This window comes from Leucobacter sp. CX87 (assembly GCF_018682295.1).
GTDB lineage: Bacteria > Actinomycetota > Actinomycetes > Actinomycetales > Microbacteriaceae > Cx-87.
Map to the genome: position 1 here is coordinate 1 of NZ_JAFIRI010000001.1, position 57,671 is coordinate 57,671.

The window sequence follows — 57,671 nt, forward strand, 5'->3', positions numbered from 1 at the left end:
CCTCTGATGTGTGTTTTGATGTTTCGCGTCCACTTTGTGGTTCTTGACGTACGGTCAAGCCACAACCACCCACCCTGACCGGTGTGGTCCATGCTCTTCGGAGTGTGCACTCGTCCTGGTTGGTGTGTCTGTGTGGTTGGGTTTGACAGGTCAATAGTGTTACGGCGGTTATAGCGTCAGGGAAACGCCCGGAAACATTCCGAACCCGGAAGCTAAGGCTGACTGCGCCGATGGTACTGCAGGGGGGACCCTGTGGGAGAGTAGGACACCGCCGGACTTCTTTTTGTAAAAGGGGCCTCATCGAAAGATGAGGCCCCTTTTTTTATGCCCGAAAAGCGCTCATAGGAAAGCCTGCGGGAGGCACTCCGGTAAGCTGGTTGAGAGCCCATTCGCCGGAAGGCGTGGGTGCAACGAAAGGGCAGCGGATGGGTTTGATGACGAGCATTTTGGTCCTGCTCGTCTTCGCGGCGCTCGTCTGCCCGCCGGTGTTTCGGCGGTTTGGTCCTGCGGCGTTCCCCGCCGCGGCCGGCGTGCTTGCCGCCGCCTGCATTGCGCTGGCGACCCAGGCGCCCAGCGTGCTGGCCGGGGGAGTGCAGACGGAACGCCTTCCGTGGGTTCCCGAACTCGACCTCACCCTGACCTTCCGGCTCGATCCCGTATCGCTGCTCTTCGCGCTGCTCGTCACGGGCGCTGGAGCCCTCGTCTTGCTGTACTGCTGGCGATACTTCGAGACCGGCGAAGAAGGCCTCGCACGGTTTGCCGGGGTGTTTGTAGGCTTCGCGGCCTCAATGCTGGGCCTCGTGCTCGCGGACGACGTCTACCTGCTCTTCCTGTTCTGGGAAGGCACGACGATTTTCTCCTTCCTCTTGATCGGCCACGCGTCGTTCCGCCGGACGAGCCGCGCGGCGGCGCTGCAGGCGCTCATGGTGACGACGCTGGGCGGGCTCGTTATGCTCGTCGGGTTCGTGATCCTGGCGAACTCCGCCGGGACGTCGCAGCTCTCCGTGATCCTCGCAGACCCCCCGACGGGTACCGCAGCAACGGTGGCCGTCTTCCTCATGCTGGTCGGCGCGCTCTCGAAGTCGGCGATTTTTCCCTTCCACTTCTGGCTGCCCGGCGCCATGGCCGCGCCGACGCCGGTGAGTGCGTACCTGCACGCCGCCGCGATGGTCAAGGCCGGTATCTATCTGATTGCCCGGCTCGGACCGGCGTTCGGCGACGTCGCCGGGTTCCGCGAGACGCTCGTGATCCTCGGCGGCATCACGATGCTCAACGGCGGGATCCGCGCGCTGCGCCAGTTCGATATCAAACTGATCGTCGCGCACGGCACCGTGAGCCAGCTCGGGTTCCTCGTCATGATGTTTGGTATTACCGACCCGCGCACCGATCTCGCAGCCTTCGCGCTGCTCTTCGCGCACGCTGTGGCGAAGGCGCCGCTCTTCCTCGCCGTCGGCATCATTGACCATCGGACGGGCACGCGAGACCTCCGAAAGCTCAGCGGACTCTGGCGGCAGGCCCCCGTGCTCGCCGTGGTCACGACGCTCGCGGCAGCCTCAATGGCCGGTTTCCCGCCGCTCGCCGGTTTCGTTGCAAAGGAGTCCGCGTTTACTGAGCTGCTGGCAGTCGGGCAGACGGAGCCGCTCGCGGTGCTCGCCTTTGCGGTTGCCGCCCTGGGCAGCGTGCTGACGGTCGCGTACATGGGGCGCTTCCTCTGGGGCGCGTTTGCCACCAAGCGTGGCGTCCTCGACTGCGCTACGACGCACCGCCAGTACCCGAGCATCCTGATCGCGCCGGCGGCATTCGCCCTGCTCGCGCTGGGAGGCGGCCTCTTCGCCTCGCTCTTGGACCCCTGGTTCCAGGAGCTCGTGCAGACGGTCGACCCCGCTGGCGGGGCAGCCCCCGAGCACCTCGCGCTTTGGCACGGCTTCACGCCGGCGCTCGGCGCGTCCGTCCTGGTGCTGCTCATCGGGGTGCTCCTCGCGGTGTGGCTCTGTCGCCCGAAGCACCGGGTCCCGCAGGGATCCGACCGTTTCTCGGGCGCGCACGCCTACTGGGTCGTCACACACTGGCTGGACATCCTCGCGGTGCGGCTGACCTCGCTCACCCAGCGCGGTTCGCTGCCGTTCTACCTGGCGGTCATCCTGATCGTGACGACCGTGACCATCGGCGGCACCCTCCTCGTTTCGGGGGACTGGCCCGCGACCATCGTCTGGGCGACTTCGCCCGTGCAGATTCCGATCGCGATCGTCATGATCATCGCGGCGGTCGCGGCGCTGCGCGCGCCGACCCGCTTCCAAGCCGTCGTGCTTGTCGGCGTGACGGGCTACGGCATGGCGGCGCTCTTCGCACTGCATGGCGCACCGGATCTCGCCCTGACCCAGGCGCTCGTCGAGACGATCACCCTGATCGCGTTCGTGCTCGTGATCCGCCGGCTGCCGCAGCGCATTTCGGCGCGCTCGAGCCGGAGGGTGCGCATCGTACGTGCGCTGATCGGCGCCGGCGTCGGGCTGTCGCTGGGGGGCGCCGCGGTGATCGCGCTCGGCGCCCGCGTGGCCGAGCCGATTTCGCTCAAGTTGCCCGAGCTCGCGGTGAACGGCGGACACGGCTACAACGTCGTCAACGTCATGCTCGTCGATATTCGCGGTTGGGACACGCTGGGGGAGCTCTCCGTGATCCTGGCGGCGGCCACCGGCGTCGCCTCGCTCGTCTTCCGGAGCACCCGCGGGGACAACCTGCCCAAACTCAGCCGCCAGGCCGCACGGAGCCGGGTGCGGGAGCACCTGTTGCGGGTCGCCGACCCGAACGACTCCACTGCACGAGGCACTTGGCTGCTCGCCGGCCGTCACCTGGCCCCGGAGCGGCGCTCGATCATCCTCGAGGTCGTCGTGCGCCTGATCTTCCATGCGCTGATTCTGCTCTCCATCTACTTGTTGCTGACCGGGCACAATACGCCGGGCGGCGGCTTCGCGGGCGGGCTCGTCGCCGGTCTCGCGCTCGTGGCGCGCTACCTCGCGGGCGGTCGATATGAGCTGGGGGCGACGGTCTCGCTCGACGCCGGGCGGATCCTGGGCGTCGGATTCGGCATCGCGGCGACCGTCGCGATCATCCCGCTCTTCTTCGGTCAGTCGGCGCTCGCGTCGTCCTGGTTCGACCTTGATCTCGGGCCGCTGGGTGAGATTTCCATCGTGACTTCGACGTTCTTCGACGTCGGCGTATACCTCGTGGTGTTTGGCCTGATACTCGACGTGCTGCGCAGCCTCGGCGCGGAGATCGACGAGCACGAGGAAGAAGACGCCGACACCGCGCTTGAGGAGGCGACCCAGCGATGATTTCCACCATGCCCCTCGTGCTCGTCGCCGTCATGGTCGTGCTGTACGCCGGCGGCGTCTATCTGCTGCTCGACCGCAGCCTGACCCGAGTGCTGCTCGGATTCCTGCTCGTCGGCAACGCGACCAACCTCATGCTCTTCCTTATGTCCGGAAACTTCGGAGCCGCCCCGATTGCGGGCACCGTCGACCCCGAGGACATGAGTGACCCACTGCCGCAGGCGTTCATCCTGACAGCCATCGTCATCACCTTCTGCGTCAGCGCGTTCCTCCTCGCCCTCATCTACCGCTCCTGGCGGCTCGCTCGCGAGGACGAAGACACCGTGCGCGACGACGAAGAGGACATCGAGCTCGCAAGCACCCAGGCGCTGGCCTCCGTCGAACTCACCGATGAGGACATCGCCGATACACCCGAGTTCGACGAAGATCCGGCGGACGCCGCCGAAGAACAGGAGCGCCGCTCATGACGCTCACCCCGCTGATCCCGCTGGTGGTGCTCGTGCCGCTCGCCGCGGCCGCAATCACCCTGTCGTTCCCAGGCCGGCGCCGACTGCAGCAGGGCATCACCGTCGCGGCGCTCGCCACGATCGTGGTGCTGGGCGGCATCCTGATGTGGGCGAGCGATACCCAGGGCACCCTCGTGATGGAGGTCGGGGGCTGGGCGGCCCCGTACGGTATTGCCCTCGTCGTCGATCGGGTGTCGGCGCTGATGGTCACGGTCTCGGCCGTCGTCCTCCTGGGCGTGCTGCTCTTCTCGCTCGGCCAAGGTCTCGCCGACGGAGACGAAGAGACGCCGGTCTCGATCTACTACCCGACCTACCTCGTGCTCGGCGCGGGTGTCTGCAACGCGTTCATCGCGGGAGACCTGTTCAACCTCTACGTCGGCTTCGAGATCCTGTTGGTCGCAAGCTACGTGCTCATCACCTTGGGCGGGACGGTGCAGCGGATCCGGGCCGGGGTCACCTACGTCGTGGTCTCGCTCGTGTCCTCGATCCTGTTCCTCGGCGCCATCGCCCTGATCTACGGGGCCACGGGCACCGTGAACATGGCACAGCTGACCATCCGCATTGCCGAGCTGCCTGATTCGGTCCAGCTGCTGCTGAATCTCACGTTGCTCATCGCGTTCGGGATCAAGGCCGCCGTCTTCCCGCTGGCGTTCTGGCTGCCGGACTCGTACCCGACGGCCCCGGCTCCGGTGACCGCCGTCTTCGCGGGCCTGCTCACCAAGGTGGGCGTCTACGCAATCATTCGCACCCAGACGCTGCTCTTCCCGCTGTCGAGCGTCGACAACTTATTGCTGGTGATCGCGGGCTGCACCCTGCTTGTCGGGATCCTCGGCGCGGTCTCGCAGCTCGACATCAAGCGGATCCTGTCGTTCACGCTCATCAGCCACATCGGGTACATGATCTTCGGCATCGGGATGGCGAGCGTGCTCGGGTTCTCGGCCACGATCTTCTATATTGCGCACCACATTATTGTGCAGACGACGCTGTTCCTCGCGGTCGGTCTGATGGAGCGCCACGGAGGGACCACGTCTCTCACGGGGCTTGGCGGCATGCTGCGGAGCGCACCCGTGATCGCCGTCCTGTTTTTCATCCCGATGCTCAACCTCGGCGGGATCCCGCCATTCTCCGGATTCATCGGCAAGCTCGGACTCTTCACTGCGGGCGCTGAACTTGCGACCCCCGGCGCGTACTGGCTCATCGGCATCGGCGCGGCCGTCTCGCTGCTCACGCTCTACGCGCTCACTCGCGCCTGGAGCCTGGCCTTCTGGCGTCCGCGCGACCAAGCGGCCGCCTCGGGCCTCGAAGTCAACAGCTCGTCGGATACGACGGCGCCCGGCGTCAACGGGGGAACGGGCGCCGATCTGCGGACCGCTGGCGTGGACCTCACCGGCGCGGAGTTCCCGATGGTGAATATCGACGCGGCCGCGAGCCTGGGCGGCGCAGCATCGCCGGCCCGGTCTGAGGAGCAGTCGACGGCTGGGGTGACGGCCGGGGCTCGCACGGTCGAGGCCGCCGCTGCCGAAGCCGCGGCCACGCCTGCCGTGGAACCCGCTGCGGCACCGACAGTGGCCCCGTCCGCGGGTGCGGAGCTTCGGCGCCGTGAAGTGGACCAACTGGTGCGACTGCACGACGCCCCCGACGCACAGCCGCGGCGCGCAAAGCGCGACATTCCCAGGCTGATGACCGGGGCCACCGCCGGTATGGTCGGTGTCAGCATCGCCCTCACCATCTTCGCGGGGCCGCTCTACGCCTATGCCAGTCGGGCGGGCGAGGACCTCGCAAACCCGGCGCGGCTCGTCCAGCTCGTCCTCGGTGACACGCGGGACGGGCTCGGCGGGGGCAGCGGCACGACTGAGCTCGAGCCCCCCGAGTCGCGCCTGCACCCCGACTTCGGCAAGCGTCCGAATACAGACGACGCCGAAGAGAGCACAGAGGTGGCCCCGTGACCCGCGCCGACCGTCGCCTCGAGCGTCTCTTTCGCCTGCATGAGATTCCACTCCTCGTTGGCCTCGTCATATTGTGGATGGCGCTCTGGCGCGAGGTCTCCTGGATGTCGCTCATCAGCGGGATCCTGGTCTCGTATGTCGCGACGCGGCTGTTCTATCTGCCGCCGGTCGATCTCGCGGGGCGCTTCAACCTATGGTACGCGCTGCGCTTCCTGGAGTACTTCTTGCGCCACCTCATGATCGCTTCGTTCCAGGTCGCCTGGCTCGCACTTCGCCCGGGGCCGCCGCCGAAGACCGCGATCATCGCGGTGCGGCTGCGCACGAGATCCGATTTCATCCTGACCTTGACGGGCCTCACGATCTCGCTGATCCCGGGTTCACTGGTGGCCGAGGTCGATCGATTTGCGTCGACGCTGTACCTCCACGTCTTGAACACGCCCACGCAGAAAGAGCTGCGGAGGATGCGCGAGGAAGTCGCTCGCATCGAGTCCCTCTTGATTCGGTCGATCGGCTCGCGCGAGGAAATGGAGGCGCTGTCATGAGCACGTTTGAGCTCGCCTTGGCCGTCGCTGCGGGCGTCGGGTTCACCGTGACCGCGCTGTGCGCGCTCGTGAGGATCGTGCGCGGCCCCACGATCCTTGATCGCATGATCGCGTCTGACGTGCTGTTGACGACGCTCATGCTGGTCGTTGGGGTCGACATGGTCCTGCGCGGCCACACCGACTCGATCGCGTTCATGACGGCGCTGGGCGCCACCGCCGTGTTCGCGACGATCGTCGTCGCGCGCTACGTCAAGCGTCGCGCGGGCCAGCCGACACTGCCGACGGGGAAGGGGCCCACCGATGTTTGATCAGGTACTCGACCTTGTGGCGCTCGTGTGCGTGTTGGGCGCGGCCGGGTTCTCGGTCGCGGCGGGCATCGGCTTGTTGCGCTTCCCGGACGCGTTGAGCCGACTGCACGCCGCCACGAAGCCGCAGATCTTCGGGCTGTTGCTCGTGATCGCAGCGATCGCGATCGATCAGCGCTCGTTCTCGACGCTCATCGGCCTGCTGCCAGTGTTCATCTTTCAGTCGCTGACGGCCCCGGTCGCGGCGCACATGGTGGGCCGCGCGGCCTATCGCACGGGTCAGCTCGACACCGAGTCCCTCATGGTTGATGAGCTTGGTCCCGCGATCGAGCGGGCGCAGTAGTCGACTACGTGCACTGACGAAAGCGACCCGGCCTCCTGAGAGACCGGGTCGCTTTCGTCAGTGCGGCTGGGATTAGTCGAGTTCGACCAGGTAGCGGCTGTAGGCCGAAACCGTCAGGAACGTCGGGAACGTCTCGCCGAGCGCGACGTCCGCGAAGATCTCTGCCGCGTCATCGAAGCGGTCACCCTCGAAGCGATCAAATGAGCCGGTGACCTCGTGCACGAGGGATTCCACCCACTCGCGGGTGATGCGGGTGCCCTCGGCGGTCGACTGGTCCTGGTGGATCCACTGCCAGATCTGCGATCGGCTGATCTCGGCAGTTGCTGCGTCCTCCATCAGGTTGTCGATTGCCGCAGCGCCAACGCCTCGGAGCCATGATTCGATGTAGCGGATGCCGATCGAGACGTTCTCGCGCACGCCGGCGTTCGAGATTTCGCGGCCGATGTGCACGTCGAGCAGGTCTGCCGCCGTCACGTGCACGTCGTCGCGCTGGCGGTCGACCTGGTTCGGCTTGTCGCCGAGCACGGCATCGAACTCGGCCTGGGCTACGGGGATGAGATCGGGGTGGGCCACCCAGGTGCCGTCGAAGCCATCGTTCGCCTCGCGGTTCTTGTCGGCGCGCACCTTGCGCTCGGCGAGCGCGGTGACCTCGGGGTCACGACGATTCGGGATGAACGCGCTCATGCCGCCGATGGCGTGCGCGCCGCGCTTGTGGGCGGTCTGCACGAGCAGCTCGGTGTAGGCCCGCATAAAGGGCACCGTCATGGTGACCTCGCTGCGGTCGGGCAGTACGAATCGAGCGCCGCGGCCGCGGTAGTTCTTGATGATCGAGAAGATGTAGTCCCAGCGACCGGCGTTCAGGCCGGCGATGTGGTCGCGCATGACATACAGGATCTCATCCATCTCAAACGCGGCGGGGAGCGTCTCGATGAGGACCGTGGCGCGAATGGTGCCGTGTTCGAGGCCCAGCGTGCGCTCGGTGAAGCTGAACACGTCGTCCCAGAGCTGCGCTTCTTCGCTCGACTCGAGCTTGGCGATGTAGAAGTAGGGGCCGCGGCCGCGTGCCACGAGCTCCTGGGCGTTGTGGAACGCGTAGAGGCCGAAGTCAACGAGGCTGCCGGACGCCGCCATCGCCTGGCCGTGGCCGTCCGTGAAGCGCAGGTGCTTCTCGACCAGGTGCCAGCCGCGGGGCCGCATCACGATCGTCGGCGTCTCGGTCGCGGTGACGCGGTACTGCTTGCCCTCGGGGCTCGTGAACTCGAGCTGGTCGCGGATCGCGTCAAACAGGGACAGCTGGCCGCCGATGACGTTCTTCCAGGTGGGGCTCGTCGCGTCTTCCTGATCCGCGAGCCAGACCTTCGCGCCGGAATTCAGTGCGTTGATCGTCATCTTCGGGTCGGTCGGGCCGGTGATCTCCACGCGGCGATCCTCGAGGCCCGGGCCGGGGCCGGCGACGCGCCACGAGGCGTCCTCGCGGATGTGAGCGGTGTCATCGCGGAACTTCGGGTCGCGGCCGTTGCCGATCTCGAAGCGCTTGCGCATCCGCTCGGCCAGGCGATCGTGGCGTGCGCCGGCAAAAAGGCGGTGTAGCTCGGTCACGAACTCGAGCGCCTGCGGGGTCAGGATCTCGTCGAAGCGGGGGTGAAGCGCGCCGACAACATCGATGCGAGGACCCGGGGCGATCGGTGCGGTCCCGGCTGCGGGCCCGGCCGCGGTGAGGGTCGTCGTGGGTGCCTGCGTGGTGTTCATGGTGCGTCCTGTCGATCGCGGTGAAAGTGATGAGCGGTGTTCGGGTGGTGATGCTTGATGTCTTCAATCATGCGCGCCCCTAGGGCAGGCAATCTGTCGGATTCGGGGGTGAAGATTCGACAAATTTCTGCTTGGTGAAAGAATCGGACTGTGGGACGATGGAAAACATGACTCCTCTCGATTCCGGACGTCGCCCAGTGCCCGCCACCGCGACCCTCGTCCCCGCCGGCCAGTCGACCGACACGGCTGATGCGCTGACTCTCGGACGCCGCGTGCGCGAGCGACGCAACGAGCTCGGGATGACCCTCGAGCAGCTTGCGCAGGCGATCGACCGTGCGCCCTCGCAGGTGTCGGCCATCGAGAACGGAAAACGCGAGCCGCGGCTTCCACTCTTGCGGGCCCTCGCCGTCGCGCTCGGCTCGACTGTTGATGACCTGCTGACCGACGAAGCTCCGAACGAGCGGGCCGCGCTTGAGATTGCCGTGGAGCGAGCGCAGCGGGGCGCGGTGTTCGGTGCGCTCGGCATTCATCCGGTGCGTGTGTCGAAGGCGACGAGCGACGAGACGCTGCGGGCAATTCTCGGTCTACACCAAGAAGTCGAGCGCCTGCACAGGGAACGCGCCGCGACGCCCGAGGAGGCGCGCCGAGCGAACACCGACCTGCGCGCCGAGATGCGTGGCCGGGGCAACTACTTCGCCGAGCTCGAGGCGGAGGCGGCGAAGCTGCTCGCCTCCGTGGGGTACAGCGGGGGGCCGGTCTCGCACCAGGCCATCGCCGATGTCGCGGCGAAGCTCGGCTTCTCGCTCCACTACGTCCACGACATGCCCCACTCGACGCGCTCGGTGATCGACCGGCGCAACGGCCGGATCTACCTCGGGGCAAATGTGCCCTCCCGCGACGCCCGCGCCCCGATCCTGCGCGCCCTCGCCGGCGTCGTCTGCGCGCACGAGGAGCCCGAGAACTACGCGGACTTCCTGCGCCAGCGGGTCGAGGCGAACTACCTGGCGGGCGCGGTGCTGCTGCCCGAGGAGGCGACCGTCACGCTGTTGGCCGAGGCCAAGCAGCGCCGGCAGATCTCGATGGAGGACCTGCGGGATGCCTTCGCGGTCTCGTACGAGATGGCGGCGCACCGATTCACCAACATCGCGACCGAGCGGCTCGACCTCGAGGTGCACTTCATGAAGGTGCACGAGTCGGGGACCCTCATCAAGGCATACGAGAACGACGACGTAAAGTTCCCGTCCGACGCGCTGGGGGCGCTCGAGGGCGCGATGGTGTGCCGAAACTGGACGGCGCGAACGGTCTTTGCCTCTGCCGACCGGTTCAACCCGTGGTATCAGTACACCGACATGGCGGCTGGTGGCACCTACTGGTGCACGTCGCGGGTGGAAAAGGCGAAGGAGGGGGAGTACTCGGTCAGCGTCGGGGTGCCCTTCCACGCGGTGAAGTGGTTCCGCGGTCGCGAGACGTCGCATCGCACCGCATCGCACTGCCCGGACGAGACCTGCTGCCGCCGCGCGTCCACGGTGCTCACTCGGAAGTGGGAGGGTGCGGCATGGCCGGAGGCGGCGACGCCGACCAGCCTGCTCGCAGCCCTGCCGACCGGGACGTTTCCCGGAGTCGACGCCCATGAGGTCTATGAGTTCCTCGAAGGACATGAGAGCCGCCCGGGACGCTAGCGGATCAGGGATGCGGCCCCGCCGCCGCTGCGATAGCGTAGAAGTATTGGGCGGAAGCTCGAATTGATGGACAAGGAGCTGGGCGACGTGAGCGCTGACAAGCAGACCAAGCGAAGCGACGACACCGAGGTGCGTTCGACGCAGCAGTTCCGCGAGGATCTGAGCGCAATGATTCGCGCTTCGGCCACGAATCTCTCGGTGGACGAGCGCGAGGCCGTCGAAGCGCTGCCCTCTGGCGCTGCGCTGTTGGTGGTGCGACGCGGCCCCGACCTCGGCGCCCGATTCCTGCTTGACGCCACCTCGACTATCGCGGGACGGCACCCCGAGGTCGATATCTTCCTCGATGACGTGACGGTGTCTCGCAAGCACGCCGAATTCTCGCGCTCGGGCAGCACGTTCTCGGTGCGCGACCTGGGCTCGCTCAACGGCACCTACTGCGACGGCGAACGCTTCGACGGCGAAGTCGCCCTCGTCGACGGGGCTGAAGTGCAGGTGGGGAAGTTCAAGTTCACCTTCTTCGCGTCTCGGTTCGACCTGGCCGACGAGCAGTAGCGTGGGAGTAGCGGCCGCTTCCTCGCACTCGGGGGCAGCGCTTCTCAGCATCGGCCAGGTGCTGGAGATCCTGCAGGACGACTTCTCGGACCTCAGCCCCTCGAAGCTGCGCTTTTTAGAAGAGCAGGGACTCGTCACGCCAGAGCGCACCCAGGCGGGTTACCGCAAGTTTGATCAGTCCCACATCGAGCGCATCCGCATCATCCTCACCCTGCAGCGCAACTTCTACCTCCCGCTGCGGGTGATCTCCGGAGTGCTGGCCGAGCTCGACGCCGGGCGTGACCCGGTCATCCCTGGCGCGGTGCCGCGGAATGTGTCGAGCATCTTGCGCCCTCGCTCCGTGATGGGTCGCGACGAGCTGCTGCGTCAGAGTGGCGCGACGCCCCGCTTCCTGGGCGAGGCCATTAGCGCGGGGCTCTTGCCCCCAACCGAAGTCTTTTCTCAGGATGCCCTGGCGCAGCTCACCGCGCTCATGGAGCTCAGCGAGCGCGGGCTGACCCCGCCCCATCTTCGCCAGCTCAGGCTGGCTGCCGAACGCGACGTCGCCTTGATCGAACACGCCGTCGCGACGCGTGGCGTGGCGGCGGGTGGCGCGGCGAAAGCCGGCAATGATGCGCTCGAGCTCGCGGACCTGCTGGACGCCGTTCGTGCGGGTGTGGTCAGGCAACGACTCGCACAGTAGGAATCTCGGTGCGAGGTCCGGTCGGGCTCCAATGCGACACGCCAAACTTGTGATGCGGCGGTCGTTGCACCGGGGGTCGCGCATGGGTACCGTTGGATGAGTCGGACGCGAGAGTCGCCCCGGCGGGAAGGCACCTGATGGAGGACTCTGCGTCGACACCTGTCGACTCCATCCCGGTCGATTCCGCGGGCAATGAGCTCTTGTTCAGCGACGGGCTCCCGCAGCCCGACGTGGACGGCGGTTTCAAGGGTGCGGTTGCCGCACGCGCCGCCGGGATTAGCTATCGTCAGCTGGATTACTGGGCACGCACGGGGCTCGTCGAGCCGACCGTGCGCAGCGCTCAAGGATCCGGTACTCAGCGACTGTACGGCTTCCGCGACATCCTCGTGTTGAAGCTCGTGAAGCGGTTGCTTGACACGGGAATTTCACTGCAGCAGATCCGCACCGCGGTTGCGCAGCTGCACGAGGCGGGCGTCCACGACCTCGCTCAGACGACGCTCATGAGCGACGGGGCGAGCGTCTACCTGTGCACGTCGAACGACGAGGTCATTGACCTGGTCAGCCGCGGCCAGGGAGTATTCGGAATTGCGGTGGGCAAGGTCCTTCGCGAGGTCGAGGTGTCGCTCGTCGATATCGAGTCGCACCGCGATGTTTCGGGTGACGCCCTCGACGAGCTTGCGGTGCGCCGCACGCAGCGCAAGATCTCCTAGCGCTCGTACCCTCGCAGGTTCGCTGCGCGACGAGCAAGCTACGTCAGGCTGTGCCCGGTGATTTGGGCGTGATGACGCGTGCCCGCACGAGCAGCAGGTAGATTTCGCACCCGAGGCAGAAGCCCACGGTCGCGTTCAGTGCCGCCGCGACGAACGCCGCAGCGGCCGCGACCACGAGCGCCAGCGGCACCCCGGCCAGGTGCAGTACAAGCCCGATTCCGACGACGGCCAGGCCAACCCCTTGCGCGAATCGCGGGGGTCGCGCGTCCTCCCAGTCCGCAGGCGGAGCGAGCCTCGGCTGCACCGCCAAGCGGAAGATCGCTTGCAGCGGCTGCGAGCTGGGCGCCACGAGTGACCAGGTAAACAGGATCGCGACGACGCCGAGCATCAGGAAGCCGGGATCGAGTGCGCGCTCAGCGAGGGTGCTGCGCCCGGCGGTGAGGGTCGTGGCGGCTCCCGTGAGTGCGAGGAAGATGGCGACCAGCAGGAGCATCGAGGTGATCGCCGCGCCGAACACCGGTCCCCGGGGGTCGATCTGACCGGGACTCGGTGCGGGCAGGGACGTGTTATCGGGCGAGCGATGCGACATGGGGGCCTTCGGCGAGTGAGGTGAGCTCGGTGAGTTCGCGGGCGAGGGCCTCGCGGCTAATGGCACCACTCAGGCGAGTGCGTGCCCGCCCTGCAGGGTCGAGCAGGAGCACCGTCGGGGTCTGCAGCAGGTTGAATTGGCTCGCGATCTCGGGCCGATGCGTCACGTCAACGTGGACGAACTCGACGCCGGGAGTGATAAGACCGGAAATGACGCGGCGGACCCCGGGGCACCTCGCGCACATTTCGGTGCTGAACTGCACGATCGTGGCGCGCTCGCCAGGCCCCTCAATCCCGAGGGAGGACAGGTCGATCGGGCGCGCATCACGGACGCGACGGGCGCGCTCCGGGGTGCGCTTGAGTACGAGGGCCGCGACCGCGGTGAGCGCCGCGAGCGCGCCGAGCGCGAGCGCCGCCGTAGTGGGTTCCATGTCCTTGAGGGTAGGCGCTCCGGGCGGATCCGCATAGGGATTCGTCACATTTGGTAATGCCTCCCATAAAAAATAACGCAATATTCCGGGTGGTGAACGAGAAAACGGCCGGTCACCCGAGGGTGCCGACCGCTTTCTGTCTGACGGGCTAGCGCTTTTTCTTCTTCTTCGGCTGTTGGCGCTGCGTCGAGGCGTTCCCCGATGGCTGCGCCTCGGACGCGTCCGGCTCCACCACTGCGGGATCGACCGGCTCGGCCGCGCGGTCTGTGACGACATCGGCGGTGTCCGAGACCTCGGTGGGAAGCGGCTCGGTCGCGATCACGGTGGCGGAGTCGCTCGCGCCATCGCCCATGCGTGCAAGCAGGCGGGCAGTGGGCGCCTCGATTCCTGCCGAACGGAGGACGCGGTCGAGGATCTGGTCGAAGTAGCCGGCCATCTCCTGAGCGGTCTCGCCCGGCCAGATGTGCACGGGCTTCGCCGCGCCCTGCGCTTGCTGCAGCGAGGTGCGCTCTGGGAGCTGCGGGCTGAGCACGAGCGGCCCGAACATCTCGCGAAGTTCGCGGATGCGGAACTGGTGCTCCATGGACTGGGTGCGGGCGCGGTTGATGACAATGCCGAGCGGCTGCAGTCGCGGGCTAATGCCACGACGGATCTCCTCGATCGCGCGCAGTGCGCGGTCGGCGGCGGCCACGGCGAAGAGGCCCGGCTCGGTCACGACGAGCACGCGATCGCTCGCGGCCCACGCGGTGCGGGTGAGCGCGTTCAACGAGGGGGCGCAATCGATGAGGACGAGATCGTAGTCCTTCTCGACGCTCGCGAGCGCCTCCTCGAGCTTCCAGATCTCTCGGATCGAAGGGTGCGGGCCGTCAAAGTTGATGGCTGCTGGGCTTCCGATGAGGACGTCAATGTTGCCCTCGTGGTGCTTCGTCCAGCCGCTCGGGACGATCGCGTCCCTGACGGTCTTTTCCTTGGGGCTCTCGAGTACATCCGCGATGTTCGAGTGCCCTTCCGGGGACACATCCATCCCAGTCGAGACGTCCGACTGCGGATCGAGATCGACGACCAGGGTTCGCAGGCCACGGGAAAACGCGGCGGAGGCCAGGCCGAGGGTAACGGTGGTCTTGCCGACCCCGCCCTTAAGGGAACTCACGCTCAATACATGCACAAGGCGAAAGCTTACCGGCACTAGGCTGAAGAACGGTGTGCTTTCACCGGCCGCCATGGACTTTTTCCATCTGAACGGCCCGAAGGAGTGTCGCGTGTTTCGGAAGATTTTGGTTGCCAACAGAGGCGAGATCGCGATTCGCGCCTTCCGTGCGGCGTTTGAGCTCGGGGCGAAGACGGTCGCCGTGTTCCCCTACGAGGACCGCAATTCGTTGCACCGGCTGAAGGCCGACGAGGCCTATCAGATCGGCGAAGTCGGACACCCAGTACGGGCCTACCTCGACGTTGCGGAGATTATCCGAGTCGCGAAGGAGTCAGGCGCGGACGCGATCTACCCGGGCTACGGCTTCCTCTCGGAAAACCCTGAGCTTGCCGCCGCTGCCGAGGCCGCCGGCATTGTCTTCATCGGCCCGGGGCGCGTCGCGCTCGAGATGGCGGGGGACAAGGTCGCCGCGAAGACGCACGCGATCGCGGCGGGCGTTCCCGTGTTGCGCTCGACCCCGCCGTCGCAGGATCTCGATGTGTTGATCGCCGGCGCCGAGGAGATCGGGTTCCCCGTTTTCGCGAAGGCCGTCGCCGGCGGCGGCGGGCGCGGCATGCGTCGGGTCGAACGCCGTGAGGATCTGCGTGATGCCCTCGAAGCGGCGATGCGAGAGGCCGCGAGCGCGTTTGGCGATTCCACGATGTTTATCGAGCAGGCGGTGTTGCTGCCCCGCCACATCGAGGTGCAGGTGCTGGCGGACCACACGGGCGCCACGGTGCACCTCTACGAACGGGACTGCTCCGTGCAGCGCCGCCACCAGAAGGTCATCGAGATGGCCCCGGCGCCGAACCTCGACCCCGCCCTTCGCGACGAACTGACACGCGACGCGATCGCGTTCGCTCGCTCAATCAACTACGTGAACGCCGGCACGGTTGAGTTCCTCGTCGACACCGAGGGGGAGCGCGCCGGCCAGCACGTCTTCATCGAGATGAACCCGCGGATCCAGGTCGAGCACACCGTGACCGAGGAGGTGACGGACGTTGACCTCGTGCAGTCCCAGATGCGGATCGCCGCGGGCGAGACGCTCGAGGAGCTGGGCCTGACGCAAGACAAGATTCAGCTGCGTGGCTTCGCGCTGCAGTGCCGCATCACGACGGAGGACCCGGCGGACGGCTTCCGCCCCGACCTCGGCCGCATCACGACGTACCGGTCGCCGGGCGGCAGCGGGGTGCGTCTTGACGGCGGCACGATCAACCCGGGCGCACACATCAGCCCCCACTTTGATTCGATGCTCGCCAAGCTCACCTGCCGCGGTCGCGACTTCCCGAGCGCTGTCGTGCGGGCCCGCCGCGCCCTCGCCGAGTTCCGCATCCGCGGTGTCGCGACGAACATTCCCTTCCTGCAGGCTGTGCTCGACGACCCCTCGTTCCGCGCGGGGAACGTGAGCACCGCGTTCATTGAGGAACGTCCCGAGCTCCTCAGCCAGAACAAGCCGCAGGATCGCGCCACGAAGCTGCTGCAGCACCTCGCCGACGTCACCGTGAACCACCCGAACGGCGAGCGCCCAAGCGCGGTCTCGGCGGCGGCCAAGCTGCCGGCGCTTGATCTCGCGCAGCCCGCCCCTGCGGGGAGCCGCCAGCGCCTGCTCGAGCTGGGCCCCGAGGGCTTCGCTCGGGCGCTGCGCAACCAGACCGCGGTCGCGGTGACGGAGACGACGTTCCGCGACGCGCACCAGTCGCTGCTCGCCACGCGGGTGCGCACCCGAGACCTTGCGGCCGTCGCCCCTCATGTGGCCCGACTCACTCCGAAGCTCCTCTCGGTCGAGGCCTGGGGCGGTGCGACCTACGACGTCGCCCTCCGCTTCCTCGCGGAGGACCCCTGGGACCGCCTCGCAGCGATGCGCGAGCTCATGCCCAACATCGCGATTCAGATGCTGCTGCGCGGGCAGAACACGGTCGGGTACACCCCCTACCCCCGCCAGGTGGCCGAGGCGTTCGTGCGTGAGGCCGCGAGCACGGGCGTCGACATCTTCCGCATCTTTGACGCGCTGAACGACGTCGAACAGATGCGGGTCGCCATCGACGCGGTGCGGGACACGGGTACCGCGGTGGCCGAGGTGGCGCTGTGCTACACGGGGAATCTGCTGAGCCCCGCCGAGGACCTCTACACGCTCGACTACTACCTGCGCCTCGCGGAGCGCATCGTGGACGCGGGCGCGCACGTGCTCGCGATCAAGGACATGGCCGGCCTCCTGCGCCCGGTCGCGGCGGAGCGCCTCGTCACGGCGCTGCGTGAGCGGTTCGACCTGCCGGTGCACCTGCACACCCACGACACCGCCGGTGGCCAGCTCGCCACCTTGCTCGCCGCGGCGCGCGCCGGCGTTGACGCCGTCGATGTGGCGAGCGCCCCGATGGCCGGCACGACGAGCCAGCCATCGCTCTCGGCGCTCGTCGCCGCGCTCGCCGACACCGAGCGGGACACCGAGTTGGACGGAGACGCGGTGCAGGCGCTCGAGCCGTACTGGCAGGCGGTGCGCACGAGCTATCGTCCGTTCGAGTCCGGTCTGCCCGGCCCCACGGGGCGCGTCTACACGCACGAAATTCCGGGTGGACAACTGTCCAACCTGCGCCAGCAGGCCATCGCGCTCGGCCTCGCCGATGACTTCGAGAAAATCGAAGACATGTACGCGGCGGCCGACCGGATCCTGGGTCGTGTGCCGAAGGTGACGCCGTCCTCTAAGGTCGTGGGCGACCTTGCGCTGCACCTCGCCGCGGTGGACGCCGACCCGGCCGACTTCGAGGCGCACCCCGAGCGCTACGACATTCCCGACTCAGTGGTCGGCTTCCTCGCCGGCGAGCTCGGTGAGCTGCCCGGCGGCTGGCCCGAGCCGTTCCGTACGAAGGTGCTCGCCGGTCGCGAGGTGCGCTTGCCCATCGCGGACGTGTCGCCCGAGGATCAGGCGGCACTCGACGGGGACAGCTCCGCGCGGCGGGACGCGCTCAACCGCCTGCTGTTCCCGCAGCCGACAGCGCAGTTCCATGCGGCTCGTGAGCGCTTCGGCGACCTCTCCGTGCTCGACACAAACGACTTCCTCTACGGGCTCGAGGTGGGCGAGGAGCACGTCGTGGACCTCGCCCGCGGGGTGCGCCTCTTCGTGGGGCTCGAAGCGATCGGCGAGGCTGACGACAAGGGCGTGCGCACGGTGATGGTGCGCGTGAACGGTCAACTGCGCCCGGTGTTTGCGAAGGATCGCAGCATCGCGGTCACGGTCGCCGTCGCGGAGAAGGCCGATCGCACCGACCCGGCGCACGTCGCTGCCCCCTTCTCGGGGACCGTCACGCTGAAGGCCGCGGCGGGCGACGAGGTCGCCGCCGGCCAGCCAGTCGCTACGATCGAAGCAATGAAGATGGAGGCCGCGATCACTGCTCCCCACGCGGGGAAGGTGGCGCGGATCCTGTTCACCGGCACCCGGCCGGTGGAGGCGGGCGACCTGCTCGTGGTGATCGACAAGGAGTAACTCGGTGGCGGTTCGCGAAATTCGGACGTTCGGTGATCCCGTGCTGCGCACGCCGTGCAGCACGATCGAAGTGATCGACGACGGCGTGCGCGCGCTGGTGACCGATTTGCTCGACACGGTCGCGTTTGACGGGCGGGCCGGCCTCGCGGCCACCCAGATCGGCCACACCGTGCGGGCGTTCAGCCTGAACATCGACGGCGAGATCAGCTACGTGCTCAATCCCGAGATTGTGGCGCTCGAGGGCGAGCCCGAGCCGACGGGCGAGGGCTGCCTGTCCGTGCCCGAGCTGTGGTTCTCGGTTGACCGCTACCCGCGCGCCACTGTCCGCGGCATCGACCTCGACGGCAACGAAGTGGTGATCTCGGGCGAGGGCCTGATGGCGCAGGCGCTCCAGCACGAGTGCGACCACCTCGAGGGGAAGCTCTACCTGAATCGCCTGGACCGGGAGAGTCGCGGCGAGGCGATGCGGCAGATCCGTTCGTCCACCTGGTTCTAGGGTGGGGAAAACCCCCGGCCGGGTTCGGGGGAGCGCCGGCTGTGCCGGGGCTGGCTGGCCAGGGAAGATAGTCACATGATCGATCGCGCCGACTCGCCCGCTGTGCCCGCCTCCCAGGATCCGCCTCGCGCGGCGTTCTCCGGGCTCTGGTCGGGGATGCCGCGCGAGCTCGCGTTCCTGCTGCTCGGGCTGCCGATCGGGGTCGCCGGCCTCGTCGTCTTCACGACGCTCGTTTCGCTCGGCCTGTCGCTTGCGGTCTTCGTGGGCGGCCTCTTCGTCCTGGTCGCCGCGATGCACGCCGCGCGCGGCTTTGGGGCGCTCGAGCTGCGACGGCTTGCCGCCGCGGGCCAGCCCGCGATCACCGGCCCACGTTGGCCGAGGTCGACGCCGGGCGCCGGGTTCTGGAGCCGGACACTCGCGCCGCTGCGCGACGGGGCCTCCTGGCGCTACCTCCTGCATGGCTGGATCGTGCAGCCGATCATCGGCATCACCACCTGGTGCGTCACCGTGACCTGGGTCGCGATGGCGCTCGGCGGCTTCAGCTATTGGTTCTGGCAGGGCTTCTTGCCGGCAAACGACGGCAACATCCTCCTGCATCGCGTCATTCTCGACTGGATGTTCCCAGGCAACGGCTGGGAGATCGACCCGCGACTCGGGGAGAGCGTGTTCAACCTCGTCGTCGGGATCTTCGCCCTGGCGACGCTGCCGCTGGTCGCCCGCCTGCTGACGCTGGCCCACCAGGGCGCCGCGCGCGGCCTCCTTTCGGCGGGCCGGGGCGACGCGCTGCGCGCTGAGGTCGCCGCGCTCAGCGCGTCCCGGGGCGCCGCGGTGCAGGCCGAGGACCAGTCGCTGCGACGCCTGGAGCGCGACATCCACGATGGCCCGCAACAGCGCCTCGTGCGCCTGCAGATGGATCTCGCGAGCGCGGAGCGCAGCCTCGAGCGGGACCCCGAGGCGGCCCGTGCATTGCTCGGCGAGGCGCGCGGGCAGGCCCACGACACGCTCGAAGAGCTCCGCGCACTGTCGCGCGGGTTTGCCCCGCCGATTTTGCAGGATCGCGGCCTGGTCGCGGGCCTCGAGTCTCTCGCGGCACGCAGCCCGATCCCGGTCGAGTTCGTGCGGGATCTCTCGCCCGAGCTCGTGCTCGCCCCTGAGGTCGAGCGCAGCGCCTACTTCGTGGCCGCCGAGCTGCTCACGAACGTCGCGAAGCACTCGGGCGCGGACGGGATCCGGCTCGAGCTCTCGGACCGGTCCGACGGCAGGGCGGGGAGAGAGCTCGTGCTGCGGGTCGAGGACAACGGCACCGGAGGTGCTTCGTTTGAGGATGGGCACGGCCTGCGTGGCCTCGCCGACCGCCTGGGAGGCCTGCTCGGTGAGCTCAGCGTGGAGAGCCCAGACGGTGGCCCGACCCGCGTCACCGCACGAGTGCCGCTAGGGCGCTAGCGTGGGAGTGTGACGAACTCAGCTCCTCCACCCGCGCTGCGCTTGGTGCTTGCCGAAGACTCGCTGTTGTTGCGCGAGGGGCTTGTGCGGCTCTTCGCAGAGGCCGGATACGACACGGTCGCCGCCTATGGCGACGCCGAGACGCTGCTCGCCGAGCTCGACCAGACGCGGCCCGAGCTCGCGGTGCTCGACGTGCGCATGCCGCCGACCTTTCGCGACGAGGGCGTCCAGGCCGCGCTCGCGCTGCGGCGTCGGCACCCCGACATCGGCATCCTGCTGCTCAGTCAGTATGTGGAAGGCAGCTATACGCGGGAGCTGCTCCAGGCAGAGCCGCCTCGGTCGGGTCGTGCCGGCGGTCTCGGCTACCTCCTGAAGGACCGCGTGGCCTCGCTCGACGAGCTGGAGGACGCAGTGGCCCGTGTGCGGGCGGGTGGGACGGTGCTGGACCCGGAGGTCGTGCGGGAACTGATGACGCGCAGGAACAGCCCCCAGGACGCGCTGACTCCCCGCGAGCGCGAGGTACTGGGACTCATGGCCGAGGGTCGGACGAACTCGGGTATCGCCGAGCGCCTCTTCGTCGGCACGGGTGCCGTCGAGAAGCACGTCACGTCGATCTTCCAGAAGTTGGGCCTCGTCGACGCAGGAAGCGAGCACCGCCGCGTGCTCGCGGTGCTCGCTTACCTGCAGAACGAACGCTAGCGCGGGACGTCGACCGCCTCGGTCTGCGGGTTCTCGCCATACAGCTTCGAGATCTCGCCGGCGAAGTCGCTCACGATGACGGCGCGCTTGATGCTGAGCTTCGGCGTCAGGTGGCCGCTCGACTCGGTGAACTCGGTGGGCAGTACCACGAACTTTCGTACCGACTCCGCGCGCGACACGTAGGCGTTGCCGGCGTCGACCGCCCGCTGGATCTCGGCGAGCACCTTCGGGTTTCTTGTCGCCTCGATCAGCGGCATGTTCGCGTCCTCGCCGTTGTTCGCGAGCCACGCGGGGAGCATGTCGGAGTCGAGGGTGATGAGTGCCGCAATGAACGGCTTCTTGTCGCCCACGACGACGACCTGCCCGACGAGGGAGTTCGAGCGAATCGGGTCTTCGAGCTGGGCGGGCGAGACATTCTTGCCGCCCGCGGTGACGAGGATCTCCTTCTTGCGCCCGGTGATCTTCAGGTAGCCGTCCGAGTCGAACACGCCCAGGTCGCCCGTGCGGAAGAAGCCGTCCTCGGTGAAGGCCTCCTTGGTCGCCTCGGGGTTGTTCCAATACTCCTTGAAGACCGGGATGCCCTTGACCTGCACCTCGCCGTCCTCGGCGATGCGGAGGGTCGTGCCGGGCATCGCTGGGCCGACCGTGCCGATCTTGAACTTGCTCGGACGGTTGACGGTCGCGGGCGCCGTCGTCTCGGTGAGGCCGTAGCCCTCAAGGATCTTGATGCCGAGCGAGTGGTAGAAGTGGCCGAGGTAGGGGCTGAGCGGCGCAGAGCCCGAGACCGCGAACTTCACGCGACCGCCGAGCGCTGCGCGCAGCTTCGACAGCACGAGTCGATCGAGCACAGCGAACTTGAGCTTGAGCCCGAGCGGGATCTTTCCGGCCTCGCCAGCCTGCGAGTACGCCACCGCAGTGTGTGCCGCCGCGCGGAAGATTTTGCCTTTGCCGCCGGCCTCGGCCTTCTGCTCGGACGAGTTGTAGACCTTCTCGAATACGCGGGGGACCGCGAGCAGGAAGGTCGGCTTGAACGAGCCGAGTGCCGGAAGCAGTTGAGTGGTGTCGGCCTGGTGCCCGACGCGGACGCCGCCGGTGACCGCCAGGATCGAGATGAACCGGGCGAACACGTGCGCGAGGGTGATGAAGAGCAGCGTCGACGCTCCCTCCTCGATGACCTCGCCGAGGGCGACCTCGGTGTTGACGGACAGCTCTGCGAAGTTCGAGTGCGTCAGCACGCAGCCCTTCGGGCGCCCCGTCGAGCCCGAGGTGTAGATGAGCGTTGCGATGTCGTCGCCCTTGGCGAGACTGCGGCGCCGCTCGATCTCCTCGTCGGGAACCTCGGCGCCGCCAGCCACGAGCTCAGCGAGCGCTCCGGTGTCCATGCGCCAGACGAGATCGACGCCGGGAAGGTCGCCCTTGACCTCCGCGAAGCGCTCGAAGTGTGCCTTCTCCTCAGTCAGGATGGCGCGCGCACCCGAATCCTGCAGCGCCCAGTGGATCTGCAGCGGCGAGGAGGTGTCGTAGACCGGCACCATCACCGCGCCCGCGTAGAAGATCGCGAAGTCCACGAGGGTCCACTCGTACTTTGTCTTACAGATGAACGCGATCTTGTCGCCCGGCTGCACTCCGGCGGCGACGAAGCCCTTCGCGAGGGCGACGACCGCCGCGCGGAAGTCCGCGGCGCTCTGGTCTCGCCAGCCGTCACCGTCGGGCAGCGCGAACAACGCGAGGTTTGGGGTGAGCTTCACCCGGCGCTCGAGTAGATCGCTCACATTCAGATCGGGGTTCCGGGGAATGATGAGGGGACCTTCGACAAGGTTCACGGTAGCTCCTTTGATACCTGGCCGTCCGCAGACGGTTGGCGCGGTAGCGCCAGCGGGGTTACGTTGCTCACTACCTTAGTGAGCGACACGCATGCCCGGGAAAGTGCGTTGTGCGGTATATCCTGATCCGTGAGGTTTCAAGAGAGGGTCGGTGTCCGTGGTCTACTGGATTCTGAAGCACCTACTGATCGGTCCGCTCGTCAAGACCGTGTTCCGGCCGTGGGTCGAAGGCGCTGAGCACATCCCCGAGAAAGGGCCGGTCATTCTGGTCGGCAACCACCTCTCGGTGATCGATTCGTTTTTCCTGCCGCTCATGATCGAGCGGCGCGTGTCGTTCCTTGCGAAGAGTGATTATTTCACCGGCAAGGGGCTCGGCGGTTGGTTCGTCAAGCACTTCATGCTTTCAACCGGCCAGATTCCGATCGACCGCTCGGGTGGCAAGGCCTCGGAGGCCTCCCTGAACACGGGCCTCCAGGTGCTCGACCGCGGCGAGATGCTCGCGATGTACCCCGAGGGCACCCGCAGCCCCGACGCGCGCCTCTACCGCGGCCGCACGGGCGTCGCCAGGCTCGTCCTCGAATCCGGCGCCACGGTCGTCCCCGTCGTCATGATCGACACCGAGAAGGCGATGCCGATTGGCCGCAAGATCCCGCGGGTGCGCAGGATCGGCACGGTCATCGGGCGCCCGCTCGATTTCAGCCGCTTCGCCGACATGAGCGCAGACCGCTTTGTGTTGCGCAGCGTGACCGACGAGATCATGTACGAAATCCAGCAGCTCAGCGGCCAGGAATACGTCGACGTCTACGCTTCGAGCGTACGCGCGCGCATGGCACCCACCTCGCGATAGTAGGCTGAGGCAACCCGCAACATCGCGGGGATCCTGCCGAAAGTGAGTGCCACGATCGTGACGAGCGAACCCATCCTGAGTCAAGCCACCGAAGACCGCGCCTTTGCGGACCTCGACAGCTATCAGGCGCTCGCCGCCAAGCAACAGCCCACCTGGCTGGACACTGAAGCGCTGGCGTCCGCGAAGAGCGAGCTCGCCTCGCAGCCGCCGCTGGTGTTTGCCGGCGAGGTCGACCAGTTGCGTGAGCGCCTGGCGCAGGCCGCACGCGGTGAAGCGTTCCTCCTGCAGGGCGGCGACTGCGCCGAGACGTTCGCTGGAGCTACCGCCGACCAGATTCGCGACCGTGTGAAGACGCTGCTCCAGATGGCCGTCGTGCTCACGTACGGCGCTTCCATGCCCGTGATCAAAGTCGGGCGCATGGCCGGCCAGTTCGCGAAGCCGCGCTCGAGCGATACCGAGACGCGCGGCGAGCTCACGCTGCCCGCATACCGCGGCGACGTCGTGAACGGCTACGACTTCACGCCCGAGTCCCGCACCGCCGACCCGCAGCGGCTGGTGCGCGGCTACCACATGGCCGCCTCGACGCTGAATCTCGTGCGCGCCTTTACCCAGGGCGGCTTTGCCGACCTGCGCCAGGTGCACGAGTGGAACAAGGGCTTCGTCTCGAACCCGGCGAATCGCCGCTACGAGTCGCTCGCGGCAGAGATCGACCGCGCCGTGCGGTTCATGATCGCCTGCGGCGCCGACTTCTCGGAGCTGCGCCGCACCGAGTTCTTCGTGAGCCACGAGGCGCTGCTGCTCGATTACGAGCGCCCGTTGACCCGCATCGACTCGCGCACGAGCCTGCCCTACGGCACCTCGGGTCACTTCCTCTGGATCGGTGAGCGGACCCGCGAACTCGACGGCGCGCACGTCGAGTTCCTCTCGAAGCTGCGCAACCCCATCGGCGTGAAGCTCGGCCCGACCAGTACGGTCGATGACGCGCTGCGCCTCATCGACAAGCTCGACCCTGAGCGCGAGCCCGGCCGCCTGACCTTCATCACGCGGATGGGTGCGGGCAAGATCCGCGACGTGTTGCCCGGCTTGCTGCAGGGCGTCAAGGACTCGGGCGCGCTGCCACTCTGGGTGACCGACCCGATGCACGGCAACGGCATTACGACGCCGACCGGCTACAAGACGCGACGCTTCGACGACGTGATGGACGAGCTCAAGGGCTTCTTCGAGTCGCACCGTGAGGTCGGCACGTTCCCCGGCGGCATCCACATCGAGCTCACGGGAGACGACGTCACCGAGTGCCTCGGCGGCTCCGAGAACATCGATGAGGCGACGCTCGGCACCAAGTACGAGTCGCTGTGCGACCCGCGCCTGAACCACATGCAGTCGCTCGAGCTCGCCTTCCAGGTGGCGGAAGAGCTCAAACTGGCACGCTAGTACGGCGCGCACAACGTCCGGGACGATCCACAGGATCCGCCCGGGCGTTGTGCGTTTGCGCGGGCATGGCGATCCGGCGCAGTGTCAGCAGCCGGAGGAGCTGGTCGGCGCCTAGAGGTCGAGCGCGGCCTTCACGCGGATCTCGGTGCCGGCCGCGACCTTCTCGCCCGCTTTCGGGGTGGTGCCGGTCGCCTTGGCGAAGTCCCGGAATTGGTCGGGTACGAGGGTCGAGGGGGAGAATCCGGCGGCGGACAGCGTGTCCATGGCCTCCTGCAACGTCATGCCTGTCACGTCGGGTACCTCGAACAGTTCGGGCCCGAGCGACAGCACGAGCCCGACTGGCGCGCCCGTGCGGAGAATGTCGCCCTCGAAGACAAAGCGCACGACCTTGCCCTCGGGAATCTCGGCGTGGTGCTCTGCCCCGTTGAGGGTGTCGGTCACCACGAGACCGGCCTGCGTGAGGCGATCGGTGGCGTCGGCGACGTCTGCTCCGACCACGTCCGGCGCGGGGCCAGCAGAGACGATCAGATCGATACGCGAGCGCTCGGGGTACTCGGCGCCAATGCCCTCGCCCTGCTCGTTGAGGGCGGCGATGACCTGGCCACGCGGCTCGTCGCCAAAGCGGTGTTCCAACACCTCGCCGAAGGTGAAGCGCGCCTCGGTGATGGCCTGTTCGGCCTCGTCCTCGGTCATGCCGATGAGGGCGGGAACCGCGAGGAGCTCGGGGCCCGTCGAACGGCAGAGCGTGATGGCGCTGCCGCGCTCGACCCGGGCCCCGGCATCCGGGGTCGTTGCCCCGGCGAGGCCGGACTCGATGTCGAGGCTCGGGCAGTCCGCCACCGTGACCTGGAGCGTGCGCTCGGTCAGGGTCTGCGTGGCCGCCTCGATGCTCTGGCCCGCGACATCGGGGACCTGCACGTTCGATCCCGGTCCCTGGCCGAACCACCAGCCGGCGCCGCCCGCTGCGAGGGCCGCGACGAGGGCGGCGGAGACCAGGATCCAACCGCGGGTGCGGCGCTTGGTTGCCTGCTCGCGTGCAAGCGACAGCGAAGTCTGCGGGCTCGTCGTGGCGGGCGCGGGCGTTGGGCCGGTGCTCTGGCCGATCACCTCGGTGAAGTTGCCGGGCTGCAGGATGGTGGTCGCGGAGGTCGCACCAAGCTCGGCGATGGGCAGCACCCGGGTCGCGCCCAGCGGGGCGTGCTGGCCGCCGGCGCGAAGGATGCGCAGGCGCTCGAGCACAATGCCGGCGTCCTTCGGCCGCGCGTCGGGGTCACGAATGGTCGTCCAGCGTACGAGCTCGTCGAGCTCCGGCGTTGCCTCGGGCGTCAGCGTGGAGGGCGCGGGCACGTCGTCGTGCGCGTGCTGGTACGCGATGCGCATAGCCTCTTCGCCCCGGAAGGGCTGCTGGCCGGTAAGCATCTCGAAGAGCATGATGCCAAATGCGTAGACGTCGCTGCGCGCATCGGCGATGCCGCGCGTGACGAGCTCGGGGGAGAGGTACGCGATTGTGCCGAGCAGGGCCTGCCCCGTCGTCGTATTCGCGCTCGCGACGCGCGCGAGGCCGAAATCGCCGATCTTGATGCGCCCATCGTCCGCGAGCAACACGTTCTCTGGCTTGAGGTCGCGGTGCATGATCCCTGCGTGGTGAGCTGCGGCCAGGCCCGCGAGCACGGCCTCGCCGATCTCGTACGCCTGGTCAGCGGTCAGACGCGTCTGCTGCTTGAGGAGGTCGCGCAGTGTGATCCCGGGCAGGTACTCCATAACGAGATACGCCATCTCGGAGTCCTGTCCCTGGTCGAAGACATTGACGACGTTGGGGTGCGCAAGCCGGGCCGCGCTCCGGGCCTCTTGCACGAAGCGACGCTTGAACGCGTTGTCATCGGCGAGATGGCCGTGCATCACCTTAATGGCGACGCGCCGCTCGAGCCGGAGGTCATTCGCGAGGTAGACCGTCGCCATTCCGCCGCGGGCGATTCGCGAACGAATCACGTAGCGCTCGTCGAGCGTGCGGCCGATCATCGGATCGGGAGGGGCGGAGGTCACGCCGGAAGTCTACGGAAACCTGGATGCTTCACGCTGGATGCGCGCCGGTGTGGTCGGATTCATGGCAGAGTTAAGGGGTGTCCGAGATCCCTGCAGTCCAGTATCTGACCGTTCCCGACCTGGTGGAGCGGTTTTCGTCGACGCCCAGCAAGATCCGCGGCCTGCTGCGCGATCAGTACATCGCCGGCATTCGCATCGATGGTGTCCTGTCGATTCCCGCCGAATTCGTGCGCGAGAACGAGACCCTCGAGGGCCTGCGCGGCTCGCTGATCCAGCTGGCTGATGCCGGTCTCTCGAACGACCAGGCGATCGAATGGCTGCTCGCCGACAACGACGAGCTGGGCTGCCGCCCGATCGATTCGCTGATCGCCGGGCATAAGGCCCAGGTGCGCCGCGCGGCGCAGTCGCTCGCCTTCTAAGCTCTCTCCACTCGGCCCGGAGGTCGCGCCGGGCGCGTCGGGGCACGCTCGCGCGAAACGCGTGTTCGCGTGGAACGTGCGACGGCTACTAGGCGTGACGGAGGCTCGTGCGCGTCGCGAGCTTGCCGAGCTCATCCGCCGCGTCCGCTTGAATCGGCGCGAGTTGGATCGTGCGACCGGCGAGCGCGACGTTTTGCGCGATCATTTCTTCGACCCGATCGAGCGCCCCGCTGTCGCGGATGGTGCGTTGCATCATCACGATCTGTTCGCGGTCGAGGTCGGGCGTGCCGTGCATGTCGTCGAAGATGCGCCGCGGGCCCGAGGGGAGGGCCCCACGAGCGAGCGTGACGAGCACGGTGCGCTTGCCCTCCGTCAGGTCGTCCCCGCTGGGCTTGCCGGTGAGTGTCTCGTCGCCGAACACGCCGAGCACGTCGTCGCGCAGCTGGAACGCCACGCCGATGGGGAGGCCGAAGTCGGCTAGTGCCTCTTCCTGCTCGTCGCTCGCGCCCGCGATCGCGGCGCCGATGAGCAGGGGAGCCTCGACGCTGTACTTGGCCGATTTGTAGACGAGGACGCGGGTCGAGCGCTCAAGCTGTTCCGCGTCGTCAGCGAAGTGCGGTTGCTGCTCTTCGAGCACGTCAAGGTACTGCCCGACAGCGACCTCGCTGCGCATGCGGTTGAAGTGGGCGCGGGCAGCCTTCGCGGCGGCGCGATCGGGAATCGCGTCGAGCGCGCCCTGCATCATCTCGTCGGCCCACGACTGCAGCAGGTCGCCCAGCAAGATCGCGGCGGCGACGCCGAAGTGGTCGGCGAGCCCCGACCAGCGCCGATCGCTATGCAGCGCGGCGAAGTGGCGGTGCGCCGAGGGGCGACCGCGGCGCGTGTCGGAGCGGTCGATAATGTCATCGTGGATGAGCGCGGCTGCGTGGAACAGTTCGAGTGAGCACGCGGCGTCGAGCAGGAGGTCGAGCTCAGGCGAGATGGTCTCGCCGTCCAACTCGAGCGGGGTGATGGCACGGTAACCCAGCACGGCGAACTGGGCGCGGAACCGTTTGCCCCCGGTCAGGAAGCTGGCTGCCTCGTCGAGAAGCGGGACGGCATCGGGGCCCAGCGGCTCAAGATCGCGCCGGTGGTCGGCGATTCGATCGGAGATACGTTCCTGGAGAAGCCCTGCGAGTCGCGTGGTTTCGTGCACCTGCCTAGCTTAGCCCGATGCGCAGGGGTACGATGAAGGCAGCATGGAAATTCGAAATCGGTTGAGGGGAGGGCGCTATGGCACTGTCCGAGCATGAGCAGCGTTTGCTTGAAGAGATGGAACGCAGCCTCTACCGCAGCGAGTCAGACGTCATGAGCACCACGCCAGGAGTTCGCAATCGCCCCAACTATCGCGCAATCGTCATCGGCATTGTTCTGGCGATTGTCGGAGCGGTGTTGCTGGTGTTGGGTGTGGCGATGAGCCAGATCTGGATTGGGCTGTTGGGATTCGTGGCGATGTTGGGCGGCGTGCTCTACATGCTCTCCCCGTCAAACCAGCGCCACGTCGAACAGGCAGGGCGCGGGGTGCCCGCGCAGGCGCGGGAGTCGTTCAGCGCGCGCATGGAACGCCGCTGGGAAGAGCGCCAAGAGGGCGAGCGCTAAGGCGCCCATCTTCATCATTTAACGGGGTCGTGACCTATTGGTCCGGCCCCGTTTTTGCGTCCCCGGGTGCGTGCGGCGCCACTTCACGGAGCAATCTGCGTTCCCGGAGCGGGTATCGGGCGTTTCTGCCTCCGAGAACGTAGATCGCGCCGACATCTCGCGCGGTGGTAGGCCGGACTCGTCATCACGGAGGGCTGGGCGGCGTGGCCGAGTGAGCCGCGGTTCGCAGCGGCTCCACTTTGCTCCCCAGCGGAGCCATTTGCCGCGCATGGGGTGCCCAGGCGTGCGCAAACGCGCCCAATTGGAGACCCCTTGGGCTGTCGTCCTCCACCTTGCTCCCCGTGATAACAGGCACCTGAACAGGGCTTTCGCGGAAACCCGGCGATATATAACGCGATCTTTCCCCGAAAGTGGTGGAAAGTGGAGTAAAGTGGCGACACCAGGCATCCCAGGGAGACTTAAGGAGGTGGCGCGATGTTCCTCGGAACCTTCACACCGAAGCTCGATGAGAAGGGTCGCGTCATTTTGCCCGCCAAGTTCCGCGAGGAGCTGCAGGGCGGCCTGGTCATCACCCGCGGGCAGGAGCACTGCCTGTACGTGTTCTCCGAGCAGGAGTTCGCCGAGATGCACGAGCGGATCCGCCAGGCGCCGCTCGCCTCAAAGCAGGGTCGCGATTACCTGCGTGTCTTTCTCTCGGGGGCGCACCCCGAGACGCCGGACAAGCAGAACCGGGTCACCATCCCGACCGCGCTGCGCGAGTACGCCGGCCTGAACCGCGACCTCGCGGTGATCGGCGCCGGAGCCCGTGCAGAGATTTGGGATGCCGAGGCCTGGGAGACCTACCTCGCCAAGCAAGAAGCCGTATTCGCCGAGATCGAGGAGGAGGTGATCCCGGGCATGTTCTGATCCTGGCCCGTGATCCCCGGCCATTCGCCCCGTCGCCACTTCCCCGGTGACCGGTCGCATGGATAGGGGTCAGGGGAGCAGGGCAACGGCCCGAACGATGATGACTGAACGAAACCCGAACGAAATCCACGTCCCCGTGCTCCTTGAGCGCTGCCTCGAGCTGCTGGCTCCGGTCGCCGAGCGCCCGGGCGCCGTGATCGTCGACTGCACGCTCGGCATGGGCGGCCACACGGAGGCGATGCTCGAGCGGTTTCCCGAGCTGACCGTGATCGGGCTTGATCGCGACCCCGATGCGCTCGCGATTGCGGGAGCACGCCTGGCACGCTTCGGCGACCGGCTCGTCCCCGTGCGCACCGTCTACGACGAAATCATCCCCGCCGTGCGCAGCACGGGGCGCAAGCGCATCGACGGCGTTCTGTTCGATCTCGGCGTGTCGTCCCTGCAGCTGGACGAGGCCGAGCGCGGCTTCGCGTATGCCCAGGACGCGCCGCTCGACATGCGGATGGACCAGGAGAACGGCCAGACCGCCGCCGACATCCTCGCTGAGGCGCCCGAGGGGCGCCTGCGTGAACTGTTCGAACGGTACGGAGACGAGCCCCTCGCGGCCCGCTACGCCCGCGCCATCATCGCCGCCCGCGCCGAGGCGCCGATCCTGCGCAGCGGTCAGCTCGTCGAGATCCTGAACGACGCGACACCGGCGGCCGTGCGCAACCTTCGCCACCCCGCGAAGCGCGTCTTCCAGGCACTGCGCATCGAGGTGAACGGCGAACTCGCCGTGCTCGAGCGCGCGATTCCCGCCGCCCTCCGCCTGCTGAACGTCGGGGGACGCGCGGTCATCATGTCGTACCAGTCCCTCGAAGACCGCCTGGTGAAGCGTGAGCTTGCGAAGCGCACGAAGTCGACCGCCCCCGTCGGGCTCCCCGTTGAGCTCCCCGAGCACCGTCCCGAGTTCCGCCTCCTCACTCGAGGCGCCGAGCAAGCGGGTGAGGACGAGCGCGAGATCAATCCGCGCTCCATCCCCGTCCGCCTGCGGGCGGCCGAGCGGCTGCGGGAGCGCTCGTGAGCCAGACCAACGCCGTCACCGAGGCCGAGCTGCGCCCGCTGCGTGAGGGGTTCCAGGGGTTCGCCCTGAACCCAGACCGCCGGCCGACACCGCTCGAGCGCCCTCGGCCGCACCTGGCTCCCATCACCGGGGCACCCGCATCGCGCACCCGGCGCCCCCTGCTCGCCGCTTTCTCGGCGGTGGGCCTCGTGCTCGTCATCCTGGTGGCCCAGCTCGGACTGAGCATCGCGATCTCGCAGGGCGCGTACGAAAGCGACGCGCTCGAGCTTGAACAGCGCGACCTGCTTCGGGTCGAGCGCGTACTGCAGCAGAACGTCGACCAGCTCTCCTCCCCGCAGAACCTCGCGGAGAACGCGGCCGGGCTCGGCATGGTGCAGAACGTGCAGCCCGCGTCCCTCCGTCTGAGCGACGGCGCGGTCCTCGGAGACCTCGCCTCGCGCACCGAGCTCACCGCTCCCAACCTCGTCCCGAACGCGACGCTTGAGGCGTTGCCGATGATGAGCGCCGAGGGGCTGCTCGTCTCGCGCGATGCGGATCCGGCCGCCGTGGCAACCGACTCGACACCGCAAGCGCCGGTATCTTGGGAGGGCAAGCTTCCCGCGCCAGAGACCCGCTAAATCGGGCCCGGGATCGGGCAGCGCCAGGGGTCACTCTCGGGCGAGATCGTACAGAAGTTGGATGGAGGCCGGATGTCGGAACGTCGCCAGCGGCGTCTGCGGCGCACGATCGCGCTTGCGGCGGTAATCGTTGCGGCCGGGGCGTGCATGATTCGCCTCGTCGACATCCAGGTCGTCCAGGCCGCGCAGCTGAGCGAGGATGCGCACGGAAAGCGCGCGGTCCCCGTGACGATCCCGAGCGTCCGCGGCGACATCGTGGACCGCAACGGCGCGGTGCTTGCCACGACCGATGAGCGCTTCGATGTGCAGCTCTCTCCCAAGAACACGAAGCTCAACGGCAGCACCTTCTTCCGGGCGACCGGCGACGGATCGATCGAGACCGAGGTCGTCAGCGCGAAGAAGGCGTTCGGCGAGATCGGCGCCATTACCGGGCAGTCCTCCGCCGAGATCCAAGCCATCGTTGACCAGGCGCTCGAAGAGAATCCGAAGTCGGACTTCGCCTATGTGAAGCGGTCGGTGGACCTCGCGGCGCTCAATCAGCTCAAGGCGCTCCGGATCCCGTGGCTCACGTTCGACTACGACTCGGCGAGAAACTACCCGAGCGGCGCGGTCGGCGGAAACCTGATCGGGTTCGTGGGCGACGAGAACGAAGCCCAGTCGGGCATCGAGCTGTCGCAGGACGCCTGCCTTGCCGGCACGGACGGCTCGGAGAGCTACGAGCGCGGCGCCGACGGTGTCGCTCTCCCCGGCAGCGTCGTCGTGCGCGAGCGGGCCGTCAACGGCGGCACCGTCGAGCTCTCGATCGATCGCGACCTGCAGTGGCAGGCACAGCAGAGCATCAACGCGCAGGTGCAAAAGGTGTCCGCGGAGTACGGATACCTCGTGATCATGGACGTGAAGACCGGCGAGCTCGTTGCGGTCGCCGAGGACGGTTCCGTCGACCCGAACGATGTCGATGCGTCCGATCCCACGAAGCGCGAGGCGCGCTCGTTTGTGGCCCCCTACGAGCCCGGTTCGACGTTCAAGACGCTGACCGCGGCCGCGCTCATCGATACCGGGGCGGCGACCCCGAACTCAGCCCAGCTCACCCCCTCGACGCTCACGCCCGAGGCCGGCGTCATCTTCAACGACTCGTTCGTACACGCGCCCGAGCCGTGGACGCTCACGGGGATTCTCGTGCACTCCTCGAACGTCGGCATCTCGCTGCTCGGCAGTCGGCTAGACGCAGAGACCCGGTACGACTACCTCCAGAAGTTCGGCGTTGGCATCTCAACGGATTCCGGACTGCCCCTCGAAGACTCCGGCATGCTCGCCGCGCCCGCAGACTGGGACGCACAGACGAAGTACAACACGATGTTCGGGCAGGGCCTCTCGTCGACGATCGTGCAGACGGCCGGCGCCTATCAGGCAATCGCAAACGACGGGGAGCGGATCCCGCCGACCCTCGTGCGTAGCTGCACGTCGGCCGAGGGGGAGACCGAGACCTTCGAGCACGGCGACCCCGTGCGCGTCATCTCGCCCGAGTCCTCCCAGACGGTCATCAACATGATGGAGGCGGTCGTGAACGAGAGCTGGATCACCCCCTACGTGTCCATCCCGGGCTACCGAATCGCGGGCAAGACTGGCACCGCCGAGCAGTCCGACGGCCAGGGCGGCTACCGTTCGGACTACGTGTCGAGCTTCGCCGGCGTCTTCCCCGCCGACGATCCCCAGTACGTCGCGGTAGCATCGATAGCGTTCCCCAAGTCCGGGGACGGCGGCGTCGCGGCCCTCACCGCGTTCCGCGAAGCGGCCGAGGCCACGATCCGCGCCTTCCACATACCTCCGTCGACGGGGGCCTACGAGCCCCTGGCGACCACCTACTAGTCCGCGCAATCCGCGAATGAAATCGAGTGAGCACCCGTGAGTGATTCCCCTTCTTTGAGCATCCGGCCGACCCGCCCAGACGCGGTGCCACTGAGCCGGATCGTCGCCTCGTTCGGCTTCGCCGTCCGGGGAAGCGTTGGGGACCGCTCGGTCACGGGCGTCACGCTCGACTCGCGCGATGTGCAGCCGGGTGACCTCTACGTGGGTATGCCCGGGGCGAAGCGCCACGGCGCGGAGTTCGCTGATATGGCGGCGCTGCGCGGGGCGAGCGCGATCCTGACGGACGCCGCGGGTGCCGAACTTGCGGTGCCCGCCGGCCTGCCGCTGCTCGTCACGCAGGGGCCGCCCCGCGAGGTGCTCGGCGAGGTGTCGGCCCTCGTCTACGGCACGACCGGCCACGATGCGCTCATCTTTGGGGTGACAGGTACCAACGGCAAGACGAGCATCGTATATCTGCTCGCCGAGCTGCTGCGCGCCGCTGGGATCAAGCCCGGCTTGAGCTCGACCGCCGAGCGTCGCATTGGTGACACGGTCATCACGAGCCACCTGACGACCCCGGAAGCCTCCGAGATGCACGGGCTGTTGGCGCGCATGCGCGAGGAAGAGGTGGGCGGCATCGCGCTCGAGGTGTCGGCCCAGGCCACCAAGCGCCACCGCGTCGACGGTATCCACTTCGATGTCGTCGCGTTCAATAACTTCTCACAGGATCACCTCGACGAGTTCGCGTCGCTCGAGGAGTACTTCGCGGCCAAGCAGGCACTGTTCAGCCCCGAGCACGCCGAGCGCGGCGTCGTGGTAGTCGACGGCGAGTGGGGTCAGCGCCTGGCGCGCGAGTCCAAGATCCCGGTAACGACTCTGGCAACCGAATATGGCCAGAGCGCCGACTGGTACCTCGCGATCACCCGGCAGAGCCTCGACGGTATTTCGTTTGTCTTGCAGGGCCCCGGTGGCGCGAGCTTCCGCGGCAGCCTTCCCGTGTTTGGCCGGTTTATGGCCGAGAACGCGGCCCTCGCGCTCATCATGCTGCACGAGGCAGGTGTCTCGCTCGACCAGGTGGCGGCAGGCCTTGACCGCGGGCGCATCCCCGTCTACATCCCGGGCCGTCTCGAAGAGATCACCACCGGGGGACCAGGCCCGCGCTTCTTCGTCGACTACGGGCACACCCCGGGCAGCTTCAGCGCGATGCTCGACGCGCTCGACGAGGTCGTTGACGGCCGGATCATCTTCCTGTTTGGCGCCGACGGTGACCGCGACACGACGAAGCGCGAGGAGATGGGGCGCATTGCCGCCGCAGGTTCCCATGTCGTCATCGTCTGCGATTACCACCCGCGCACCGAGGACCCCGCGAAGATTCGCGCCCAGCTCATCGAGGGTGCTCGCTCGGCTGGCGGGCGCACCGAGATCGTCGAGGTGCCGGATCCGCGAGTTGCTGTGCGCACCGCCATTTCGATGGCGGGTGACGGAGACGTTATTCTGTATGCCGGGCCAGGCCATGAGGACTACCAGGAGATCGCGGGTGAGCACATCCCGTACTCGGCCCGAGACGAAGTGCGCGGCGCGCTCCGCGAGGCAGGACTGACAACGTGATTGCACTCTCGCTCAGCGAGATCGCCCAGGCGGTTTCCGGACGGCTCGTCCTGGGCGCGAGCGGTACGACTTCCGAGACGGTCATCGACGGCCTCTCGCAGACGGACTCTCGCGAGGTTGAGACCGGCCAAATCTTCTTCGCCCGGCGCGGCGAAGAGACCGACGGGCACCGTTTTGTGGAGAAGGCAATCGACAACGGCGCCGCGCTGATCGTGGTCGAGCGGGAGATCGACGACCGTGTGCCGCAGATCGTCGTCGCCGATTCGACCGATGCGCTCGGCGCGCTGGCGACCGAGGTCGTCCGCCGAGTGAACGACGCCGGGAACTTGCAGATCGTCGGCATCACCGGCTCCAACGGCAAGACCACGACGAAGAACCTGCTCGCCGCGATGACGGCCCGCCTCGGCGAGACTGTTGCCTCGGAGAAGTCGTTCAACAACGAGGTCGGCGGGCCGCTCACGATGCTGCGCGTCACGGCAGACACCCGCTACTTGGTGGCGGAAATGGGCGCGAGCGCGGAGGGCGAGATCACGCGACTCGTGCGGATGGCGCCACCCCAGATCGGTGTCGTGCTGTCGGTCGGCTTCGCGCACGCCGGTGGGTTTGGCGGCATTGAGACGACCGTGCGCACGAAGAGCGAGATGGTGCGCGACCTCGCCCCGGGCGCCGTCGCGGTGCTGAACCGCGAGGACCCGCGCGTCGCCGGTATGGCCGAGCTGACCCGCGCCCAGGTGCGCTGGTTTGGATTGAGCGCGGCCTCGGACGTCTGGGCTGCACAGCCCGAGTCTGACGCGAGCGGCACCCGCTTCACGTTGCACGCCGGTGGCGAGTCCCGCCCCGTGCACTTTCGCGTGCTCGGCGAGCACCACGTCATGAACGCGCTTGCGGCGGCCACCGTTGCACACGAGCTGGGACTCGCGATCGACGAGATTGTCGCGTCGCTCGAGGAAGCAACCCGCCCCGCGCGCTGGCGCATGGAGGTGCTCGGCGGCCGTGACGGCGTGACCGTCATCAACGACGCCTATAACGCGAGCCCCGACTCGATGAGCGCTGCGCTCAAGACCCTGGCGCAGATCCGGAAGCCCGCTGGCCGCTCGATCGCCGTCCTCGGCGCGATGAGCGAGCTGGGCGAGATTTCGGGCGAGGAGCACGACCGGATCGGTCTGCAGACCGTGCGCCTGCGCATCTCCGAGCTCGTCGTGGTCGGCGCCGAGGCGCGCCGGCTGCACATCAGCGCGATCAACGAGGGCAACTGGGATGGCGAGAGCGTCTTTTTTGCCGACGCCGACGCCGCCTACGACTACCTGATTGCCACTATTCGACCGGACGACACCGTGCTGGTGAAGTCCTCTAATGCCGCCGGGCTCCGCTTCCTCGGCGACCGACTGGGAGAGGCTTTCGCATGATCGCACTGCTCAGCGCCGCGGTAATCTCGCTGCTCTACTCGTTGCTGCTCACCCCGCTCTTCATTCGGGGATTCCGGAAGCTCCACTGGGGTCAGTTCATCCGAGAGGATGGACCGAAGTCGCACTTTGCCAAGCGCGGTACCCCCACGATGGGCGGCCTGATCTTCATCTCCGGCTCGGTCATTGCGTACTTTGCGGCCAAGCTCCTCGCGGGCGAGCGGCCCACCGCTTCGGCCCTGCTCGTCATCCTGATGATGGTCGGACTCGCGGCGGTCGGCTTCGTGGATGACTTCCTCAAGACCCGCAAGCAGCAGTCGCTCGGACTCGGCGGCTGGTCAAAGATCGCGGGCCAGGTGTTGGTCGCGCTCGCATTTGGCCTGCTCTCGCTGCGGTTCGCGAACGAGCACGGGCTGACGCCCGCCTCGACTCACGTGTCGCTGTTTCGCGACCTCCCCATCGATTTCTTCGCGCTGGGCGCGATCGCCGGACTGATCCTGTTTCTCCTCTGGGTGATCATCATCGTCGCCTCCGCGTCGAACGCGGTGAACGTGACGGACGGCCTGGACGGCCTCGCCGGCGGGTCCTCGATCTTCGCGCTGAGCGCGTACGTCGTCATCGGTTTCTGGCAGTTCAACCAGTCGTGTATCGCCAACCCCGGCGAGGCTGGCTGCTACGAGGTGCGCGACCCGCTCGATCTCGCGGTCATCGCGGCGGCGCTCGTCGGCGGCCTCATCGGCTTCCTCTGGTGGAACACGAGCCCGGCCCACATCTACATGGGCGACACCGGCTCCCTCGGCATCGGCGGCGCGATTGCCGCGCTCGCGATCCTCAGCCGCACCGAGCTCCTGCTCGTACTCATCGGCGGTCTGTTCATCATCGAGGCCGGCTCGGTCATCGTGCAGCGCATCTATTTCAAAGTGACCAAGGGCAAACGCATCTTCTTGATGAGCCCCATTCACCACCACTTCGAGCTGAAGGGCTGGGCCGAGGTCACGGTCGTGGTGCGCTTCTGGATCATCGCCGGCGTGTTCGTGATGGCCGCGGTCGGCTCCTTCTACGCAGAATGGATCACGCAGTGACGGGTCACGTCGATACCGAGGCGAACGGCGAGCAGAACTTCGAGCAGGATCCGGTCCGCGCACGCGTACACGCCCTGCGCAGCTGGAACGACGATTGGTCGGGTCTCCGCGTCGCCGTCCTCGGGCTCGGTGTGACGGGTTTCTCGGTCGCCGACACGCTCGTCGAGCTCGGCTCGCGCGTGCGGGTGCTGCACGGTGCCCCCGACGCGGAGCGCGAGAATCTCCTCGACATCATCGGCGCGGAGCGACTCTCCGGCGCGGACGACGCGGCGCAGCTCGCCGACCTTCAGGAGTTTGATCCGGAGCTCGTCGTGGTCTCGCCCGGCTACCGCCCAGACCACCCCCTCGTGCAGTGGGCGGAGGGTCGCGGCACGATCGTGTGGGGCGACATCCAGCTCGGCTGGCGGCTGCGCGACAAGACCGCACGCGTGGCCGACTGGATCTGCATCACGGGGACGAACGGCAAGACTACAACGACCCAGCTGACGGCGCACATGCTCAAGGCCGGCGGTCTGCGGGTTGCCCCGGTGGGAAACATCGGCGTGCCGATCCTGGACGCACTGCGCGACCCCCAAGGCTACGACGTACTCGTGGTCGAACTCTCGAGCTTCCAGCTGCACCGCATCGGCGAGATCTCGCCCTACGCGAGCGTCTGCCTGAACGTCGCCGACGACCACCTCGACTGGCACGGCAGCGCGCGCCGGTATCGCACCGCGAAGGCCAGAGTCTACGAGCACACGCAAGTTGCTTGCGTTTACAATCGCGCCGACCACGCGACCCTGCAGATGGTCGAAGAAGCCGACGTGGTGGAGGGCGCTCGCGCCATCAGCTTCGGCCTCGACACCCCCGGCCCGAGTGGCGTCGGCATCGTCGATGGGCTGCTCATTGACCGCGCCTTCCATGACGATCGGCGCAACAGCGCCTACGAGCTCATCACGGTGGAGGAACTCGAGAAGCGTGGGCTCGGCGCCCCGCACGTGCTCCAGAACATCCTGGCCGCCGCGGCGCTCGCGCGCTCGCGCGGCGTCGCCCCGCTTGACATCGCGGAGGCGCTCGGGGGCTTCGAGATGGACGCGCATCGCGTCCAGCTGCTCGGCGAGTTCGCCGGGGTGGCCTGGGTTGACGACTCGAAGGCGACCAACGCGCACGCCGCACAGGCGTCGCTGCGATCGTTCGAGCGTATTGTCTGGGTCGTCGGCGGCCTGTTGAAGGGGGTCGACCTCGACGAGCTCGTGCGGCAGAACCACGGGCGCCTCGCTGGCGTGGTCGTGATCGGTGTCGACCGGGCTCCTGTGCTCGCCGCGCTCTCGCGACACGCGCCGCAGGTGCCGAGATTCGAGGTTGTGCCGGGTGACACTGAGGACGTTATGGTGCAGGCGGTGCGCGCCGCGGCGACGCTCGCGCAGGCGGGCGACACGGTACTGCTGTCGCCGGCGGCGGCATCGATGGATCAATTTGATAGCTACGCGGATCGTGGCCGGCGCTTCCAGGAGGCGCTGGGCGCGCTGAGGGATGAGGGGGCGCAGGGTGACGACGTCGGGACCGCAGGCTCCACGGAGGCCTAGCCGCAGTGGTGCGAGCGGCACCGCTGGCGCCGGCGCGACCCGGATCAACCTTGGCCCGGGGCTGACTCTCGGCGGTGACGCCACTTCAGTGGTGATCAGCGCGACAACGCTCTTACTCGTCGGCTTCGGCCTGATCATGGTGCTGTCATCATCGTCGATCACGTCGTACCTCGACGACCGGGGTTTCTTCGGCGCATTCTGGAATCAGGCGCTGTACGCGGTTGTCGGGCTGCCCTTGATGTTTGTCGCGGCAAACCTGCCGGTCACCTTCTGGCGGAAGTGGGCCTGGGCGCTCTTCGCGCTCGGACTCGCGCTGCAGGTGCTGGTGTTCACACCGCTCGGCGTCGAGAGCTACGGCAACCGAAACTGGATCCAGATCGGAAGCTTCTCGGGGCAGCCCTCCGAGCCCCTGAAGCTCGCACTGATCGTGTGGATCGGCGCGGTGCTGTACGCCAAGCAGCCGTTGCTTGGCCAGAAGAAGCACGTGTTCATCCCCGTGATTTTCCCGGGTGCGCTGGCCGCGTTGGGCCTCGTCCTCATGGGCAAGGACCTCGGTACCGTGCTGATTATGGGCGGCGTCGTCATCGGGGCACTCTTCTTTGCCGGGATCGACTGGAAATCCCTCGGCATCATCGTGGCGGGAGCGGCGCTGACGGCCTTCCTCTTTGTCGTGACGAGCGAGAACCGCATGAACCGACTCTTCGGTCACGCGACCGGCAACGACGACTACAGTGGCCTCGGCTGGCAGCCGCTGCACGGGCTCTGGGCGCTCGCTGGCGGTGGCGTCTTCGGCGTTGGACTGGGCGGGTCGAAGGCGAAGTGGTCGTGGCTGCCCGCAGCCGACAACGACTATATTTTCGCGATCATCGGCGAGGAACTCGGCCTCATCGGTGCCTGCCTGGTGATCGTGCTCTATGCCGTGCTCGCGGTGATGATGCTGCGCGTCATCCGCAACGCCCGCGACATCTTCGGGCGAGCGGTCGTCGGTGGCGTGCTGGTGTGGGTCGTCGGCCAGGCGCTCGTCAACATCGCCGTCGTCGTCGGGATCCTGCCCGTACTGGGGGTGCCGCTGCCGCTCTTGAGCTCGGGTGGGACCGCACTCATCGCGGTACTCGGGGCAATGGGGGTCGTGCTGTCAGTCGCGCGCGACGCCGCCGCATATCAGGAAGAGCTCGCGGCCGAGCGCTAGCGCACGGGCGACGCCACCAATCAAAGGACATCATGACGACCTACCTGCTCGCCGGCGGCGGAACTGCCGGGCACGTGAACCCGCTGCTCGCGCTCGCTGACCACATTCGCGCGGTGGAGCCCGACAGCGAGATCATCGCCCTCGGCACGCGAGAGGGACTGGAGTCTCGGCTGGTTCCGGAGCGTGGGTATGAGCTGCAGACGATCGACCGTGTACCGTTTCCGCGGCGCCCGAACGCGTATGCCCTGCGCTTCCCCCTGCGGTACGCGCGGGCCGTGCGCGAGACGCGCGCGCTGATCCGCGAGCGCGGCGTCGACGTGGTGGTCGGGTTCGGCGGGTATGTCTCGACGCCCGCGTATCGCGCCGCGCAGAAGGAGGGGGTGCCCTTCGTGATTCACGAGGCCAACGCGCGGCCCGGGCTCGCGAACAAGCTGGGCGCCCGCGGCACGGACTTTGTCGGGGTGACCTTCGCGGGGACCCCGATCCGGGGCGCCCGCGTCACCGGAATGCCGCTGCGCCCCGAGATCGAGCATCTCGACCGCGCGGGCACGAGGGACGCGGCGCGGGCACACTTTGGGCTCGACCCGGCGCGTCGCACGCTACTCGTCACGGGCGGCTCGCTCGGCGCGAGGGCAATCAACGAGTCGATCTCGTCACAGGCTGCCGAGATCGTCGCGGCCGGCGCCCAGGTGCTGCATGTCTGGGGTGGGCTCACTGAGCTCGTTGACCCCGGGGTTGATGGGTACGTCGTGCTGCCCTACTGCGACCGGATGGACCTCGCGTTTGCCGCCTGCGACCTCGCGCTCTCGCGGGCAGGGTCGACGACCGTGAGCGAGCTGTCCGGGCTCGGGATCCCCGCGGTGTTCGTGCCGTATGGGCACGGAAACGGCGAGCAGCGCTTCAATGCCGCGGGCGTCGTGGCGGCCGGGGGAGCGATCCTGGTGGACGACGCCGAGCTGACCCCCGAGTGGGTGCGGGGGGAGCTGATCCCGCTCCTGCAGGATGACGCGCGCCTCGCCGACATGGCCGCACGGGCGACGGGCGCTGGGACGCTCGACGGCACACGGTGCCTGTACGGCCTCGTCGCAGAGGCGCTCACGGCGCGCTGACGGGCTCGCGCTCGGGCCCGCGCGCTATCCTGATACGTCTGTTGCACCGATCAGTAGTACCGCGGAGGACCCCATGATCTACCCCGACTTGACGCTCACGATCCCGGAAGACCTCGGACGGGTGCATTTCGTTGGCATCGGCGGGTCGGGTATGAGCGGCATCGCGCGCATGATGCTGGCCTCGGGCGTCACGATCTCCGGCTCCGACGCGAGCGAAAACGGCAACACCCAGGCGCTCGCCGCGCTGGGCGTCCCTATCGCGATCGGCCACGACGCCGCGAACGTCGGCGACGCCGACACCCTCGTCGTGACGAGCGCACTGTGGCAGGACAATCCCGAGTACCAGCTCGCGCTCGCGCGCGGGCTCACGGTACTCCATCGCTCGCAGGCGCTCGCCTGGCTGAGCCGCGGTGGCCGCGTCGTCTCGATTGCCGGTGCACACGGAAAGACCACCTCCACGGGCATGGTGGTCACGGGTCTGCTCGAACTCGGCGCCGACCCTTCGTTTGTCAACGGCGGGGTAATCGAGTCTCTCGGTCTGAGCGCCCAGCACGGCTCGGGCACGGACTTCGTGATCGAGGCGGACGAGTCCGACGGCTCGTTCCAGCTGTACGACACCTCGGTCGCGCTCATCACTAACGTCGATCCCGAGCACTTGGACTTCTACGGCTCTCGCGAGGCCTTCATGCAGGCGTTTGTCGACTTCGCGAACGCCGCGAGCGAGACCGTCGTCATTTCCTCTGACGATGCCGGCGCACAGGAGGTTCGGGCAAAGCTCGACCCCGCGAAGCTGGTCACCTTCGGCGAGGCTGCTGACGCCGACGTGCGCGTCGTGGACGTCGACGAGACCGGCCCGGTTGCCTTCGGGATCGTCGTGGGCGGAGAGCGTTTTGACGCCCAGCTGTCGGTCTACGGCCGACACAACGCACTGAACGCCGCCGGCGCGGTCGCAGTGCTCATCGCGCTGGGTCAAGAGCCCGGCGCGTCGCTTGCGGCCGTCGCGACGTTCGGAGGCACGAAGCGACGCTTCGAGTTCCACGCCGACATCGGCGGGGTGCGGGTCTACGACGACTACGCGCACCACCCCACCGAGGTCGCGGCCCTGCTCGCATCCGCGCGCCCCGTCGTGGGCGAGGGGCGACTCATCGCGATCCACCAGCCGCACTTGTACAGCCGCACGCGCATCTTCAGTCGCGAGTTTGCCGAGGCGCTCGAGGCTGGCGCTGATCACACGATCGTGCTCTCGGTCTGTGGCGCGCGCGAGGACCCCGAGCCCGGAGTGACGGGTGAGCTCGTTTCCGAAAAGTTCCACGACCAGAGCAAGGTCGCATATATCGACGACTGGCAGCGCGCCGCCGACTATGTCGCGGAGATCGCCCGGCCGGGCGATGTCTTCATCACGATGAGCTGCGGCGACGTCTACCGGATCATTCCGCAGGTGACGCAGGCGCTCACGGACCGGTTCGCCGCGGGTCGTTGATGCGGCGCCCCAGCGGCTTCGACCGGGAACCCGAACCGCGCGCAGACCAAACGTCCGCCGCGGACGATTGGGACGCGCCCGCGGGGGATGACGTCGCTGACGTGGTCCCGAACGAAGACGGGCGTGACGGCGGCTCTGCCACGCCCGCGCGCGCAGGCTGGAGGATGCCAGCGTTGAGTTGGCCGCGTAGGCGGCGCGACGAACCTGCCGGCGACTCAGCGCGCGACATTGGCGAGGGGGACATCGGCGACGACCACGCCGCGATGACGGTCGACCTGTCGGGTATTGCGGATGACCTCGCCGTGGCCGAGGGCAATCCGGGCGCGGCCGGCGACGACGGCGCCGAGGGTCTGGCCATCACGACTGATCTCTCGGCCGTGCGTGCACGGGCGGAGGCCGCGCTGGCCACTGAGGCCACTGAAGCCCCCGAGCACGGTTTGCGGGTCGCCGAGCAGCAGCTCAAGGCCGCCATTCGCGGCAGGAAGCGGCGCGAGCGCCGCGAGCAGCGTCGTTTTACCTGGCATGTGCGTCAGCGCCGCCGACCGTGGCTTGTCGCGGGCGCGGCCGTGCTCGCTGTCGCACTCTTCGTAGTGATCGGGGTCTTCACCCCGCTCATGAGCGTCCGCGTCGTGCAGGTCGAGGGCGCCAGTCGCGTCGACGTTGCGGCAGTGGAGGCGGCGCTCGCCCCGCTCTCCGGGACCCCGCTCGCACTCGTAGACCAGGCGGAAGTGCACCGGGCGCTCGTGCCGTTTCCGTTGATCCAGCGCTACACAATCGAGACGATCCCGCCCCATACGCTGGTCGTGCGGCTCGAGGAGCGGATTCCGGTGCTCGCGATTCCCAGCGATGCGGGATTTGACCTCGTGGATCCCGCCGGGGTCACCGTCGAGCAGTCCGAGGCGCGTCCCGAGGGGGTGCCGCTCGCCGAGGGCGTGGCGGCAACGCGTTCTTCCGTGGCGTTTAGTGAGGTCGCCCGCGTGTTGCGGGACGTGCCGCCGGAACTGCGCGCGCAGTTTGCGACGGCGACCGCATCTACGGGGCAGGACGTGTCGTTCGTGCTGCACAGCGGCGTCCAGGTGGTCTGGGGCGAGGCCGAAGAGACACCGCGTAAGGCGGTCGTTCTGGCGGCGATCCTGGGGGCGCTGGGGGAGCGGCCGGTGTCGCTCATTGACGTGTCGTCGAGCGAAGCGCCCATCTTCCGCTAGTTTCGGCGCTGGCAACGGTGTGTCGCGGGGTGATCGTGCCGAGGCAGGTCGTAGCGTGGTGCTCAGCAGGAAATGTATACCCAGCATACACTTTAAACCTCAGGTAGAGGTTTAAGGTTTTCACTCGAAGGTTTAGCGGAGGCCCGACGTGTCCACACACCAGAACTACCTCGCAGTTATCAAGGTCGTCGGCGTTGGCGGCGGCGGTGTCAATGCGGTGAACCGCATGATCGAGCTCGGCCTCAAGGGGGTCGAGTTCATCGCGGTGAACACGGACGCACAGGCGCTCCTGCTCAGCGACGCGGATGTCAAGCTCGACATTGGCCGTGAGCTTACCCGCGGTCTCGGCGCCGGCGCAGACCCCGAGGTGGGGCGCCGTGCGGCGGAGGACCACGCAGAGGAGATCGAGGAGGCGCTGACCGGCGCCGACATGGTGTTTGTCACCGCGGGCGAGGGCGGCGGAACCGGCACCGGAGCCGCCCCGATCGTTGCGCGCATCGCCAAGTCTGTCGGCGCGCTCACGATCGGTGTCGTCACACGCCCGTTCAGCTTCGAGGGCAAGCGTCGTGCAGGCCAGGCGGACGGCGGCATCCATGCGCTCCGCGAAGAGGTCGACACGCTCATCGTCGTCCCGAACGACCGCCTGCTCGAGATCAGCGACCCCGGCATCAGCATGATCGAGGCCTTCGCCTCCGCCGACCAGGTGCTGCTCGCCGGTGTCCAGGGCATCACCGATCTGATTACCACCCCCGGCCTCATCAACCTCGACTTCGCCGATGTTAAGTCGGTCATGCAGGGCGCAGGATCCGCGCTCATGGGCATCGGCTCGGCGCGCGGCGCTGACCGCGCCATCAAGGCGGCCGAGCTGGCCGTCGCCTCGCCGCTGCTCGAGGCCTCGATCGAGGGCGCGCACGGCGTGCTCCTGTCGATCCAGGGCTCCTCGAACCTCGCGCTGAGCGAGATCTACGAGGCTTCCTCGCTCGTCCAGGACGTGGTGCACCCCGAGGCCAACATCATCTTCGGTACGGTCATCGACGACACGCTCGGCGACGAGGTCCGCGTGACGGTTATCGCCGCAGGCTTCGACTCCATCGAGCCGGCCCCCCGTCCCGCGGAGCGCGGGCGCCGCGGCAGCCACACTGAGCCGCTGCCCGAGGCCGCCGCGGTCTACGCGACGGTCGGTGGCACGGGCCCGATCGACGCGGGTGCCGAGCAGTTCGGTGAGGTCATCTCTCACCCTCCCGTCGAGGCACAGCTTCCCGACCCCACGTTCGATGACGGCGACGACCTCGATATTCCCGAGTTCCTGCGGTAGTCGACGATGATCGAAGAGCGCAGCACGCTCGCTGAGCGGCTGGCACACGTGCAGGCGGGCATCAGCGATGCCTGCCGCGCGGCCGACCGCTCGGCGGATGAGACCACGCTGATCGTCATCACGAAGTTTCACCCCGCCAGCCTGGTGGCCGAGCTTTCCGCCCTCGGCGTGCGCGACGTCGGCGAGAATCGTCACCAGGAGGCGCAGGCCAAGGCCGCGGAGCTCGCGGACCTCGACCTGACGTGGCACTTCGTGGGCCAACTGCAGACGAAGAAGGCTCGCCAGGCGGCGCAGTACGCGGGTGCCATCCACTCGATCGACCGGGAGCGCCTGGTTGACGCGCTTGACGTGCCCGCCGACGAGCCGCCACCAGCGCGACTCATCGACGCGTTTCTGCAGATCAACCTCACGGACGACCCCGCACGCGGGGGAGCGCGGCCCGACGAGATCGAGGCGCTCGCCGAGCGCGTGCTGCGCTCGCGGAGCTTGCGCCTGCGCGGAGTCATGGCCGTGGCCCCGCTCGAGGAGGAGCCTGCGAGCGCGTTTGCCCGCCTCGCCGGATACTCCGATCGCGTGCGTGCGCTCGACCCAGCGGCCTCGTTCATCTCGGCCGGCATGACTCACGACTACGCCGAGGCGATTGCCGCCGGCGCGACACACCTGCGAATTGGCACGGCAATCACCGGAAACCGTCCGGTAGCCGGTTAGTCTCAAACTGCAGCGCATCTGGAGGAGGAACGATGAGCAACCCACTGAAGAAGACCATGGTGTTCCTAGGTCTCGCGGAAGAGGAACTCGAGGAGTCGTCGCCCGTCGTCGCCCCCGTGCACGAGTCCACACCGAAGCCGGGGCCAGCACAGCCGGTGGCAAAGGTGGCGCCGAACCGCGCCCCCGTCACGCCGCTGCGCAAGGTGACGCCCACGCGCGCCACGCCGGCGCAGGGGATGAACGAGATCCTGACCGTGCACCCGAGCGAGTACCGCGACGCGCAGGTGATTGCCGAGAGCTTCCGCGAGGGTGTTCCCGTGATCATTAACCTGTCACGCATGAACGACTCCGACGCGAAGCGACTGATCGACTTCGCCAGCGGGCTCTCCATGGGTCTGCACGGCAAGATCGAGCGAGTGACGAGCAAGGTCTTCCTGCTCTCGCCCGAGCACATCGCAGTGAGTGGCGACGAGCCTGCCGGCGACACCGGCTCGTTCTTCGTCGCGACCTCCTAACGCCCGGTGGAGGCACTACTGATCATCAGCTTCTTTCTGAAGCTGGTAATCCGCGTCTATACGTTCGTGCTCTGGGCCCGGTTTGTCATCGACTGGGTCCAGGTGTTGAACCCGAGGTTCCGTCCGCGGGGCATCGCCGCAGTCGCGATTGAACTTGTGTATTCGCTGACCGACCCGCCAATCAAGATGTTCCGGCGGATCCTGCCCCCGATCCGGCTCGGTCAAGTCTCGCTTGACCTGGGCTGGATGTTGACCATGCTGGCCTGCTGGATCCTGATCGCGATCCTGCCGTAACGCCCAGCAAATGGACCAGTCGCCGCACACGCAGCCCGGCTTTTTGCTAGCGTTGTCCGAGACCACGCGACTGGTCACCATCGAGAGAGAGACTCACACATGGCTTTGACACCTGAGGACGTCGTGAACAAGCGCTTCACGATTACCAAGTTCCGCGACGGCTACGACCTGGATCAGGTCGATGACTTCCTGGACACGATCGTCGAGGAACTGCGCCAGAGCGAGGCTGAGAAGGCCGTGCTGCAGGCGGAGATCGACGAGCTGAAGGCGAAGCTCGAAGCCGCCGAGGCCGGCACCCCCGCAGTGGTGGCGCAGGTCGTTGAGGAGGACGTCGTCGAAGAGGTGACCGTCGTGGTGACCCCGGTCGCTTCGGCTCCCGCTGGTTCGGGCCACATCCAGAGCTTCACCGACGGCGACGCTATGAAGTCGAGCGCCATGCTGCAGCTCGCCCTCGAGCTGCACGACAAGCACGTCCTCGATGGTGAGACCCGCCGCGATCAGCTCATCAGCGATGGCGAGACGACCGCGCACCGCCTCGTCGAGGAGGCGCAGAAGACGCGCGCCGACGAGCTCGCGCTGCTCGGCAACGAGCGGATCGACCTCCAGGAGAAGATCAAGGATCTTCGCGAGTTCGAAAGCGAGTACCGCAGCACGCTGCGTTCGTACATCCAGGCACAGCTGCGCGGGCTCGATGGCTCGCCGGAGCCCGCGGGTGACCCCTCGGCTCTCCGCTAGGTCCTAGTGCACACTGAGCCCGATCCCGCGGTTTCCGCGACTCGAGACTCCGTGACGACGCGACGCCGATGGGTCCGCTGGATCCCGCTCGGCGTCGCGTTCGTTGTGTTTCTCATTGACCAGTACGTCAAGAACTGGGTCGTTGCCACCCTCCCTGAGGGTGAGACCGTCCCCGTGCTCGGCGAGTTCTTGCAGTGGCATTTTGTGCGAAACCCGGGTGCCGCGTTCTCCCTGGCGAGCGGGTCCACCTGGATCTTCACGATCCTGGCATCCGCCGTCGTCGTGGTCATCATCTGGCAAATTCGTCAGTTGGGCTCGCGCAGCTGGGCGATCTTCCTCGGTCTGCTGCTCGGCGGCACGCTGGGCAACCTCTTCGACCGGCTGACCCGCGCCCCCGGCTTCCCCGAGGGCCACGTGATCGACTTCATTTCGACACCTTGGATGTGGCTCGGCTTCCCCGAGGGCATCTACAACATCGCCGACATTGCCATCGTGAGCAGCATGGTGATCTTCGTGCTGGTGACGCTGCTTGGCCTGCCGATCGACGGTTCACCTCGCGTGCGCAAGGGCGACGCAGCCGCGGACTCCGCGGTCGAGCCCGAGGTTGACGAGCCTGTCGCAGCTTCCGACACCCCAGACCACACCACCGAGCAGGATCCTGCCGGCACCGACGAAACGCCCCAAACCGAGGAGCCCCGCTGATGGAATCCCGCAGCCTGCCCGTCCCAGACGGCCTGGTGGGGGAGCGCGCCGACCAGGCGATCGCGAAGCTCCTCGGGTTTTCCCGGACCTACGCCGCCGAGGTCGTCGCGGCCGGAGGGGTTGAACTCGACGGGCGCACGCTCGGCAAGTCCGATCGCCTCACCGCCGACGGCTTCCTGCAGGTTTCGTGGACCCCGAAGGCCGAACCTACGATCGTTCCGGTGATCGTCGAGGACCTGGGCATTGTCTATGACGACGACGACATTGTCGTCGTGGACAAGCCGGCCGGGGTGGCCGCGCACCCGTCGCTCGGCTGGTCCGGGCCGACGGTGCTCGGCGCGCTTGCCGGGGCGGGCTTTCGCGTGTCGACGTCGGGCCCGGCTGAGCGCGCGGGCGTCGTGCACCGCCTCGACGCGGGCACGAGCGGGCTGATGGTGGTCGCAAAGAGCGAGCGCGCCTACACGCAGCTCAAGCACGCGTTCAAGGAACGCACCGTCTCGAAGATTTACCACACCCTCGTGCAGGGCCACCCGGACCCGCTCGCGGGCACGATCGACGGCCCGATCGGGCGTCACCCCGGCTCCGAGTGGAAGTTTGCGGTGACGCGCGACGGGAAGCCATCGATCACCCACTACCAAACGCTCGAGGCGTTCCCGTACGCCTCGCTGCTCGAGATCGAGCTCGAGACGGGGCGGACCCACCAGATCCGCGTGCACATGGCCGCGCAGCGTCACCCATGCGCGGGCGACGGCATGTACGGTGCGGACCCGACCCTCTCGGCGCGCCTCGGGTTGACTCGGCAGTGGCTGCACGCGATGCGCCTGGGTTTCGCGCACCCGGCGACGGGCGAGTACGTCGAGTTCGAGAGCCAGTACCCGGCTGACCTGCAGCACGCGCTCGACGTCCTGCGCGAAGAGAACTAACGCTCCCTCGCCGCCGCCGCCCATCCGCGGGCGGGTAGACTAGTGGTTCGTCAACGACCGGGGAGAGTGTGTGGCCGCGAGCGATAATTTCGCCCATTTGCACGTGCACAGCGAGTACTCGATGCTGGACGGAGCAGCGCGTGTTACCCCGCTGATCCAGGCCGCCGCCGAGCAGGGGATGCCCGCGATCGCGGTGACTGATCACGGCAACACGTTCGGCGCGTTCGACTTCTGGAAGACGGCGCGCGACCACGACATCAAGCCGATCATCGGTATCGAGGCCTACCTCACACCGCGTACGCACCGCACGGACCGCACCCGCGTGCGGTGGGGCAGCGGCGGCGGTGACGACGTGTCTGGCGCCGGCGCATACACGCACATGACGCTCCTCTCGGAGACAACCGAGGGGATGCACAACCTGTTCCGCCTCTCGAGCCTTGCCTCGATCGAGGGGTACTACTTCAAGCCGCGCATGGACCGCGAGCTGTTGCAGACCTACGGCAAGGGGCTGATCGCCACGACGGGCTGCCCGTCGGGCGAGATCCAGACCCGCCTGCGCCTCGGACAGGTGAAGGAGGCCCGCGAGGCCGCCGCCGAGTTCCAAGACCTCTTCGGCAAAGAGAACTTCTTCTGCGAGATCATGGACCACGGTCTCGAGATCGAGCGCCGCGTGACGAACGACCTCATCGCGCTGTCGAAAGACCTGAATATCCCGCTGCTCGCGACGAACGACCTGCACTACACGCACCAGTCCGATGCTGCCGCGCACGAGGCGCTGCTGTGCGTGCAGTCCGGTTCTCGACTCGATGACCCCAACCGCTTCAAGTTTGATGGTGACGGGTACTACCTGAAGTCTGCCGCCGAGATGCGGCACCTCTTCCGCGATCTGCCCGAGGCCTGCGACAACACCCTGCTGATCGCCGAGCGGTGCTCGTCAGAGTTCAACACGAGCGCCAACTACATGCCCCGCTACCCGGTCCCCGATGGTGAGACCGAGGACAGCTGGTTCGTCAAGGAGATCGAGCGCGGCCTGCACGTGCGCTACCCGAACGGGATCCCCGATGCGGTCCGCAAACAGGCCGAGTATGAGACCGGCGTCATCATCCAAATGGGGTTCCCGGGCTACTTCCTCGTCGTCGCCGACTTTATCAACTGGTCGAAGGACAACGGGATCCGGGTCGGCCCTGGTCGCGGCTCGGGCGCAGGCTCGATGGCGGCGTACGCGATGCGGATCACCGACCTCGACCCGCTGCAGCACGGCCTCATCTTCGAGCGCTTCCTGAACCCGGATCGCGTTTCCATGCCCGACTTCGACGTCGACTTCGATGATCGTCGCCGCGGCGAGGTAATCAAGTACGTCACCGACAAGTACGGCGACGAGCGCGTTGCGCAGATCGTCACCTATGGCACCATCAAGTCGAAGCAGGCGCTCAAGGACGCCTCTCGCGTGCTCGGCTTCCCGTTCGGCATGGGTGACAAGCTCACCAAGGCCATGCCGCCGGCCGTCATGGCGAAGGATATCCCGCTCGCGGGCATCACCGACCCGAAGCACGAGCGTTACAAAGAGGCGTCGGAATTCCGCGCACTGCTCGAGGTCGATGCCGAGGCGAAGACCGTGTACGAGACCGCACTCGGTCTCGAGGGGATGAAGCGCCAGTGGGGCGTGCACGCCGCCGGCGTGATCATGTCGAGCGATCCGCTGATCGACATCATCCCGATCATGAAGCGCGAGCAGGACGGCCAGATCGTCACGCAGTTCGACTACCCCACCTGTGAGAGCCTCGGCCTCATCAAGATGGACTTCCTGGGGCTGCGCAACCTCACGATCGTTTCGGATGCCCTCGAGAACATCCGGCTCAACCGCGGCGTCGATCTGGTGCTCGAGGACCTGGCTCTCGACGACGTCCTGTCCTACGAGCTGCTCGCCCGCGGCGACACTCTCGGCGTCTTCCAGCTGGACGGCGGGCCCATGCGTGGCCTGCTCCGGCTCATGAAGCCCGACAATTTCGAGGACATTTCGGCTGTTCTGGCCCTGTATCGACCGGGCCCGATGGGCGCCGATTCGCACACGAACTACGCGCTGCGCAAGAACAACCTGCAGCCCATCACCCCGATTCACCCGGAGCTCGAGGAGCCGCTCGCCGAGATTCTCGGCGGGACGTACGGCCTCATTATTTACCAAGAGCAGGTCATGTCGATCGCGCAGAAGGTCGCCGGCTTCTCGCTCGGCCAGGCCGATATTCTGCGCCGCGCGATGGGTAAGAAGAAGAAGTCCGAGCTCGACAAGCAATACGCCGGCTTCAGCGAGGGCATGCACGAGCGCGGTTTCTCGGACGCCGCGGTCAAATCGCTCTGGGACATCCTGCTGCCCTTCTCGGACTACGCCTTCAACAAGGCGCACTCGGCTGCGTACGGGGTCGTTAGCTATTGGACGGCCTATCTCAAGGCCCACTACCCGGCCGAGTACATGGCGGCCCTACTCACGAGTGTCGGCGACTCGAAAGACAAGCTCGCGCTGTACCTCAACGAGTGCCGCCGCATGGGCATTCAGGTGCTGCCGCCGGACGTGAACTTCTCGTTCGCCGACTTCTCCGCCGTCGGGGAGGACATCCGCTTCGGCCTGGGCGCCATCCGCAACGTCGGCGCGAACGTCGTCGCCGGGATCCGGAGCGCGCGCGAGACCGAGGGCGAGTTCGTCGCCTTCCACGATTTCCTGCGTAAGGTGCCGCTGCCGGTGCTCAACAAGCGCACGATCGAGTCGCTCGTGAAGGCCGGCGCCTTTGATTCGATGGGGTCGACTCGCCGCGCGCTCATCGAGATTCACGAGAGCGCCGTCGAAGCCCAAGTGAAGGACAAGCGCGCTGAGGAACACGGAGACGTGGGCTTCGACTTCGACAGCCTGTTCGAAGACGCGGCGGACGCGGGGGAGACCGCGCCGGTGTCACTCGTGCCCGAACGCCCCGAGTGGGCGAAAAAGGACAAGCTTGCCTTCGAGCGCGACATGCTGGGGCTGTATGTCTCGGACCACCCGCTGCGCGGGCTTGAAACCGTGCTCGCGAAGCACGCGAGCGCCTCGATCGAAGAAATCACCAATCCAGACGGGCCGTGGGCGGGGGAGGTCCCGACCATCGCGGGCCTCTTGACCGGAGTGGAGCACCGCACCGCGAAGTCGGGAAACCTGTATGGCATGGTGACGATCGAGGACTTCACTGGCGAGATGCAGGCGCTCTTTATGGGCAAGTCCTACACCGAGTTCGGGCACCTGCTGGTCGCAGACTCGATCGTGGCGCTGCGTGGCAAGATCAACGCCCGCGACGATGGCCTCTCCATGCACGCGTACGGAGTGATGCCGATCGACGTCGGGACGCAGGAGATCGGGGCGCCGCTCATGATCTCGGTCGTCGACCACCGCGCAACCGAGCGCTTGATGGGCGAGCTGAAAGACACCCTGCGGCGCCACCGCGGCGAGAACGAGGTCCGGCTGCGGCTGCACACCTCGCAGGGCGTCCGGATATTCGAGCTGCCTTTCCCCGTGCGCATCTCGGCTGACCTGTACGGCGAGCTGAAGGGCCTGCTCGGCCCGAAGTGCCTGAGCGACTAGGGCGAAAACCCGATACCTTGGGGGCATGGCTACAGTCAGCAAGGTCGGTCCGGTGCTCGGTCTCGGTGTGCCGGGGTTTGCTGAGGCGGACGGATGGCAGCCCGATCTGATGGGCGATCCGTATCGTCGCCTGACCCTCGAGCTCACCCCGGACGCTCCCGAGGAGCCGGGGCCCACGGTCGCCACCCTGATCGAGGGCGCCCGCCCGGGGCTTCGGGCGCGGCTGTTCGGCATCGCGCGTGACACGGATGTGCTCTATTTCCCGGGATGGAGCGACCACTTCTTCGAGCGCGAGCTCGCCGACTTCTGGCGCGAACGCGGAGCCCGCTTCGTCGCGCTCGAGCCGCGGCGCACGGGGCGCAGCCTCCGCGAGGGCCAAACGCCCGGGTTCTTTGATCGGCTCGAGGTGTACGACGAAGAGATCGAGCGCGCCCTCACGGTGCTCGGCCACGGCGACCCGGCGACCACGGGGGTGCCGAAGAGCAAGCGTCGGCTCATCATCCTCGCCCACTCGCAGGGGGGTCTCGTCATGTCGTACTGGACGTCACGGCACCCGGGGAGGGCCGACGCCCTGATCCTGAACAGCCCATGGCTGGAGCTGCAGACCAAGGAGGTCGGACGGATGGTACTCACCCCGTTCGTCTCGCTGCTCGGCAGGATCCACCCGCGGACCGCGCTCGGCACCGTTGACCCCGGCTTCTACTATCGCTCGCTGTCGAAGGACTACTACGGGGAGTGGGAGTTTGATCCGCGGCTGCGCGGTGAACGCAGCTATCCCATCTCGGCGGGGTGGCTGCAGGCCATTATCCGCGGGCACGAGGCGGTCGCCGCGGGGCTCGGGCTGACGATCCCGGTGCTGGTGATGCTCTCGGATAAGAGCACGTTCTCGCCCATTTGGAACGATCAGATGCTGCGATCGGACATCGTTCTCGAAGTCGACGCAATTGCGAAGCGCAGCCTCGACATCGGTGATTGCACGACGGTGTCACGCATTACGGACGCGCTGCACGACGTGTTTCTCTCGCGGCCAACCGTCCGCGCCGCCGCGTACGCGCAGATGGATCACTGGCTGCGCGGGTACGCCCGCTAAGTGTGTTCTGCCCGCGGCGAATCTTGCCCCAGGATCACGGCGCAAGGCGACTTCGAAGAGTAGCCTGGCCTCATGCGCGAGTTACAGCAACAAATCATCGACGCACTCGGCCCGGTGCGCGAAATCGACCCCGTGGCCGAGGGGGAGCGTCGCATCCAGTTCTTAGTGGACTATGCGCGGAGCGTGCCCCCGGTGCGCGGCTTCGTGCTCGGCATCTCGGGCGGTCAGGACTCTACCCTTGCGGGCAGGATCGCCCAGCTCGCCGTCGAGCGTCTGCGCGCCGAGGGGCGCGAGGCGGAGTTCACCGCGGTGCGCCTGCCCTATGGAGTGCAGGCCGACGAGGCGGACGCGCAGCTCGCGCTTTCGTTCATTCAGCCGGACCACGCGGTCACGGTGGACATCAAGTCGACGGTCGACGCCCTCGCTGCCGCCGTCGACGCGGGCACTGGTCAGCCGCTGACTGATTTCACGAAGGGCAACGCCAAGGCTCGCGCACGCATGCTCGCCCAGTACGCGATCGCCGGGGACCGCGGTCTTCTCGTCATCGGGACCGACCACGCTGCCGAGGCGATTACGGGCTTCTACACGAAATTCGGCGACGGTGCGGCGGACATTCTGCCGCTTGCGGGCCTCACGAAAAGTCAGGGCGCGGCGATCCTGCAGGAGCTGGGCGCGCCTGAGCGACTCTGGAAGAAGGCGCCGACTGCCGACCTGCTCGATGAGCTTCCGGGCCAGACGGACGAGTCGAGCCTCGGTGTGAGCTATCCCGAGATCGACGCGTACTTGCGGGGAGAAGACGTGTCCGAGGAGGCGAGCGCGAATCTTGAGCGCCGATACCTTGGCACCGAACACAAACGACGGTTGCCGGTGACCCCGGCTGATGGGTGGTGGCGAAAGTGAGTACAACGTACGTCTTGGCCGGTGGGTGCTTCTGGTGCCTGGACGCGGCTTACCGGGCGCTGCGCGGCGTCGAAAGCGTCGTGTCCTGCTACACCGGTGGCAGCACGCCGGATCCGAACTATCGCATGGTGTGTACCGGGATGACGGGGCATGCGGAGGCGGTTCAGGTGACGTTCGACGAGAGCGTACTTCCACCGAGTGTCGTGCTTGATGCGTTTTTCACGATGCACGACCCGACCCAGCTCAATCGGCAGGGGAACGACGTCGGGACGCAGTATCGCTCGGCGATGTTCCCGATCGATCACGCGCAGCGCGAGGTCTTCGAGTCGGCGCGCAACCGCGCGGCCGCGTGGTGGCCGGGCACGATCGTCACCAAGATGGAGGCGCTCGGCCGGGTGTACCCCGCGGAGGAGGAGCACCAGGACTTCTTCGCCAAGAACCCCACGCAGGGGTACTGCATGGCGGTGGCCGTGCCGAAGGTGAACAAGGTCCGCGCACGCTTCGCCGACTACCTGGCGGACGCGTAGCGAGAAGGGCGTGACGGGCGCTGCGGTCTGCCCGCGCGGCCGCGCATTTGTCGCTCACACCCCCAACGGTTCACGTACCTATCCACATTTTTGGGATTCGCCCCCGCCGACGCCCGCCCTCGCTCAGGATGAGTTCGAGGGCGTCGCGCGGAAGCCGGGGCACGGCCCGCGCGACCCCCTCGCCAAGAACAGCCCAACTGGGCCCCGAGTCGAGGAGCGCAACATGAACACACCCATCAGCATGGTCGGCACGATCGGTACTGTCCCCGAGCGGCGCCAGACTGGCACCGGCGCGAGCGTCTGTCGGTTCCGACTCGCGTGCAGCGAGCGACGCTTTGACCGTGAGGCCAACGCCTGGGTCGACGGCGACCCGAGCTGGCTGACCGTCATCGCCTACCGGGGGCTCGCTGACCACGCGCACGCGTCCTTCACGAAGGGCGACCGCATCTTTGTGAGCGGCCGCCTCAAGGTGCGTCCGTGGCACAACGACGAAGGCAAAAGTGGCGTCGCGGTCGAGGTCGACGCGGATGCGCTCGGACACGACCTGCGCTGGGGCATCAGTAAGTTCACCCGGGTGCCCGGGGCGCAGTCGACGCCGGGCGAAGGTGGGGCGGCGAGCGAGATGGCGGCCTCGGCAGTGGGCGACGACGCGAGAGATGAATCCCCGGGCGAGTTGCCGGAATCTGCGGACATCGGCGAGATGGTCGGCGCGGGCGCCGGATCGGCCGAACCACCCTACTGATTTGCTGAGTGATCGGCGTGATTGGCGTCGCCGCAGTGCAACGCAGTGTTTTTGCCAAGTCTGTCTGCCAGGGAACTAGGCTCAGGCCATGGAAATCGTAGACGAGGACATCGACGCATTCCTTCGGGGCGCCGAGCGGAGTGCGGAGCTCGTCGAGCTTGACGCGTTGATCCGGGCAGCGTTGCCGGGCATACGCCGAACACTCTGGCGCGGAAGGATGTGGGGCGGCACCGATCAGGCGATTGTCGGCTATGGCCTGATCCGGCAACCCCGTCCGAGGGGTGCAGGCATCGACTGGTTTCTGGTCGGCATGGCCGAGCAGAAGCGGCATCTCTCGGTGTACGTGAACGCCGCGGAGTCGGGCAAGTATCTCGTGCAGCTCCACGCTGATCGGCTGGGCAAGGTGCGCGTCGGGGCGGCCGCCGTGACCTTTCGGGAAATCGCAGACCTGGACATCCTTGAGTTTCAAGCCCTCCTGAAGCGCGCGCGGCAGCTGTTCCCCGACGCGTAGATGCCCAGTGCATCCGAAGTGCAACGCACGCGCGAGCTTCCATCAGGAGCTAAGCCGATCCGCAGGAGTAACCGCGCCTGGTCGATAGACTCTGAACCGTGACCACGCACCGACCACTGAGCCCCTTCCGAGCGCCGGCCCGTGCGGGGGGCGCCCTCGCGGCGGTCGCGCTCGCCGCAGGACTGCTCAGCGGGTGCACGCTGCTTGAGGGGCCGGCCCCGGATGCTCCGGTCCGCCCTGCCCCCACCGCCCCGGCCGAGCCAGTGGCACTGGTGCCCGGCGGCACTGCCGAGGAGAACCTGCCCTTCTTTCAGCAGACGCTGATCGCGTTTGCCGGGGGAGGCGCCCCGATTGAGGGCCAGCCTGTGGTGGACGCACTCGTCGCTGCGGGGTTTGATCGCGCCGCGATGCAGGTATCGTTCGATCGCACGCGCACCGATCTCGTTGCCGACAACATCTTCGTGTCGGTCCGCGTGGGCGAATCGTGCCTGCTGGGCCAGCTCGTGACCGGGGATCGCAGCCTGGTGGCCGAGGCGGCCCCGGCGCTCGGCCCCGAAAAGAACATCTGCATCATCGGTACGACGCGACCCATCGACTGGTAGGGAGAATCGGGCCTCGGGTGGGCGGAGCCCTCGAGCGCCGCCGGGATATCATTTCTGAGTGAACGAGAACTTGCTCCTGCGCGCCGCCGACTTCGAGGTTCGGGAGGTCCCCTTCGCGGACCCGCGAGGCGAGGCGATCCGCGAGGCGATGAGCGCGGAGATGTCGGAGCGCTACGCGGGCAGCTTCGACGCGCTGACCCCGGAGCAGGTCGTCTTGGCCGAGGACTGCCTCAGCGTCGATCCCGCGGCGGTGATCACGACCTTTATGGCGTTTGCGCCGGACGGCACGGCTGCCGCGCACGTGATGCTCCGAGACCACCGCGGTGAGTGGGAAGTGAAGCGGGTGATTACTGCCCCGCAGTACCGCGGTACCGGGGTCGGCAGTCGTGTCATGCGTGCAGCCCACGAGTACGCGGCGGCGCGCGGCGCCGAACGCATGGTGCTGCAGTGCGGCGACCGCCAGCCAGAGGCCGTGGCGATGTACACCAAGCTCGGCTACCTCGAGATTCCCGTCTACGAGCCGTACAAGAGCGGCCTGCCTCGCTCGCGCTGCTTCGCAAAGGCGCTGTAAC

At 67.4% G+C, this 57,671-nt stretch carries 51 protein-coding genes, 1 rRNA gene and 1 pseudogene; 46 read left to right on the top strand and 7 right to left on the bottom strand.

Annotation, left to right across the window (positions count from 1 at the left end; all coding sequences use genetic code 11):
• The first annotated feature begins 160 nt into the window (after window positions 1–160).
• The 7 genes from rrf (at window position 161) to mnhG (ending at window position 6,968) form a co-directional block, all read left to right on the top strand.
• Window positions 161–277 (top strand): 5S ribosomal RNA (gene rrf / locus KOE53_RS00005).
• A gap of 157 nt (window positions 278–434) precedes the next feature.
• Window positions 435–3,329, top strand: coding sequence for a Na+/H+ antiporter subunit A (locus KOE53_RS00010; protein ID WP_251364036.1), 2,895 nt, complete (start codon window positions 435–437; stop codon window positions 3,327–3,329).
• Window positions 3,326–3,793, top strand: coding sequence for a Na(+)/H(+) antiporter subunit C (locus KOE53_RS00015; RefSeq protein WP_188045016.1), 468 nt, complete (start codon window positions 3,326–3,328; stop codon window positions 3,791–3,793). Before KOE53_RS00010 ends, KOE53_RS00015 begins: the two co-directional genes overlap by 4 nt.
• Window positions 3,790–5,778 (top strand): Na+/H+ antiporter subunit D, encoded by a 1,989-nt coding sequence (locus tag KOE53_RS00020; RefSeq protein WP_251364037.1) that lies wholly within the window; start codon window positions 3,790–3,792, stop codon window positions 5,776–5,778. The genes KOE53_RS00015 and KOE53_RS00020 overlap by 4 nt, the downstream gene beginning before the upstream one ends.
• Window positions 5,775–6,320 (top strand): Na+/H+ antiporter subunit E, encoded by a 546-nt coding sequence (locus KOE53_RS00025; protein ID WP_188056985.1) that lies wholly within the window; start codon window positions 5,775–5,777, stop codon window positions 6,318–6,320. The genes KOE53_RS00020 and KOE53_RS00025 overlap by 4 nt, the downstream gene beginning before the upstream one ends.
• The gene (locus KOE53_RS00030) at window positions 6,317–6,628 is read left to right on the top strand and encodes an MrpF/PhaF family protein (RefSeq protein WP_188045014.1); all 312 of its coding nucleotides are present in this window, start codon (window positions 6,317–6,319) and stop codon (window positions 6,626–6,628) included. The genes KOE53_RS00025 and KOE53_RS00030 overlap by 4 nt, the downstream gene beginning before the upstream one ends.
• Window positions 6,621–6,968, top strand: a complete 348-nt coding sequence (mnhG, locus tag KOE53_RS00035; protein WP_188056986.1) for a monovalent cation/H(+) antiporter subunit G — start codon at window positions 6,621–6,623, stop codon at window positions 6,966–6,968. The genes KOE53_RS00030 and mnhG overlap by 8 nt, the downstream gene beginning before the upstream one ends.
• 72 nt (window positions 6,969–7,040) lie before the next feature.
• Here mnhG and aceB read toward each other — a convergent pair whose 3' ends face one another.
• Window positions 7,041–8,717, bottom strand: a complete 1,677-nt coding sequence (aceB, locus tag KOE53_RS00040) for a malate synthase A (protein WP_188045012.1) — start codon at window positions 8,715–8,717, stop codon at window positions 7,041–7,043.
• Between the two features lie 167 nt (window positions 8,718–8,884).
• On the opposite strand from aceB, the gene KOE53_RS00045 reads away from it, so the two are divergent.
• From KOE53_RS00045 to KOE53_RS00060, 4 genes are all read left to right on the top strand, one after another.
• The gene (locus tag KOE53_RS00045; RefSeq protein ID WP_188056987.1) at window positions 8,885–10,396 is read left to right on the top strand and encodes an XRE family transcriptional regulator; all 1,512 of its coding nucleotides are present in this window, start codon (window positions 8,885–8,887) and stop codon (window positions 10,394–10,396) included.
• Window positions 10,397–10,462: 66 nt separating this feature from the next.
• Window positions 10,463–10,948 (top strand): FHA domain-containing protein, encoded by a 486-nt coding sequence (locus KOE53_RS00050; RefSeq protein WP_370566909.1) that lies wholly within the window; start codon window positions 10,463–10,465, stop codon window positions 10,946–10,948.
• A gap of 1 nt (window position 10,949) precedes the next feature.
• Complete coding sequence (ftsR, locus tag KOE53_RS00055; protein WP_188045010.1) at window positions 10,950–11,630, top strand: transcriptional regulator FtsR; 681 nt, start codon at window positions 10,950–10,952, stop codon at window positions 11,628–11,630.
• A 137-nt stretch (window positions 11,631–11,767) separates the two neighbouring features.
• Complete coding sequence (locus KOE53_RS00060) at window positions 11,768–12,340, top strand: MerR family transcriptional regulator (protein ID WP_188045009.1); 573 nt, start codon at window positions 11,768–11,770, stop codon at window positions 12,338–12,340.
• 43 nt (window positions 12,341–12,383) lie between these two features.
• Here the strand turns inward: KOE53_RS00060 and KOE53_RS00065 are convergent, their stop codons facing one another.
• The 3 genes and pseudogenes from KOE53_RS00065 to KOE53_RS00075 all read right to left on the bottom strand — a co-directional run.
• Window positions 12,384–12,929, bottom strand: a complete 546-nt coding sequence (locus KOE53_RS00065) for a DUF4395 domain-containing protein (protein ID WP_188056988.1) — start codon at window positions 12,927–12,929, stop codon at window positions 12,384–12,386.
• Window positions 12,907–13,359 carry a thioredoxin family protein gene (locus KOE53_RS00070; RefSeq protein WP_188056989.1) on the bottom strand — a complete coding sequence of 151 codons (453 nt, stop codon included), beginning with the start codon at window positions 13,357–13,359 and terminating at the stop codon, window positions 12,907–12,909. The genes KOE53_RS00065 and KOE53_RS00070 overlap by 23 nt, the downstream gene beginning before the upstream one ends.
• Window positions 13,360–13,732: 373 nt before the next feature.
• Window positions 13,733–14,524 (bottom strand): annotated as a pseudogene (locus KOE53_RS00075) (ParA family protein); the annotation flags it as partial.
• A gap of 94 nt (window positions 14,525–14,618) precedes the next feature.
• On the opposite strand from KOE53_RS00075, the gene KOE53_RS00080 reads away from it, so the two are divergent.
• From KOE53_RS00080 to KOE53_RS00095, 4 genes are all read left to right on the top strand, one after another.
• Window positions 14,619–18,023 (top strand): pyruvate carboxylase, encoded by a 3,405-nt coding sequence (locus KOE53_RS00080; RefSeq protein ID WP_188056990.1) that lies wholly within the window; start codon window positions 14,619–14,621, stop codon window positions 18,021–18,023.
• A 4-nt stretch (window positions 18,024–18,027) separates the two neighbouring features.
• Entirely contained in the window at window positions 18,028–18,519 is a 492-nt protein-coding gene (gene def / locus KOE53_RS00085) for a peptide deformylase (RefSeq protein ID WP_188045005.1), read from the top strand.
• A gap of 75 nt (window positions 18,520–18,594) precedes the next feature.
• Complete coding sequence (locus tag KOE53_RS00090; protein ID WP_188056991.1) at window positions 18,595–19,962, top strand: sensor histidine kinase; 1,368 nt, start codon at window positions 18,595–18,597, stop codon at window positions 19,960–19,962.
• Window positions 19,963–19,971: 9 nt separating this feature from the next.
• Entirely contained in the window at window positions 19,972–20,661 is a 690-nt protein-coding gene (locus KOE53_RS00095; protein ID WP_188056992.1) for a LuxR C-terminal-related transcriptional regulator, read from the top strand.
• Here KOE53_RS00095 and KOE53_RS00100 read toward each other — a convergent pair.
• A complete protein-coding gene (locus tag KOE53_RS00100; RefSeq protein ID WP_188056993.1) occupies window positions 20,658–22,484 on the bottom strand; it encodes an AMP-dependent synthetase/ligase in 1,827 nt (608 codons plus the stop codon). The two genes, KOE53_RS00095 and KOE53_RS00100, sit on opposite strands and share 4 nt — an antisense overlap.
• Before the next feature lie 157 nt (window positions 22,485–22,641).
• Between KOE53_RS00100 and KOE53_RS00105 the strand changes: the two genes are divergently transcribed.
• Both KOE53_RS00105 and KOE53_RS00110 read left to right on the top strand, forming a co-directional pair.
• On the top strand, window positions 22,642–23,331 hold the full coding sequence (locus tag KOE53_RS00105) for a lysophospholipid acyltransferase family protein (RefSeq protein WP_188045002.1): 690 nt from the start codon (window positions 22,642–22,644) through the stop codon (window positions 23,329–23,331).
• A 72-nt stretch (window positions 23,332–23,403) separates the two neighbouring features.
• Entirely contained in the window at window positions 23,404–24,762 is a 1,359-nt protein-coding gene (locus tag KOE53_RS00110; protein WP_370566925.1) for a class II 3-deoxy-7-phosphoheptulonate synthase, read from the top strand.
• 111 nt (window positions 24,763–24,873) lie between these two features.
• Here the strand turns inward: KOE53_RS00110 and pknB are convergent, their stop codons facing one another.
• On the bottom strand, window positions 24,874–26,781 hold the full coding sequence (gene pknB / locus KOE53_RS00115; RefSeq protein ID WP_188057290.1) for a Stk1 family PASTA domain-containing Ser/Thr kinase: 1,908 nt from the start codon (window positions 26,779–26,781) through the stop codon (window positions 24,874–24,876).
• Window positions 26,782–26,882: 101 nt separating this feature from the next.
• Here pknB and KOE53_RS00120 point away from each other — a divergent pair, with 101 nt between their 5' ends.
• Window positions 26,883–27,224: an Rv2175c family DNA-binding protein gene (locus KOE53_RS00120; RefSeq protein ID WP_188045001.1), complete on the top strand. Its 342-nt coding sequence runs from the start codon at window positions 26,883–26,885 to the stop codon at window positions 27,222–27,224.
• A gap of 88 nt (window positions 27,225–27,312) precedes the next feature.
• Here the strand turns inward: KOE53_RS00120 and KOE53_RS00125 are convergent, their stop codons facing one another.
• Window positions 27,313–28,419: a polyprenyl synthetase family protein gene (locus KOE53_RS00125; protein ID WP_188045000.1), complete on the bottom strand. Its 1,107-nt coding sequence runs from the start codon at window positions 28,417–28,419 to the stop codon at window positions 27,313–27,315.
• Between the two features lie 77 nt (window positions 28,420–28,496).
• Here KOE53_RS00125 and KOE53_RS00130 point away from each other — a divergent pair, with 77 nt between their 5' ends.
• From KOE53_RS00130 to KOE53_RS13745, 28 genes are all read left to right on the top strand, one after another.
• Window positions 28,497–28,862, top strand: a complete 366-nt coding sequence (locus tag KOE53_RS00130) for a DUF3040 domain-containing protein (RefSeq protein ID WP_188044999.1) — start codon at window positions 28,497–28,499, stop codon at window positions 28,860–28,862.
• Between the two features lie 474 nt (window positions 28,863–29,336).
• Window positions 29,337–29,768: a division/cell wall cluster transcriptional repressor MraZ gene (mraZ, locus tag KOE53_RS00135; RefSeq protein ID WP_188044998.1), complete on the top strand. Its 432-nt coding sequence runs from the start codon at window positions 29,337–29,339 to the stop codon at window positions 29,766–29,768.
• Between the two features lie 97 nt (window positions 29,769–29,865).
• On the top strand, window positions 29,866–30,831 hold the full coding sequence (gene rsmH / locus KOE53_RS00140; protein ID WP_370566910.1) for a 16S rRNA (cytosine(1402)-N(4))-methyltransferase RsmH: 966 nt from the start codon (window positions 29,866–29,868) through the stop codon (window positions 30,829–30,831).
• Window positions 30,828–31,448: a cell division protein FtsL gene (gene ftsL, locus KOE53_RS00145; protein WP_188056995.1), complete on the top strand. Its 621-nt coding sequence runs from the start codon at window positions 30,828–30,830 to the stop codon at window positions 31,446–31,448. Before rsmH ends, ftsL begins: the two co-directional genes overlap by 4 nt.
• 72 nt (window positions 31,449–31,520) lie before the next feature.
• Window positions 31,521–33,314: a peptidoglycan D,D-transpeptidase FtsI family protein gene (locus tag KOE53_RS00150; RefSeq protein ID WP_188056996.1), complete on the top strand. Its 1,794-nt coding sequence runs from the start codon at window positions 31,521–31,523 to the stop codon at window positions 33,312–33,314.
• 36 nt (window positions 33,315–33,350) lie between these two features.
• Window positions 33,351–34,901: a Mur ligase family protein gene (locus KOE53_RS00155; protein WP_188056997.1), complete on the top strand. Its 1,551-nt coding sequence runs from the start codon at window positions 33,351–33,353 to the stop codon at window positions 34,899–34,901.
• Window positions 34,898–36,307: a UDP-N-acetylmuramoyl-tripeptide--D-alanyl-D-alanine ligase gene (locus KOE53_RS00160; protein WP_188056998.1), complete on the top strand. Its 1,410-nt coding sequence runs from the start codon at window positions 34,898–34,900 to the stop codon at window positions 36,305–36,307. Before KOE53_RS00155 ends, KOE53_RS00160 begins: the two co-directional genes overlap by 4 nt.
• On the top strand, window positions 36,304–37,386 hold the full coding sequence (gene mraY, locus KOE53_RS00165) for a phospho-N-acetylmuramoyl-pentapeptide-transferase (protein ID WP_188056999.1): 1,083 nt from the start codon (window positions 36,304–36,306) through the stop codon (window positions 37,384–37,386). Before KOE53_RS00160 ends, mraY begins: the two co-directional genes overlap by 4 nt.
• A gap of 74 nt (window positions 37,387–37,460) precedes the next feature.
• On the top strand, window positions 37,461–38,951 hold the full coding sequence (murD, locus tag KOE53_RS00170) for a UDP-N-acetylmuramoyl-L-alanine--D-glutamate ligase (protein WP_251364057.1): 1,491 nt from the start codon (window positions 37,461–37,463) through the stop codon (window positions 38,949–38,951).
• A gap of 91 nt (window positions 38,952–39,042) precedes the next feature.
• The gene (locus KOE53_RS00175; protein WP_353055536.1) at window positions 39,043–40,140 is read left to right on the top strand and encodes an FtsW/RodA/SpoVE family cell cycle protein; all 1,098 of its coding nucleotides are present in this window, start codon (window positions 39,043–39,045) and stop codon (window positions 40,138–40,140) included.
• 32 nt (window positions 40,141–40,172) lie between these two features.
• Window positions 40,173–41,249 (top strand): UDP-N-acetylglucosamine--N-acetylmuramyl-(pentapeptide) pyrophosphoryl-undecaprenol N-acetylglucosamine transferase, encoded by a 1,077-nt coding sequence (locus KOE53_RS00180; RefSeq protein ID WP_188044990.1) that lies wholly within the window; start codon window positions 40,173–40,175, stop codon window positions 41,247–41,249.
• A gap of 73 nt (window positions 41,250–41,322) precedes the next feature.
• Complete coding sequence (murC, locus tag KOE53_RS00185; RefSeq protein WP_188057002.1) at window positions 41,323–42,729, top strand: UDP-N-acetylmuramate--L-alanine ligase; 1,407 nt, start codon at window positions 41,323–41,325, stop codon at window positions 42,727–42,729.
• Window positions 42,730–42,902: 173 nt separating this feature from the next.
• Window positions 42,903–43,934 carry a cell division protein FtsQ/DivIB gene (locus KOE53_RS00190; protein ID WP_188057003.1) on the top strand — a complete coding sequence of 344 codons (1,032 nt, stop codon included), beginning with the start codon at window positions 42,903–42,905 and terminating at the stop codon, window positions 43,932–43,934.
• A 148-nt stretch (window positions 43,935–44,082) separates the two neighbouring features.
• Window positions 44,083–45,249, top strand: a complete 1,167-nt coding sequence (ftsZ, locus tag KOE53_RS00195; protein WP_188044987.1) for a cell division protein FtsZ — start codon at window positions 44,083–44,085, stop codon at window positions 45,247–45,249.
• Between the two features lie 6 nt (window positions 45,250–45,255).
• Entirely contained in the window at window positions 45,256–45,957 is a 702-nt protein-coding gene (locus tag KOE53_RS00200) for a YggS family pyridoxal phosphate-dependent enzyme (RefSeq protein ID WP_188044986.1), read from the top strand.
• A 32-nt stretch (window positions 45,958–45,989) separates the two neighbouring features.
• A complete protein-coding gene (locus KOE53_RS00205; protein WP_188044985.1) occupies window positions 45,990–46,472 on the top strand; it encodes a cell division protein SepF in 483 nt (160 codons plus the stop codon).
• A 6-nt stretch (window positions 46,473–46,478) separates the two neighbouring features.
• Window positions 46,479–46,766 (top strand): YggT family protein, encoded by a 288-nt coding sequence (locus KOE53_RS00210; protein WP_188044984.1) that lies wholly within the window; start codon window positions 46,479–46,481, stop codon window positions 46,764–46,766.
• Window positions 46,767–46,865: 99 nt separating this feature from the next.
• The gene (locus KOE53_RS00215; RefSeq protein WP_188057004.1) at window positions 46,866–47,501 is read left to right on the top strand and encodes a DivIVA domain-containing protein; all 636 of its coding nucleotides are present in this window, start codon (window positions 46,866–46,868) and stop codon (window positions 47,499–47,501) included.
• Between the two features lie 51 nt (window positions 47,502–47,552).
• Complete coding sequence (lspA, locus tag KOE53_RS00220) at window positions 47,553–48,203, top strand: signal peptidase II (RefSeq protein WP_188057005.1); 651 nt, start codon at window positions 47,553–47,555, stop codon at window positions 48,201–48,203.
• Complete coding sequence (locus tag KOE53_RS00225) at window positions 48,203–49,126, top strand: RluA family pseudouridine synthase (protein WP_188057006.1); 924 nt, start codon at window positions 48,203–48,205, stop codon at window positions 49,124–49,126. Before lspA ends, KOE53_RS00225 begins: the two co-directional genes overlap by 1 nt.
• Window positions 49,127–49,247: 121 nt before the next feature.
• On the top strand, window positions 49,248–52,727 hold the full coding sequence (gene dnaE / locus KOE53_RS00230; protein ID WP_223159851.1) for a DNA polymerase III subunit alpha: 3,480 nt from the start codon (window positions 49,248–49,250) through the stop codon (window positions 52,725–52,727).
• Window positions 52,728–52,752: 25 nt separating this feature from the next.
• The gene (locus tag KOE53_RS00235; protein ID WP_188057007.1) at window positions 52,753–53,817 is read left to right on the top strand and encodes an alpha/beta hydrolase; all 1,065 of its coding nucleotides are present in this window, start codon (window positions 52,753–52,755) and stop codon (window positions 53,815–53,817) included.
• A gap of 72 nt (window positions 53,818–53,889) precedes the next feature.
• A complete protein-coding gene (gene nadE / locus KOE53_RS00240; RefSeq protein WP_188057008.1) occupies window positions 53,890–54,717 on the top strand; it encodes an NAD(+) synthase in 828 nt (275 codons plus the stop codon).
• Window positions 54,714–55,244 carry a peptide-methionine (S)-S-oxide reductase MsrA gene (msrA, locus tag KOE53_RS00245; RefSeq protein ID WP_188057009.1) on the top strand — a complete coding sequence of 177 codons (531 nt, stop codon included), beginning with the start codon at window positions 54,714–54,716 and terminating at the stop codon, window positions 55,242–55,244. Before nadE ends, msrA begins: the two co-directional genes overlap by 4 nt.
• Window positions 55,245–55,467: 223 nt before the next feature.
• Window positions 55,468–55,986 (top strand): single-stranded DNA-binding protein, encoded by a 519-nt coding sequence (ssb, locus tag KOE53_RS00250; protein ID WP_188057010.1) that lies wholly within the window; start codon window positions 55,468–55,470, stop codon window positions 55,984–55,986.
• An 88-nt stretch (window positions 55,987–56,074) separates the two neighbouring features.
• A complete protein-coding gene (locus KOE53_RS00255) occupies window positions 56,075–56,497 on the top strand; it encodes a DUF1801 domain-containing protein (RefSeq protein ID WP_188057011.1) in 423 nt (140 codons plus the stop codon).
• 98 nt (window positions 56,498–56,595) lie between these two features.
• The gene (locus tag KOE53_RS00260; RefSeq protein ID WP_353055537.1) at window positions 56,596–57,099 is read left to right on the top strand and encodes a DUF6993 domain-containing protein; all 504 of its coding nucleotides are present in this window, start codon (window positions 56,596–56,598) and stop codon (window positions 57,097–57,099) included.
• A 58-nt stretch (window positions 57,100–57,157) separates the two neighbouring features.
• A complete protein-coding gene (locus KOE53_RS13745) occupies window positions 57,158–57,670 on the top strand; it encodes a GNAT family N-acetyltransferase (RefSeq protein WP_188044974.1) in 513 nt (170 codons plus the stop codon).
• Window position 57,671 lies beyond the last annotated feature (1 nt).

Coding starts and splice junctions, on each gene's coding strand:
- mraZ (WP_188044998.1), top strand. CDS start 29,337: ATGTTCCTCGGAACCTTCACACCGAAGCTCGATGAGAAGGGTCGCGTC.
- KOE53_RS00050 (WP_370566909.1), top strand. CDS start 10,463: ATGGACAAGGAGCTGGGCGACGTGAGCGCTGACAAGCAGACCAAGCGA.
- dnaE (WP_223159851.1), top strand. CDS start 49,248: ATGCTGGACGGAGCAGCGCGTGTTACCCCGCTGATCCAGGCCGCCGCC.
- KOE53_RS00045 (WP_188056987.1), top strand. CDS start 8,885: ATGACTCCTCTCGATTCCGGACGTCGCCCAGTGCCCGCCACCGCGACC.
- KOE53_RS00010 (WP_251364036.1), top strand. CDS start 435: ATGACGAGCATTTTGGTCCTGCTCGTCTTCGCGGCGCTCGTCTGCCCG.
- KOE53_RS00225 (WP_188057006.1), top strand. CDS start 48,203: ATGGAATCCCGCAGCCTGCCCGTCCCAGACGGCCTGGTGGGGGAGCGC.
- KOE53_RS00180 (WP_188044990.1), top strand. CDS start 40,173: ATGACGACCTACCTGCTCGCCGGCGGCGGAACTGCCGGGCACGTGAAC.
- KOE53_RS00030 (WP_188045014.1), top strand. CDS start 6,317: ATGAGCACGTTTGAGCTCGCCTTGGCCGTCGCTGCGGGCGTCGGGTTC.
- ssb (WP_188057010.1), top strand. CDS start 55,468: ATGAACACACCCATCAGCATGGTCGGCACGATCGGTACTGTCCCCGAG.
- KOE53_RS00200 (WP_188044986.1), top strand. CDS start 45,256: ATGATCGAAGAGCGCAGCACGCTCGCTGAGCGGCTGGCACACGTGCAG.
- KOE53_RS00015 (WP_188045016.1), top strand. CDS start 3,326: ATGATTTCCACCATGCCCCTCGTGCTCGTCGCCGTCATGGTCGTGCTG.
- mraY (WP_188056999.1), top strand. CDS start 36,304: ATGATCGCACTGCTCAGCGCCGCGGTAATCTCGCTGCTCTACTCGTTG.
- mnhG (WP_188056986.1), top strand. CDS start 6,621: ATGTTTGATCAGGTACTCGACCTTGTGGCGCTCGTGTGCGTGTTGGGC.
- KOE53_RS00205 (WP_188044985.1), top strand. CDS start 45,990: ATGAGCAACCCACTGAAGAAGACCATGGTGTTCCTAGGTCTCGCGGAA.
- KOE53_RS00255 (WP_188057011.1), top strand. CDS start 56,075: ATGGAAATCGTAGACGAGGACATCGACGCATTCCTTCGGGGCGCCGAG.
- KOE53_RS00060 (WP_188045009.1), top strand. CDS start 11,768: ATGGAGGACTCTGCGTCGACACCTGTCGACTCCATCCCGGTCGATTCC.
- KOE53_RS00020 (WP_251364037.1), top strand. CDS start 3,790: ATGACGCTCACCCCGCTGATCCCGCTGGTGGTGCTCGTGCCGCTCGCC.
- KOE53_RS00090 (WP_188056991.1), top strand. CDS start 18,595: ATGATCGATCGCGCCGACTCGCCCGCTGTGCCCGCCTCCCAGGATCCG.
- KOE53_RS00070 (WP_188056989.1), bottom strand. CDS start 13,359: ATGGAACCCACTACGGCGGCGCTCGCGCTCGGCGCGCTCGCGGCGCTC.
- KOE53_RS00215 (WP_188057004.1), top strand. CDS start 46,866: ATGGCTTTGACACCTGAGGACGTCGTGAACAAGCGCTTCACGATTACC.
- nadE (WP_188057008.1), top strand. CDS start 53,890: ATGCGCGAGTTACAGCAACAAATCATCGACGCACTCGGCCCGGTGCGC.
- murC (WP_188057002.1), top strand. CDS start 41,323: ATGATCTACCCCGACTTGACGCTCACGATCCCGGAAGACCTCGGACGG.
- KOE53_RS00150 (WP_188056996.1), top strand. CDS start 31,521: ATGTCGGAACGTCGCCAGCGGCGTCTGCGGCGCACGATCGCGCTTGCG.
- KOE53_RS00065 (WP_188056988.1), bottom strand. CDS start 12,929: ATGTCGCATCGCTCGCCCGATAACACGTCCCTGCCCGCACCGAGTCCC.
- rsmH (WP_370566910.1), top strand. CDS start 29,866: ATGATGACTGAACGAAACCCGAACGAAATCCACGTCCCCGTGCTCCTT.
- KOE53_RS00235 (WP_188057007.1), top strand. CDS start 52,753: ATGGCTACAGTCAGCAAGGTCGGTCCGGTGCTCGGTCTCGGTGTGCCG.
- aceB (WP_188045012.1), bottom strand. CDS start 8,717: ATGAACACCACGCAGGCACCCACGACGACCCTCACCGCGGCCGGGCCC.
- pknB (WP_188057290.1), bottom strand. CDS start 26,781: ATGATCGGCCGCACGCTCGACGAGCGCTACGTGATTCGTTCGCGAATC.
- KOE53_RS00130 (WP_188044999.1), top strand. CDS start 28,497: ATGGCACTGTCCGAGCATGAGCAGCGTTTGCTTGAAGAGATGGAACGC.